Annotated in this window: 49 protein-coding genes and 1 pseudogene (1 of these 50 cut by a window edge); 26 read left to right on the top strand and 24 right to left on the bottom strand. The window is 70.9% G+C overall.

Annotated features, from left to right (window positions below; genetic code table 11):
• Positions 1–3,717, bottom strand: partial view of a VCBS domain-containing protein gene (locus VM685_RS00725; RefSeq protein ID WP_325458187.1) — the 5' portion only. The gene continues 75 nt to the left of window position 1, outside the view; only the first 3,717 of its 3,792 coding nucleotides appear in the window; the start codon lies at positions 3,715–3,717; the stop codon falls past the left edge of the window.
• 143 nt (positions 3,718–3,860) lie between these two features.
• A complete protein-coding gene (locus VM685_RS00720) occupies positions 3,861–4,703 on the bottom strand; it encodes a hypothetical protein (protein ID WP_325458186.1) in 843 nt (280 codons plus the stop codon).
• A gap of 364 nt (positions 4,704–5,067) precedes the next feature.
• On the opposite strand from VM685_RS00720, the gene VM685_RS00715 reads away from it, so the two are divergent.
• The 3 genes and pseudogenes from VM685_RS00715 (at position 5,068) to VM685_RS00705 (ending at position 9,037) form a co-directional block, all read left to right on the top strand.
• On the top strand, positions 5,068–6,759 hold the full coding sequence (locus VM685_RS00715; RefSeq protein ID WP_325458185.1) for a DUF3363 domain-containing protein: 1,692 nt from the start codon (positions 5,068–5,070) through the stop codon (positions 6,757–6,759).
• A pseudogene (traG, locus tag VM685_RS00710) lies at positions 6,756–8,585 on the top strand (IncP-type conjugal transfer protein TraG); the annotation flags it as partial. The gene VM685_RS00715 and the pseudogene traG, both read left to right, overlap by 4 nt.
• 2 nt (positions 8,586–8,587) lie before the next feature.
• Complete coding sequence (locus VM685_RS00705) at positions 8,588–9,037, top strand: CopG family transcriptional regulator (RefSeq protein ID WP_325458184.1); 450 nt, start codon at positions 8,588–8,590, stop codon at positions 9,035–9,037.
• Here VM685_RS00705 and VM685_RS00700 read toward each other — a convergent pair.
• Both VM685_RS00700 and VM685_RS00695 read right to left on the bottom strand, forming a co-directional pair.
• The gene (locus tag VM685_RS00700; RefSeq protein WP_325458183.1) at positions 9,034–9,177 is read right to left on the bottom strand and encodes a hypothetical protein; all 144 of its coding nucleotides are present in this window, start codon (positions 9,175–9,177) and stop codon (positions 9,034–9,036) included. The two genes, VM685_RS00705 and VM685_RS00700, sit on opposite strands and share 4 nt — an antisense overlap.
• Positions 9,167–9,304 carry a hypothetical protein gene (locus VM685_RS00695; protein ID WP_325458182.1) on the bottom strand — a complete coding sequence of 46 codons (138 nt, stop codon included), beginning with the start codon at positions 9,302–9,304 and terminating at the stop codon, positions 9,167–9,169. Before VM685_RS00695 ends, VM685_RS00700 begins: the two co-directional genes overlap by 11 nt.
• Before the next feature lie 277 nt (positions 9,305–9,581).
• On the opposite strand from VM685_RS00695, the gene VM685_RS00690 reads away from it, so the two are divergent.
• From VM685_RS00690 to VM685_RS00680, 3 genes are read left to right on the top strand one after another with little or no spacing between them, the layout of a single operon-like run.
• Positions 9,582–9,872: a hypothetical protein gene (locus VM685_RS00690; RefSeq protein ID WP_325458181.1), complete on the top strand. Its 291-nt coding sequence runs from the start codon at positions 9,582–9,584 to the stop codon at positions 9,870–9,872.
• A 4-nt stretch (positions 9,873–9,876) separates the two neighbouring features.
• A complete protein-coding gene (locus VM685_RS00685) occupies positions 9,877–10,083 on the top strand; it encodes a hypothetical protein (RefSeq protein ID WP_325458180.1) in 207 nt (68 codons plus the stop codon).
• Positions 10,084–10,116: 33 nt separating this feature from the next.
• Positions 10,117–10,788 (top strand): SOS response-associated peptidase, encoded by a 672-nt coding sequence (locus VM685_RS00680; RefSeq protein WP_325458179.1) that lies wholly within the window; start codon positions 10,117–10,119, stop codon positions 10,786–10,788.
• Positions 10,789–10,825: 37 nt separating this feature from the next.
• Here the strand turns inward: VM685_RS00680 and VM685_RS00675 are convergent, their stop codons facing one another.
• A complete protein-coding gene (locus tag VM685_RS00675; protein WP_325458178.1) occupies positions 10,826–11,428 on the bottom strand; it encodes a thermonuclease family protein in 603 nt (200 codons plus the stop codon).
• 248 nt (positions 11,429–11,676) lie between these two features.
• On the opposite strand from VM685_RS00675, the gene VM685_RS00670 reads away from it, so the two are divergent.
• Positions 11,677–12,651, top strand: a complete 975-nt coding sequence (locus VM685_RS00670; protein WP_325458177.1) for an NAD-dependent epimerase/dehydratase family protein — start codon at positions 11,677–11,679, stop codon at positions 12,649–12,651.
• A 416-nt stretch (positions 12,652–13,067) separates the two neighbouring features.
• On the top strand, positions 13,068–14,675 hold the full coding sequence (locus VM685_RS00665; RefSeq protein WP_325458176.1) for a sensor histidine kinase: 1,608 nt from the start codon (positions 13,068–13,070) through the stop codon (positions 14,673–14,675).
• On the opposite strand, the gene VM685_RS00660 is transcribed toward VM685_RS00665, so the two are convergent.
• From VM685_RS00660 to VM685_RS00650, 3 genes are all read right to left on the bottom strand, one after another.
• Positions 14,672–14,881 (bottom strand): hypothetical protein, encoded by a 210-nt coding sequence (locus tag VM685_RS00660; protein WP_325458175.1) that lies wholly within the window; start codon positions 14,879–14,881, stop codon positions 14,672–14,674. The genes VM685_RS00665 and VM685_RS00660 overlap by 4 nt on opposite strands.
• 1,408 nt (positions 14,882–16,289) lie before the next feature.
• Positions 16,290–16,883, bottom strand: a complete 594-nt coding sequence (locus VM685_RS00655; protein WP_325458174.1) for a helix-turn-helix transcriptional regulator — start codon at positions 16,881–16,883, stop codon at positions 16,290–16,292.
• Positions 16,884–17,078: 195 nt separating this feature from the next.
• Entirely contained in the window at positions 17,079–17,663 is a 585-nt protein-coding gene (locus VM685_RS00650) for a helix-turn-helix transcriptional regulator (protein ID WP_325458173.1), read from the bottom strand.
• A gap of 435 nt (positions 17,664–18,098) precedes the next feature.
• On the opposite strand from VM685_RS00650, the gene VM685_RS00645 reads away from it, so the two are divergent.
• Complete coding sequence (locus VM685_RS00645) at positions 18,099–18,731, top strand: LuxR C-terminal-related transcriptional regulator (protein ID WP_325458172.1); 633 nt, start codon at positions 18,099–18,101, stop codon at positions 18,729–18,731.
• Between the two features lie 69 nt (positions 18,732–18,800).
• Here VM685_RS00645 and VM685_RS00640 read toward each other — a convergent pair whose 3' ends face one another.
• Positions 18,801–19,151 (bottom strand): hypothetical protein, encoded by a 351-nt coding sequence (locus tag VM685_RS00640; RefSeq protein ID WP_325458171.1) that lies wholly within the window; start codon positions 19,149–19,151, stop codon positions 18,801–18,803.
• Between the two features lie 983 nt (positions 19,152–20,134).
• Here VM685_RS00640 and VM685_RS00635 point away from each other — a divergent pair.
• Positions 20,135–20,662 carry a sigma-70 family RNA polymerase sigma factor gene (locus VM685_RS00635; RefSeq protein WP_325458170.1) on the top strand — a complete coding sequence of 176 codons (528 nt, stop codon included), beginning with the start codon at positions 20,135–20,137 and terminating at the stop codon, positions 20,660–20,662.
• Positions 20,663–21,071: 409 nt separating this feature from the next.
• Positions 21,072–21,686 carry a sigma-70 family RNA polymerase sigma factor gene (locus VM685_RS00630; RefSeq protein WP_325458169.1) on the top strand — a complete coding sequence of 205 codons (615 nt, stop codon included), beginning with the start codon at positions 21,072–21,074 and terminating at the stop codon, positions 21,684–21,686.
• Here the strand turns inward: VM685_RS00630 and VM685_RS00625 are convergent.
• The 5 genes from VM685_RS00625 to VM685_RS00605 form a co-directional block, all read right to left on the bottom strand.
• Positions 21,631–22,575, bottom strand: coding sequence for a transporter (locus VM685_RS00625; RefSeq protein WP_325458168.1), 945 nt, complete (start codon positions 22,573–22,575; stop codon positions 21,631–21,633). The genes VM685_RS00630 and VM685_RS00625 overlap by 56 nt on opposite strands.
• Positions 22,576–22,925: 350 nt before the next feature.
• Positions 22,926–23,321: a hypothetical protein gene (locus VM685_RS00620; RefSeq protein WP_325458167.1), complete on the bottom strand. Its 396-nt coding sequence runs from the start codon at positions 23,319–23,321 to the stop codon at positions 22,926–22,928.
• A 119-nt stretch (positions 23,322–23,440) separates the two neighbouring features.
• A complete protein-coding gene (locus VM685_RS00615) occupies positions 23,441–24,154 on the bottom strand; it encodes a C39 family peptidase (protein ID WP_325458166.1) in 714 nt (237 codons plus the stop codon).
• Entirely contained in the window at positions 24,154–24,393 is a 240-nt protein-coding gene (locus VM685_RS00610; RefSeq protein ID WP_325458165.1) for a hypothetical protein, read from the bottom strand. Before VM685_RS00610 ends, VM685_RS00615 begins: the two co-directional genes overlap by 1 nt.
• Before the next feature lie 218 nt (positions 24,394–24,611).
• On the bottom strand, positions 24,612–25,337 hold the full coding sequence (locus VM685_RS00605) for a hypothetical protein (protein WP_325458164.1): 726 nt from the start codon (positions 25,335–25,337) through the stop codon (positions 24,612–24,614).
• A gap of 426 nt (positions 25,338–25,763) precedes the next feature.
• On the opposite strand from VM685_RS00605, the gene VM685_RS00600 reads away from it, so the two are divergent.
• From VM685_RS00600 to VM685_RS00580, 5 genes are all read left to right on the top strand, one after another.
• Positions 25,764–26,546 (top strand): Crp/Fnr family transcriptional regulator, encoded by a 783-nt coding sequence (locus VM685_RS00600; protein WP_325458163.1) that lies wholly within the window; start codon positions 25,764–25,766, stop codon positions 26,544–26,546.
• Positions 26,547–26,766: 220 nt separating this feature from the next.
• Complete coding sequence (locus VM685_RS00595; protein ID WP_325458162.1) at positions 26,767–28,002, top strand: hypothetical protein; 1,236 nt, start codon at positions 26,767–26,769, stop codon at positions 28,000–28,002.
• A complete protein-coding gene (locus VM685_RS00590; protein WP_325458161.1) occupies positions 27,989–29,026 on the top strand; it encodes a nucleotidyltransferase family protein in 1,038 nt (345 codons plus the stop codon). Before VM685_RS00595 ends, VM685_RS00590 begins: the two co-directional genes overlap by 14 nt.
• A gap of 229 nt (positions 29,027–29,255) precedes the next feature.
• Positions 29,256–29,696 (top strand): hypothetical protein, encoded by a 441-nt coding sequence (locus tag VM685_RS00585; protein ID WP_325458160.1) that lies wholly within the window; start codon positions 29,256–29,258, stop codon positions 29,694–29,696.
• Positions 29,697–29,729: 33 nt separating this feature from the next.
• The gene (locus VM685_RS00580; protein WP_325458159.1) at positions 29,730–31,340 is read left to right on the top strand and encodes a L,D-transpeptidase family protein; all 1,611 of its coding nucleotides are present in this window, start codon (positions 29,730–29,732) and stop codon (positions 31,338–31,340) included.
• A gap of 340 nt (positions 31,341–31,680) precedes the next feature.
• Here VM685_RS00580 and VM685_RS00575 read toward each other — a convergent pair whose 3' ends face one another.
• Positions 31,681–31,866 carry a hypothetical protein gene (locus tag VM685_RS00575; protein ID WP_325458158.1) on the bottom strand — a complete coding sequence of 62 codons (186 nt, stop codon included), beginning with the start codon at positions 31,864–31,866 and terminating at the stop codon, positions 31,681–31,683.
• A gap of 211 nt (positions 31,867–32,077) precedes the next feature.
• Positions 32,078–33,535 (bottom strand): O-antigen ligase family protein, encoded by a 1,458-nt coding sequence (locus VM685_RS00570; protein ID WP_325458189.1) that lies wholly within the window; start codon positions 33,533–33,535, stop codon positions 32,078–32,080.
• Between the two features lie 388 nt (positions 33,536–33,923).
• Here VM685_RS00570 and VM685_RS00565 point away from each other — a divergent pair, with 388 nt between their 5' ends.
• Complete coding sequence (locus tag VM685_RS00565) at positions 33,924–34,562, top strand: sugar transferase (RefSeq protein WP_414693329.1); 639 nt, start codon at positions 33,924–33,926, stop codon at positions 34,560–34,562.
• A 192-nt stretch (positions 34,563–34,754) separates the two neighbouring features.
• Positions 34,755–35,483 (top strand): class I SAM-dependent methyltransferase, encoded by a 729-nt coding sequence (locus VM685_RS00560; protein ID WP_325458156.1) that lies wholly within the window; start codon positions 34,755–34,757, stop codon positions 35,481–35,483.
• On the opposite strand, the gene VM685_RS00555 is transcribed toward VM685_RS00560, so the two are convergent.
• Together VM685_RS00555 and VM685_RS00550 are read right to left on the bottom strand one after the other, a co-directional pair.
• Positions 35,461–36,834 carry a hypothetical protein gene (locus tag VM685_RS00555; RefSeq protein WP_325458155.1) on the bottom strand — a complete coding sequence of 458 codons (1,374 nt, stop codon included), beginning with the start codon at positions 36,832–36,834 and terminating at the stop codon, positions 35,461–35,463. The genes VM685_RS00560 and VM685_RS00555 overlap by 23 nt on opposite strands.
• Before the next feature lie 163 nt (positions 36,835–36,997).
• A complete protein-coding gene (locus VM685_RS00550; RefSeq protein WP_325458154.1) occupies positions 36,998–39,118 on the bottom strand; it encodes a calcium-binding protein in 2,121 nt (706 codons plus the stop codon).
• Positions 39,119–39,759: 641 nt separating this feature from the next.
• On the opposite strand from VM685_RS00550, the gene VM685_RS00545 reads away from it, so the two are divergent.
• Positions 39,760–40,668 (top strand): glycosyltransferase family 2 protein, encoded by a 909-nt coding sequence (locus VM685_RS00545; RefSeq protein WP_325458153.1) that lies wholly within the window; start codon positions 39,760–39,762, stop codon positions 40,666–40,668.
• On the opposite strand, the gene VM685_RS00540 is transcribed toward VM685_RS00545, so the two are convergent.
• The 3 genes from VM685_RS00540 to VM685_RS00530 all read right to left on the bottom strand — a co-directional run bounded on the left by VM685_RS00540 (position 40,665) and on the right by VM685_RS00530 (position 43,746).
• Entirely contained in the window at positions 40,665–41,741 is a 1,077-nt protein-coding gene (locus tag VM685_RS00540; protein ID WP_325458152.1) for an NAD-dependent epimerase/dehydratase family protein, read from the bottom strand. The genes VM685_RS00545 and VM685_RS00540 overlap by 4 nt on opposite strands.
• The gene (locus VM685_RS00535; protein ID WP_325458151.1) at positions 41,741–42,496 is read right to left on the bottom strand and encodes an IspD/TarI family cytidylyltransferase; all 756 of its coding nucleotides are present in this window, start codon (positions 42,494–42,496) and stop codon (positions 41,741–41,743) included. The genes VM685_RS00540 and VM685_RS00535 overlap by 1 nt, the downstream gene beginning before the upstream one ends.
• A 65-nt stretch (positions 42,497–42,561) precedes the next feature.
• Positions 42,562–43,746, bottom strand: a complete 1,185-nt coding sequence (locus tag VM685_RS00530) for a CDP-glycerol glycerophosphotransferase family protein (protein ID WP_325458150.1) — start codon at positions 43,744–43,746, stop codon at positions 42,562–42,564.
• Positions 43,747–43,998: 252 nt separating this feature from the next.
• Here VM685_RS00530 and VM685_RS00525 point away from each other — a divergent pair, with 252 nt between their 5' ends.
• Positions 43,999–45,201, top strand: coding sequence for a glycosyltransferase (locus VM685_RS00525; RefSeq protein ID WP_325458149.1), 1,203 nt, complete (start codon positions 43,999–44,001; stop codon positions 45,199–45,201).
• Here the strand turns inward: VM685_RS00525 and VM685_RS00520 are convergent.
• Entirely contained in the window at positions 45,151–46,284 is a 1,134-nt protein-coding gene (locus VM685_RS00520; RefSeq protein ID WP_325458148.1) for a glycosyltransferase family 4 protein, read from the bottom strand. The two genes, VM685_RS00525 and VM685_RS00520, sit on opposite strands and share 51 nt — an antisense overlap.
• Before the next feature lie 239 nt (positions 46,285–46,523).
• On the opposite strand from VM685_RS00520, the gene VM685_RS00515 reads away from it, so the two are divergent.
• Positions 46,524–47,564 (top strand): aminoglycoside phosphotransferase family protein, encoded by a 1,041-nt coding sequence (locus VM685_RS00515; RefSeq protein WP_325458147.1) that lies wholly within the window; start codon positions 46,524–46,526, stop codon positions 47,562–47,564.
• A 59-nt stretch (positions 47,565–47,623) separates the two neighbouring features.
• Positions 47,624–48,676, top strand: a complete 1,053-nt coding sequence (locus VM685_RS00510) for a phosphotransferase (protein ID WP_325458146.1) — start codon at positions 47,624–47,626, stop codon at positions 48,674–48,676.
• Here VM685_RS00510 and VM685_RS00505 read toward each other — a convergent pair.
• Positions 48,612–49,769, bottom strand: a complete 1,158-nt coding sequence (locus tag VM685_RS00505) for a hypothetical protein (protein WP_325458145.1) — start codon at positions 49,767–49,769, stop codon at positions 48,612–48,614. The genes VM685_RS00510 and VM685_RS00505 overlap by 65 nt on opposite strands.
• Positions 49,766–50,905: a GNAT family N-acetyltransferase gene (locus tag VM685_RS00500; protein WP_325458144.1), complete on the bottom strand. Its 1,140-nt coding sequence runs from the start codon at positions 50,903–50,905 to the stop codon at positions 49,766–49,768. Before VM685_RS00500 ends, VM685_RS00505 begins: the two co-directional genes overlap by 4 nt.
• 339 nt (positions 50,906–51,244) lie before the next feature.
• Between VM685_RS00500 and VM685_RS00495 the strand changes: the two genes are divergently transcribed.
• The 4 genes from VM685_RS00495 to VM685_RS00480 form a co-directional block, all read left to right on the top strand.
• Entirely contained in the window at positions 51,245–53,362 is a 2,118-nt protein-coding gene (locus VM685_RS00495) for an AAA family ATPase (protein WP_325458143.1), read from the top strand.
• 37 nt (positions 53,363–53,399) lie between these two features.
• Positions 53,400–54,116: a polysaccharide biosynthesis/export family protein gene (locus VM685_RS00490; RefSeq protein WP_325458142.1), complete on the top strand. Its 717-nt coding sequence runs from the start codon at positions 53,400–53,402 to the stop codon at positions 54,114–54,116.
• 82 nt (positions 54,117–54,198) lie between these two features.
• Positions 54,199–55,116 carry a glycosyltransferase family A protein gene (locus tag VM685_RS00485; protein ID WP_325458141.1) on the top strand — a complete coding sequence of 306 codons (918 nt, stop codon included), beginning with the start codon at positions 54,199–54,201 and terminating at the stop codon, positions 55,114–55,116.
• A 167-nt stretch (positions 55,117–55,283) separates the two neighbouring features.
• Positions 55,284–57,346, top strand: a 2,063-nt coding sequence (locus VM685_RS00480; RefSeq protein ID WP_325458140.1) for a malectin, incomplete at its 3' end; no start/stop codon positions are given.

The following is a 57,346-nucleotide window of genomic DNA, read 5'->3' as shown; positions in this document are numbered from 1 at the left end:
CAACGTGATCACCACGTCGTCGCCGTCTTGCTGGGCGTGCTGCATCACGCTCTCGAAGGTCCCGAACACGCCGTTGAAGACCAGCTGGTCACCCCGATGGAAGTCCGTGACCACGTCATGCCCGAACACGGCGGCGAAGTGGAACTGGTCGTTGCCGTTGCCGCCCGTGAGGCGATCGTCGCCCGTCCCGCCGCTCAGGCTGTCCTTGCCGTTGCCGCCGGAAAGCAGGTCGTTTCCGGCGAAGCCGGACAGCTCGTCCTTCCCGTTGCCGCCGTACAGCTGGTCGTCGCCGCTGTCGCCGTTCAGCCTGCTGTCGCCGTTGCCCGCCTGGATCACCACCGGCGGCGCAGCCGTGCCGGTGACCGTGACGGTCACGGTCGCGGTGCTCTCGGCGCCGGATCCGTCTCGCATGACGTAGCTGAAGCTGTCCGTCGCGGTCGTCCCCCTGGTCAGGGAATCGAAGGCGTTGGCGTCGGCTACATAGACCGCCTTGCCATCGACGACGCTGACGTGGCCGCCGGCGCTGGTGGCGGAGACCGAGACGAGCGTGTGGGTGTCGCCTGTGTCCGGATCGCTGTCGTTGCTCAGCACGTCGATCACGACGCTGGCGTTGTTGTCTACCGCGCCCGCGTCGTCCGTGGGTGTCGGCGCGTCGTTGGTCCCCATGACGGTCCAACTCGCCGTCTGCGCCGTGGAAGCCGTCCCGTCCGAGACGAGGTAGCTCGCGCTCACCGTCATCGCCTCGCCCCCACGCAGCGCGTTGTACGCCGGGTGGGTGGGATCGAGCGTGAAGGTCTGCGTCCCGGAGTCGTAGCTCACGCCAGCCGGGAGCAGGCCCACGCCTGTAATGCTCAAGACCGCCCCGTCGTCAGCGTCGGCCGCATGGGCCAGCGCCTGCACGGTGACGGCCGCTCCGCCTTCGTTCGCCGAACCCCTGACCGCCGCGCTAACGGTGGGCGCGTCGTTTGTCCCGGTGACCGTCCAGGTGACCGCCTGAGGCGTGGTCGCTGCGCCGTCAGAGACGCCGTAGCCGACGGTGACCGTCCTGGTCTGGCCCGCGGCCAGGTGGTCGTAGGCGCCGTTGGTCGGATCGAGGGTGAAGCTCTCCGTGGCCGGGTCGTAGGTCACCCCCGCGGGCAGGGCGTCGGGAACGCCGGTGACGCAGAGCACCGCGCCGGCGTCGACGTCCTTCGCGCCCGCGAGCGCGCTGACTGGGGAGGCGGCCCCGGCTTCAGTCGCCGTGGCCGCCAGGGGCGCAGCCACCCGCGGCGCGTCGTTCACACCGGTCACTGTCCAGCTGACCGCGTGCGCCGTGGTCGCGGTCCCGTCGCTAACCCCGTAGCTGACGCTGACCGTCCGCGTCTGCCCCTCCGCCAGGTCGTCGTAGGCCGCGTCCGACGGGTTCAGGGCGAACGTCCTGCCGACGGCGTCGTAGGTGACTCCGGGCGGAAGCTGCGTCGGAATATCCACCACCCCGAGCGCCGCGCCGTGGTCCACGTCGGTTGCGCCGGCGAGGGCGTCCAGCGACACCGCCGCCCCGCCTTCGGTGGTCGTGGCTGCCACCGGTCCGCTCACCGTCGGCGCGTCGTTCGTCCCCGTGACGGTCCAGCTCACCGTGTCCGGCGTCGTAGCGACGCCGTCGGAGACCGCGAAGCGCACGATCACGGTGGCCGACTCCCCAGCCGACAGGCTCTGGTACGCAGCGTTCGTGGTATCGAGGGTGAAGGCGCCGTCGGCGAAGGTCACGCCCGGCGGCAGGGCGGCTGGCGTCCCCTCGCCGCCAACGGTGATCACCTGCCCGCGCGGCGGCGCGTAGCCCGTGTCCTCGACGATCGTGAGCGCGGCGCCGTCGTCCACGTCCCGGGCCGCGGTCAGGGGGCTGAGCGTCGAGGCTCCGCCATCCTCGCTCACGGCCCCCCACAGGGTCGCGACGGTCGGGGCGTCATTCGCCCCCGTCACGATCCAGCTGACCGTCTGTGGCGTCGTGGCGATCTCGTCCGAGACGCCATAGCTCACGCTCACGGTCGTTGTGGCGCCGCCCGCCAGGTGATCGTAGGCCGCATGCGCGGGATCGAGGGTGAAGGTCCTGCTGACGGCGTCGTAGCTCACACCGGCCGGCAGTTCGGACGGTACGCCCACGACGCTCAGCACGGCGCCGTCGTCGGCGTCGCTCGCGCCCGAGAGTGCGTTCAGCGTGACCGCCGCCCCGCCCTCGAGCGCGCTGGCCTTGAGCGGCCCCGCCACCAGCGGCGCATCGTTCACGCCGGTGACCGTGAATCGCACCTCGGCTGTCGTCCGGGCGAAGCCGTCGAAGACGCCGTAGGTGACGCCGACCACCTGGGCCTGCCCCTGCGCGAGGTGGTTGAAGGCGGGCGCCGAAGGATCGAGCGTGAAGCTGTGGTTCGCCGCATCGTAGGTGAGGAAGGGCGCCGTCGGCGGCACGTCCACGACCGTGAGCGTCTGGCCGTCGGCGTCAGATGCGTTGGCCAGAGCGTTGAGAGTGGTCGGCGCGGCCCCCTCGGCCACGGTCGTTGTCACGGGGCCCGAGACGACCGGCGGGGCGTTCGCCGGCGTGTGGTCGACCGTGATCGCCCCGCTGGCCGAGATGTGGAAGAACTGCCCTCCGTAGTTCTGACCGGGGTCGAGCTTCAGGTCGAAGGCGCCGCTGGAGCCGCTCACCCGCAGGACGTTGCCCGCGCCAAGCGTCGCGGTGGAGTCGGCGCTCATGCCGTGAACCACGATGCTGTTGCCCTCGGCGAACCCCCTCAGCGTGGCTGCAGGCCCACCGGCGCCCAGGACGTCGTAGTCGAGGTCCAGCTCGGAGCCAGCGGCGAAGGTCAGGGCGGGGGCGCCCGCTGTGGGCCCGAGCAGGTGGTTGACGGCGCCGAGGGTCATGGTCCCGGTGAACTGCGGGGCGCCCGCGCGCAGGAAGCTCTCTCCCTGGAAGACGACCTGTCCGTTTCCGCTGAACCTTGCGGTCCCGGCGTAATCAGAAAGGGTGAGCACCCCGCTCGCGCCGGGTCGGCCGGGCATCGTGTTCACGATGTAGGTGCTGACGCCAACGTCCTGCGCGCCGTTGAGGTTCAGCACCCCGTCCACCGCCACGGTGGTGAAGTCCAATCGGGCTCCGGCGTCGAGGCTCACCTGCGAATCGGATTCGACCCACAGGAGTTCGAACCCCGTCAGCTGACCGTGGAACAGCTGCTGACTCGCAGCGCCGCTCAGCTGCGAAGCCGTGATCACGACCTCGTCGAACCCATCGCCCCCGTTGGCGAAGCCCACCGAGCCGGCCTGCCCGATGTAGAGGAAATCGGCGCCGGCGCTCATCGTGAGGCTGGCGATCGCACCATAGTTGAAGATCTCGGCGCCGACATCGGATTGGCTCAGATCGATGACGCCGATCGAGCCTGCGTTGGTGATCTGCAAGGCCTGATGAGAGACCGCCTCGTCGAAGCCGCCCGTGACGATGCGGCTGATCGAGCCGCCGGTCGCGTTCATGATGGAGCCCCCACCGATGAGCACACCGCTGTTCGCGAGGCCCTCGGAGCCGATGGCGCCGGCGTTTTCGATCGTAGCGGTATACCCCGTGCCCACGAGGCTTACGATCACGCCGCCGGCGTCGACCTTGATCGATGCGCCGTCGCCCCGCAGATCCATCGAGTCTATGATTTCGCCGTCGAAGACCTGCACGGCCTGACCAGCGCGGACGTTCGGCATGGCGTCGATCCCCCAAAAACGGTTGGCGCGCGCCAGGCGTCCGGTCTACGCGGCAATGCCACCCGGCTTGCACGAGGCGCCCGCACAGCGGCGCTCGTGGATTGCTCCGGCAAAGCTTCCGATCAACTGCACATAAAAAACCGCTAGCCGGTTTCGAGGGCGCTCAGCGCCGCGGCCCTGGCCACGGCGAACATCGTCGCATAGTGCCGCTCGACGTCGTCCGACAGCTCGCGGGCGACGGTCATGCGTCGCCGGTCCATGCGCGCAAGCCCCTCCCGCTCCAGCTCCCCGAGCAGCCGGGCGACATGGGCGCGCGAGCTGAAGCTCGCGCGTGCAAGGACCGACCGCGACATCTCGCACGACTGCAGCAGTCGGTCCCGGCCGGGCTCCTGCAGGCAGATCAGGTGCTCGAGCATGCGCGTGCCGCCGTCGCGCGATAGAAACAGATTGACCGGTCCGTCGGTGGGGAAGAGTTCACGCTGGATCTCCACCTGCAAGCCCACCGCGCTAGAGAAGCGGCCGAAGAAGGAGAGCTCGTCCAGTCGCAGAACGGCGGGCTGGACGTCAGGCGCGAGCGTGACCAGGGAGGCAAGCGTTGCGCGGACGCCGCGCCGCATGACCTCTCGGAAGAGGGGCAGGATGTCGATGCGGGTCGCGTGGGACAGGGGCTCGCCTGGAGTCTGCGGCGCCATCAATCCATTGGCGATCGCCCGCTCCACGTACAGGCGCACCCGCGCGCGGCTGCAGATCCGGTTATGCTTGGCGGCGTCCACCAGCATGCCGAACGTCATACCCTGCCCTTGTGAATAGCCATCCAGGACGATCGCGGCGCCCGAAAGCCCGCTGCGACCAAGATCGCGGGTCATCCAGCGCTCGATCACCGACATCGCGGCGAGCTTCTCGCCATTGGCCACCGCCAGCGCTTCGACCGCGGCGCGGAAATCCGCGTGGGCCCGAAGGGTCGCGATATCTTCCCGGAGCGCCATCCTGGGTGGGACCAAGCTGAACATCCGCCCAGGTGCAACAAGCGTCACCGTAATGTCTAGGCGCTCTTGCCGTCGCCGCCTCCCGACCCTCGAGGCGCTCTATCCAAGCGTCGGAGGTAAGCGGCTTCCACGGGTGCGGCGACCGCGGCGGCTGGCCCCGCGGCGGGCATTTCCGCCACCTGGCGCAATCCTGAACATCTAGGTCCTGCTCCGGAGCCGTGACGGGCTGCGGCCTCCTGCCTCGACCGTCGTCGCCTGCGCCTCGCTGTCCCGTCGCGCCGCACGCCGAATGGGGAATGCATTCGCAGCCGGGCGCGCAAACGTCGGCGCGCCGGGGGCGAGGCTTCGTCCTAGCCTTGGCGCTATGTCCCTCGAAGACCGTTTCCGCCCCAGGCCCGGCCGGATCCGCGACCGCGGCGCGCGTCCGCGCACCTTCGTCGGTCAGGTGCTGGCCGCGATGCGGGACGGGCCGGGCGGCGCCGGCCCCCGGCGCACCCCCGGACGCGGCGCAGGCCGCGGCCGGGGCGTCGCTATCGCCGCCGGCCTTCGCAGCCCCGGTCGGCGGGTGATCGTCAAGGCGCGGGTGGTGCGTCATACGGGGCGCCGGTTTCGGGCCGCGCCGCTGGGCCTCCACCTCGCCTACCTTCGCCGTGATGGCGTCGACCGGGCCGGGGCGGCGGGCAAGGTCTTCGATGCGGCTGGCGAGGCCGACGGGCGGGCTTTCTCGGCGCGCTGCGACGGCGACCGCCACCACTTCCGCTTCATCGTTTCGCCGGAGGATGCGGCGCAGCTCGCCGACCTGCGGGTGTTCGCGCGCGACCTGATGCGGTGGATGGAGTCCGACCTCGGGACGGAGCTGGACTGGATCGCGGTCGAGCACTGGAACACCGCCCATCCCCACCTGCACGTGTTGGTGCGCGGACGCGACTCCGAGGGCGAGGACCTGGTGATCGCCCGTGAGTACATCGCCCGAGGCCTGCGCGGGCGGGCCGAGGCCCTGGCGTCGCTGGAGCTCGGGCCGCGGTCGGCGCGGGAGATCGCGGCGGGCCTTCAGCAGGAGGTGACGGCGGAGCGCTGGACGGGTCTGGACCGGCTGCTGGACGCCCTGGCCGAGGGCGGACGCGTGGACCTGCGGCCCGGCGCGGGTGCGCCGGACCGGGACGTGCGGCCGCTGCTCTGCGGCCGCGCCGCGGCCCTCGAGCGGCTCGGGCTGGCGTCGGCGGACGGGGCAGGGGTCTGGCGGCTGGCGGCGGACCGCCGGGCGCGCCTGCAGGCCCTGGCCGAGCGGCGCGACATCATCGCCGCCCTGCATCGCGCGGCGGGCGGAACGCGGCCCCTGGAGGACCTGCAGCCGGACGGGGAGGCGTTACCCTCGCCCGTGGTTGGGCGGCTGGTCGCCCGCGGCCTGTACGACGAGCTCACCGGCTCAGCCTATGCGGTGGTCGACGGGGTTGATGGGCGCCTCCGCCACATCCGCCTGCCGGACCTGGCGGCGGCGGGCGACACGCCGGTCGCTGGCCTGGTGGAGGCGATCCCGGGGCCCGCAGGCATGCGCCTGGTCCACCGCAGCGACCTCCCCCTGGAGACGCAGGTGAGCGCGGAAGGCGCCACGTGGCTGGACCGCCAGCTGGTAACCCGGGAGCCTGCGGCGCTGGCGTGGCGGGGGTTCGGGGCGGAGGTGCGCGAGGCGCTGGCGGCGCGTCGTGCGGTGCTCGCGGGGCGAGGGCTTGGCGTGGGGGAGGGGGCAGGTTTCGTGGCCGCCAGGGACCTGCTCGCCACACTGCGGGCGCGGGATCTCGCGTCGGCCGGCGCGGCCGTCGCGCAGGAGACCGGCCTCCGGTTCGAGGCGGGGGGCGGTCCGGAGGTGCGGGGGCGGTACGTGCGGCGCCTGGACCTGGCGTCCGGCCGGTTCGCCGTGGTCGAGGACGGGGGCGCGTTCCGGCTCCTTCCCTGGGCCCGGGCGCTGGACCGGCGCCTCGGCCGGGAGGTCGGCGGACGGCTGTCGCGCGACGGCATGACCTGGGATCTGGGCCGCGGACCGGAGCTGGGCCGGTGACCGCGGCGTCGGCGGGCGGAGGCGGACGCGTCCTCTGGGGGCAGGTCCTGGCGGTGGGGGCGGCCGTGCTGGGGGGGCTGCAGGCCGCCACCCAGTGGGCGGCATGGCGGCTCGGCTTCCAGGCGGCGCTGGGGCCGCCTTGGCTGCATCTGGGCGCCGTCCCGGTCTATCCCGCCTGGAGCCTGGCGCCGTGGTGGCTCGCCTACGGGCGCCAGGCGCCCGAGGTCTTCGCGGCGGCCGGCGCGGTCGCCGCGGCGGGCTCGGCGGCGGGTGTCGCGATCGCCGTGGCCCTCAGCCTCTGGCGGGCCCGGGAGGCGGCGGTGGCCACCACCTACGGCTCCGCCCACTGGGCGAGCCGCCGGGATGCGGCGCGGGCCGGGCTGCTCGGGCCCGACGGGGTGGTGCTGGGCCGGCTGGGCCGCCGCTACCTGCGCCACGACGGGCCGGAGCATGTGCTGTGCTTTGCCCCCACCCGCAGCGGCAAGGGCGTGGGCCTGGTGGCGCCGACCCTGCTCACCTGGCCGGGCTCTGCGGTAGTGCACGACGTGAAGGCCGAGAACTGGCGGCTCACGGCCGGCTGGCGGGGTCGCTTGGGACGGGTGCTGCGGTTCGATCCCACCGATCCCGCCTGCGACGCCTACAACCCCCTCATGGAGGTGCGGCCCGGCCTGAGCGAGGTGCGCGACGTCCAGAACATCGCCGACATCCTCGTGGACCCCGAAGGGGCGCTGGAGCGCCGCAACCACTGGGAGAAGACCAGCCACGCCCTGCTCGTGGGCGCCATCCTGCACGTCCTCCACGCCGGGCCGGACAAGACGCTCGCCGGGGTGGCGGCCCTCCTCTCCGATCCCGCCCGCAGCATCGAGGCGACGCTGCGGGCGATGATGGCGACCCCGCACCTGGATGGGGCGCCGCACCCGGTGGTCGCCCAGGCGGCCCGGGAGCTGCTCGACAAGAGCGAGAACGAGCGCTCGGGCGTGCTCTCCACCGCCATCAGCTTGCTGGGCCTCTACCGCGATCCCGTGGTGGCGCAGGCCACCTCGCGCTGCGACTGGCGGATCGCCGACCTCGTGGACGGGCCCGCGCCCGCCACCCTCTACCTCTGCGTCCCGCCCAGCGACCTCAGCCGCACCCGGCCGCTCGTCCGGCTGGTCCTCAACCAGCTGGGGCGGCGGCTGACCGAGGACCTGGAGGCGCGCGCCGGCGGCCGGCGCCTGCTGCTGATGCTGGACGAGTTCCCGGCGCTGGGGCGCCTCGATTTCTTCGAGAGCGCGCTGGCCTTCATGGCCGGCTACGGTCTCAAGGCCTTCCTGATCGCCCAGAGCCTGAACCAGCTGGAACGGGCCTATGGCCCGAACCACGCCATCCTCGACAACTGCCACGTCCGGGTGGCGTTCGCCACCAACGACGAGCGGACGGCCCGGCGGGTGAGCGATGCGCTCGGCGCCGCCACCGAGCTGCGCGCCATGCGCAACTACGGCGGCCACCGGCTTGCGCCCTGGCTCGGCCACCTCATGGTCAGCCGCCAGGAGACGGCCCGGCCGCTCCTGACGCCGGGCGAGGTGATGCAGCTGCCGCCGGACGAGGCCCTGGTCCTGGTGAACGGCTGCCCGCCCATCCGCGCCCACAAGGTGCGCTACTACGCCGACCCGCGCCTGCGGCGGCGGATCCTGCCGCCGGGCGCGGGGGGGCGGGCTGGCGCGCCCCACGAACCGGCGTGGCGGGCGGTGAGGGGGCCTCCGCGGCAGGACAGGCATGGGGCGCCCCGGGACGAGATGGCGCCCCCGGCGGCGGAACGAGGGCGGGACGTCGACGGGGGGATCAGGCTGTGAGCGCGCGCCTCGTCCAGACCAAGGTCTTCCTGCCGCCGGACCTGGTGCGCGAGCTCGACGACCGCTCGCGGCGGCTGCGGCTGTCAAAGTCGGAGATCGCCCGGCTCGCCCTGGCGGCCTGGCTGTCGCCGGACGGCTCGGAACGGAGCGAGGCGGCCCTGGCGCGACGCCTGGACCGGATCTCGCGCCAGCTGGAGCGGCTGGAGCGCGACGAGGCGATTGGCAACGAGGCGCTCGGGCTATTCGTGCGGGCCTGGCTGACGGCGACGCCCCCCGCGCCGGAGGGGGCCGCCCGCGAGGCCATGGAAGCCAAGGGGCGCGAGCGCTACGCCGGCTTCATCGAGGCCCTGGGCCAGCGGGTGGCGGGCGGACGCTCCCTGGCCGCCGAGGTGCTGGAGGACGTGGAAGCGTCCGGTCGCCAGTGGGGGGACGGCGGCGGGTCCTAGGCGTTCCGAGGAACGTACAGCGCCGACTCCGGGAGCCCCCGGTCGAGGATCTGGAATGGCTCCTGCGTGTCTTCGACGATCAGTTGATTGAGTTCGACGACCTGATCCAGATCGACCCAGAGCGGCTCGTCACTCTGCAAGCTTCGTCAGGATCTTCGGGTAGCGCTTCCCGATCACCTCGTGCGCAGCCTTCACCTCCACGCGGACGCCGGGGCGGGCGTGATGAGAGGTCTCGCGGCGTTGATCGGTCTTGAGGGCGGCGGTCACGGCTCTTAACTCCTGGACAGGGTATGAATGTCGCGACCCGTTGAAGAATAGTCAAACCGGGGCGGAGGCTGGGGTTCCCGGCTTGGCGGCTTGGCGGCTTGGCGGCTTGGCGGCTTGACGGCTTGGCGGTCTGCCGGCTGATCCAGGCATCCCCTCCTGCCGCAGGGCGGAGTTCTGTGGCCGCAGGGCCGGCGCGATCAGGCGCGCTGCCAAATCAAACTGTGGATTCGTGACCGCAGGGGTCGTGCCGCTCAGATGTTCCTGATATGTTCCAACCATGCCCCCCGCTCCTGAATTGGATCCCGCCGAGTTCACGCCCGAGGTTCTGATCGCCCGAGACGCCCGGCTGTACATCAACTGCCTGGCCTGCCGCGTGCTGCGGCCGGTCGATCCCGCCGCCCTGTGTGCGGCCGAACGGGGCGCGCAGCGGGTCGCCGAGATGAGGTTCCGCTGCACCACCTGCGCCAGGCTCGCACGCAGCACCGAGACCTCGGCGCTGGTCTGCTGGTGGGCCGGGGGCGTGGACTACACCTACGACTACGGCCGCGGCGCGCTGACGAGGGGCTAGCGTCATGACCATGTTCCAGAACCTGCGCCGCTCGCTGCCGGCCCACCGGCAGTTGGGCATCGCCTGCGATCGGTGCGGCCGGCAGGCGCGCTGGAGCTCTTCCGACGCTGTCCACAGGCTGGGAGCCGACGCCAGTCCGCCGGAGATCCGCCGCCGGCTGGTGTGCGGCGGCTGCGGGGCCCGGGAGGCGGTTCGGCTCTGGATTGTTTGACGCAGGCGCGGGCCCTGCGTCAGGCTGGCCGCCATGTGCAACCTGTACACCCTGGAGCCCAGCCTCGCCGCGCTGGGCGAAGCCTTCGAGCGCTTCCTCGGCCAGACGCTGGTCCTCTCCGCCGGGGACGCGACCCTCGCCAACCAGCCGTGGGCGAAGGTGGTCTATCCGAAGTACCAGGGGCTGTTCGTGCGGCCGGTGGACCCCGCGGACCCTGCGGCGGGGCTGGAGCCGGCCGTGGGGCGCTGGGGGCTGGTGCCGTTCTTCCACAAGGGTCCGGCGAAGAGCTGGAAGTTCCCGACCAACAATGCCCGGTGCGAGGAGATGGCCAGCAAGGCCAGTTTCCGCGACGCCGTGAAGGCGCGCCGCTGCCTCGTCCCGGCCACCGCCATCTGCGAGTGGACAGGGCCCCAGGGCGCGAAGACCAAGCACCTGATCAGCCGGGCCGACGGGTCGCCCCTGTTCCTGGCGGGACTGTGGGCGAGCCACAGCTGGGAAGGCGAGCGGACCGAGAGCTACACCATGGTCATGCAGGAGACCCGCGACGGCGACGACATGCACGTCTTCCACAACCGCCAGCCCGTGGTCCTTGATCGCGAAGGCGCGGCCGCCTGGCTGGACTGCGCCGGCGACTATGCCGCCCTGCTAAGGGGACCGCCCCCCGGCACGCTGATCGCCGACCCGCCGGAGCCGGTCCGCGCCTGAACGGCCGGCGAGGGTGCGGCCGGCTGCCGTTCGGGCGTCAGCGCCCACGGTACGGCTCGCAGGCCACGCCGTCGCCATCGCCGTCCATGTGCGCGCCATAGCCGGGCTGGCCCCGGTAGAGCGGCGCGGCCCCCGCGGCGCGGGCTGCCGCGCAGTTGCGGAAGGCGCCCTGGTCTGGCGCCGCCAGGGGAGTGCGGCGGGGCGGGGCGGCGGCTGGCCGGCGGCCGTTGCCGCCCTCGCGGACACCCGCAGCGCGCAGCAGATCGGCGACCGACTGGCCTGCGACGGTGCAGCGGGCCGCGATGCGGTCATGGGTGCGGTTCCCGGCCACGCAGCTTGCCCGTTTGTAGCGCACCAGCTGCTCCAGCGCGTCCCGGGCCGCGGCGCCTCCAGGGTCCGAGAGCTCGGGCGCGTTGAAGTCTGCGATGCGCACCTCGACCCAGGAGGCGTTCGTGGCGCCTGTCGCGACGCAGAAGCTGTCCCCGTCGCCGACATAGGCGACCGGCCCGCCGAAGCGCTTCCCCGGCGTCAGATGCGCCGGCGTGGGCCCGGTCTCCGGGACCGCGGTGCAGGGGTCCGCGGCGGCGCTTGTCGCGACGCCCAGGGCGAGCAGCGCTGCGGTGAGGAGGTGGCGCGTCATCCGCAAAGGCTACGTCCAGCAGGTAAACCGGACCTGAGCAGGTCCGCCAGACGCGCTTGGGCGCAGCCGTCGGTGGGGAGCGGCCGCGGCCTCGGCCGGGCAGGGGGAGGGGCCATCGGGGAGGCGGAGGTCGGCGTCGCCTCCCGATCAGGGTCGCCGCAGGAGGAAGTCCTTGTGGACCAGGCGCCGGAGCGGATAGGCGAGGGACCTTGCGAAGGAGGCGGCCGGGCGCGCCCGGCCGGTTGCGAATGGCAGTGATCGTCACCGGCGCCGCGGGCTTCGTCGGCATGCACCTTAGTGAGCGCCTGCTGGCTCGGGGCGAGCGCGTCGTCGGCGTGGATTCCTTCACCGACTACTACGATCCCCGCCTGAAGGCCGCCCGCGCGGCGCGCCTGGAAACCCGCGAGGGCTTCGACATGGTCCGGATGGACATCGCCGAGGCGGCGGCCTTCGGCGACCTGGTCAAGGCGCATGCGCCCCGGGCGATCGTGCACCTCGCGGCCCAGGCAGGGGTGAGATACTCCATCGAGAACCCCTTCGCCTACGAGCGCTCCAACCTGGCCGGACACCTCTCGGTGCTGGAGGCGTGCCGGCGTTGCCCGGACCTGGAGCACCTGGTCTACGCCTCGTCCTCCTCGGTCTATGGCGACCGGCCGGGCGCGGGCGAGGGCTTCCGGGAGGACGACGCGGCGGCCGAGCCGGTGTCCCTCTATGCGGCGACCAAGCGGGCCGGCGAGCTCATGAGCTTCGCCTATGCCAAGCTCTACGGCTTCCCCCAGACGGGCCTGCGCTTCTTCACCGTCTACGGCCCCTGGGGGCGGCCGGACATGGCCTACTTCTCCTTCACCCGGAAGATCCTGGCCGGCGAGCCGATCGAGGTCTTCGGGCAGGGTGAGATGGCTCGGGATTTCACCTACATCGACGACATCGTCGATGGCGTGGTCGGGGTCCTGGACCGGCCGCCGGAGCGGGGCGCGAACCGCATCCTCAACATCGGCGGTGGTCGGCCCGAGGGCCTGATGACCATGATCGCGACCCTCGAGGCGGCCCTGGGCCGGGAGGCGCGCAAGGTGTTCCGGCCAATGCAGCCCGGGGACGTGACGGCCACCTGCGCCGACGTCTCCCGTCTGGTCGAGGTGACGGGCTACGCGCCCAGGGTTCCGATCGCCCAGGGGCTCCCCGCCTTCGTCAACTGGTACCGGACCTTCTACGGCGCCAGCTGACGGTCGGACGCTTCCGCGCCCTCAGCGGGCAGGCGTTGGCGTGGCCGGCGCTCGCCGGCGGGGCCGTTCCGTGAGCGGACGACTCCTGGGCGCCCCGGCCGGTCCCCCCTCCGCTCGCCTTTCATTTCTCCGCGCGACGGGATCGCCGCCCGGGCGTTGTTCATGCTTCGCCCGACCCTGCCTGCGACCCGGCCCCATCCCCTCAGCGAGGTGTCGGCGGGGGAAGCGCTCGAGCTGCTCAAGGCCTGGGGTGGGGGACGTCCGGCGCGTTCGCGGCCGCGCGGGGCCTGGCCCTGATGACATGACCGTACGGCTGAGAGGCCCTGGCGGAGGGCAAATGAGCCTGACGTGAGGTGGCCGGGTAACGGATCGTGGCGTGCGGCGGTTCTGTTCATTGAAAACCCCGGAGGATCGCGATGTCGCGGCGGAACAAGGTGGCCCCTTCCTTCCCCGAGGCCCCGGACGCCGTGCCGCCCTCGGCCTGGTCCGTGCTCCTCCGGCGCGCCGACCAGGGGCTGGTGATCGTCGATCGCGACTGGCGGATCCGCTTCTGCAGCCCCGCCGCCCAGCGCCGCCTGATGCGCGGGCCGGCGGTGCAGGGCGGCCACTTCTGGGACAGCGCGGCCCCCCTCTTCGATCCGGCCACGCGCCGCCGCTTCCGCCGCGCCCAGCACCAGCGGACCTCGGCTGAGGCGGTGTTGCCGGCGGGAAGCGGCGAATGGCTCCACGTGGAGCTTGTCTGCGACGGCGAGGTCTCGGCGATCCTGGCGCGGAGCGCGACCCGCAAGCTCCGGCTGCAGGCGCGCGCCGAGGAACAGCAGGAACGGATGCTCGCGCTGGTGGAGAGCCTGTCCCTGGCGCACCGGGCCGCCCACGCGGCGACCTGGGAATGGCGGGCGGGGGACGTCCTGCGGTGGACCGACCTGGAGGCGGCGCGCGATCTTATCGGAATCCCGAAATCCTGGCACGGCTCCGCCGTGCCGCGGGACTGGCGGGAGCTCGTCATCCCCGAGGACCGCCCGCTCCTGGACGAGGCCATCCTGCGGACGCTCGTCTCCGGCGAGGGCCGTTTCCCGTTCCGCGCGACGGCGGCGGACGGCTCCCTGCGCTGGCTGGAGGCCTCGGCGGTGGTGGCGGAGCGGACCCCCGCGGGCCAGCCGGTCCGGCTGGTCGGCGTGACCATGGACATCACCGAACGGCGCGCAGGCGAGGTGGCCCTCGAGCAGGAGGTGGTGGAGCGCCGGCGCGCCGAGGAACGCCAGCGCCTGCTGGTGGGCGAGCTGAACCACAGGGTGAAGAACACCCTCGCCACCGTACAGTCGATGGCCCGCCAGACGCTTCGCGGGTCCCCGGAGGCGAAGCGCGCCTTCGAGGAGTTCGAGGGCCGGCTGCTGGCGCTATCCTGGGCGCACGACGTCCTGACCGCCGAGGGCTGGTCCGGCGCGGAGGTGGCGGAACTCGTGCAGCGGACCCTGAGCCCCCACGAAGGCGGGGGCGCCGACCGGTTGACGTGCCGGGGCCCGCGGGTGCGCCTCGAGCCACAGATCGCGCTCGCCGTCTCGCTCGCCCTGCACGAACTCGCCACCAACGCCCTCAAGTACGGCGCCCTCTCCCAGCCCTCGGGCCGGGTGCAAGTGCGCTGGCGGGCTGTGAGGACGGACGGGGGCAAGGCGCTGGAGCTCGAATGGCGCGAGCGCGGGGGGCCTCCTGTCCAGCCGCCATCCAGGACCGGCTTCGGCACCCGCCTGCTTCGGCACGGCCTTGCCGCCGAGCTGGGCGAGCCCGTGGAGCTCCGCTACGAGCCCGAAGGACTGGTCTGCCGACTGAGGACCACGCGAGGCGTGGCCTGGCCGAAGCCGGCCGGCCGCAAGGCCGCGTCGCCCAGGGCCGAGCGCCCGCCGGCCGTGCAGGGGGAGGCGCCGACCGCCGCCGCGAGGCCGGAGGCGGGGGAGGCCGCCGAAGCGCACCCCTTTCACGACGCGGCGGCAGACCGACTGAACGGGGATCGGCCCCCGGCGAGCTAGTGCCTCAGCAGGAGCCCCGATCCGCCGGGCGCCTGCCCGAGCCGCGCCGCGGCGGCCGCCCTCAGGAGCCGCTCGGCGGAACGCTCCGCCGCGTCGGCGGTGAGCATGATCGTCGGGCCGTTCGGGGTCAGGACGAGCACCGACATGTCCTCGCTCAGGGCGTAGAGGGCGTCCTCATAGACGGGCTGCGGACGGATCTGGCTCATGTCCTCCTGTACCGGAAGTTTGTGGAGGTGGTTCCCTCGGGCCCGCGGGGCGGGGTGGGGCGCGCGAGTACGGTTTCCTCGAGTTGCGCCAGCAGCGCGTACCGGGTCGCGGCGGCGAGGTAGAGCCCGCGCCGCTGGGCGAGCGCGGAGTCCTCCGCCAGTCGGCGCATCTCCTCTTCGCGGGCTCGATACTCCAGCGCCCTTGCGGCGCTCCCCTCGACCCGCGCCCCCTCCGAGGGCCGTGGACGATTATCCTTCTCGCGTCCTGCAGACATTTCGCGTCCTTCGCGTCCGTTGCAGTCGACTCAGGTCCGCACACACCATCGCCCAGCCTTGCGCGCTCCGCCTCCCCAATATTGGGGATGTTCTCTGCGGCCGTCGCAAACCGGCGCCGAGCCCTCCGCCTCGCCGCGACGGGCTAGTCAATCTTCGCGGAGACGCTTTTTTGCGGCTCGGGGCGCAGAGTCGGGCTGCGAGGTGACACCAGATGGCGCCACCACCAGCCCCCTTCTCCGTCCCCCTGCGGCTGCCTTCATGGCGCCGCGGCGGGATCCTGCTCGTCATCCTGGAAGCCGCCGAGCTGACGGCGGCCTTCCGCGGTCCGTGGCTTGCGGGCCTCTCAATCCTCGCCTTCCTGATGCCGTTCGCCGCCTGGCGGATGTTCTCGGACAGCAGTCTGGACCGGAGGCTGTTCTTCAGCCGGGGCCGGGCTAGCGGCATGGAACCCCGGCCATCCTCGACGGCCGGTCGCCGGCGGCCCGGTGCGGCGCGCGTCGGCTCCCCGGCGGGGGGCGATCGGCGACGTCCGGCCCATCCTGGCCCGTGGAAGCGGCGGGCCCCACCCGCCGAGCGGGGGCCTGAGACCCCGACGACAGGCCGTCGCGCCGGAGCTCGGGCGCAGTCGGGGCTCGCCGGGAGGTCCGGCCTACGGGCACCTGCAGGTGGCTGGCGACGCCAGGGCCGTCAGCACCCGGAAGAGGCCCCACCAGAACGCGGCGCAAAGGACGACCACGGCAATGGTGAACGCGAGGCGCTGCCAACGGACCGTTACTGTCCCTCTCGTGCGCACGTCGGCCGCTTCCCCTCCGCTCCCGTAGGGTCGCGGCGAGGCGGTCTCGCCGGCGCCCACCGCCGCGCGCGGCCCCGCAGTTGGTGTCCCCAGTCGGCAAGACCGGGGACACCGTGTGCGACAGCTGCGCCGACTGGGGGTGGCGCAGGCAGGGGGCTCGTGCTGACGCAGGTGCAGTCTGCCGCGGTCCCGGGAGCGCGCCGCATCAAAAGACGCGCGGATGGTCAGGCTGCGCGGGGGGCGGGCGCCCGGCCGTCGCCTTGCCTGCAGCCGACCCGTCGGGCGACCGACGGCGCAGCCGCCAGGCCTTGAGGGGGCGAGCCCGCCCGCGACCGGCGGTCAGGCCTGGAGGACGAAGGGGGCGAGCTTGTGGAAGAAGGCCTCCCGGGAGCAGACGCCGAGCTTGGCGTAGGCGCGCTTGATGTGCATGCGCACCGTGTCGAGCGTCACGTTCAGCTCCCGGGAAGTCTCCTCCGCCGTCATGCCGTGCAGCAGATGGAGGGCCACCTGGCGCTCGCTTCGGGTGAGCCCGAAGGCCTGGCGCACGTCAGCGAGGGCGAAGCCGAAGCTTTCGCCAGCATGGTGGAGCGTGAGCCCGACCACGTGGCGCCAGGGGTGCTGCACCCGCACCGCGGTCAGCACCACGTGCTCACCCGTCTCGGGATTGGCGATGCAGTCGCTGCTCAGGCGATCGGAGGCGTTCGCCAAGAAGCCCCGAAGCCGCTGTTCCATCCGCGGATCGCGAGGTGTCAGCCGCCCGTTCCGGTAGACGAGGGCATGGCTGCCCTGGAGGAAGGGCCCGGCGGAGGAACTCAGCCAGTAGACCGTGAGCTGTTCGTCCACGACGAGGCGCGCGCGGGCCTCGCCATCCACCCAGGCGGCCAGGACGTTCTCGACGGAGACCGCGTCCTCGGGGGCGTTCGCAGCAAGCATGACAGGTGACCTCCATCGTGATGGTTGCGCGCCCTCCGGACGTGTTCGCCCGGGAGCGCCGCACGGGGAGAGGGGGAAGCGGCCGTCGGCCGCGAGCGTCGACCCGGCCTCGCCCAGAGACGGGACGATCCCGCTGCGCGGCCAGGCCGACGGGGGTGGCGCCGGCGCGGAGGCGGCTGGCGGCCGGCGCGCCATCTAGCGAACCAGCCGCATCACCTGGCGGATGACGCCGGCGATCCCGCGGGCGTGCATCTTCAGGTAGAGGGTCCGCAGGTGGGACCTCACCGTGTTGGTGGAGACGCCGAGCTGGCGCGCGATCTCCTTGGGCGGCGCGCCCGCGGTGAGTTGGCGGAGCACCTCGCCCTCCGCGGCCGTCAGCCCGAAGGCCCGCATGATCCCGTCCACCTCTGCCAGGGGCCGCGGCTCACCGCAGAAGGCGACGAAGACCAGGTCGCTGGGGCGGACCGGCCAGGCGCGGAGCTCCAGCGGCCGCCAATGGCCGTCATTTCCCCGCAGGATCACGCGCGAGGTCCCCGTAAGGGCCGCCTCGGTGAGGCCGCGGGAGAAGGCGTGCTGCGCATCGGCTTCCGCGAAAGCCACCCGCTCGCGCCGGAGGCTCAGGGCCGCCGACGCCTCGATCAGGCGCCACCCCGCGGGATTCGCCTGGATGAGCGTCGCCACCGGATCGACGATGAGCACGGGCTCTGGGTCGGCCAGGAACCATCCGCCGGGTTCGAGTCCGGCGAACCGCGCCTCGCCCGGGGTGTCCGCCCCCCGCAAAGGGGCCTGGTCGTGTGGCGTATGGTGGGGGCGACGCGCGTCGTTGGAGGCCATTGGACATCCTTGCAGTCGGGGCCCTGGGGCCTCGCTGCAAACATTCCGCGCCCTGACGACTTCGGAAAGTTGGGGTCTTTCCGTACGTAGTTCGCGCAACTGCGTACGTGAGGACCTGAACGCTAGACAGAATTGCTCCCCCAATCTTGGAACCGTGTTCGCTAAACACCGATATTGAAAGGCGGGGAATGTCATTGGGGAACAGAGATGCTGGCAGGACGCACGACAGGGAACGCGCGTGGAACCGCGCCTTTCGTCGAGTATTGCTCGCCGTTGGCAGCCGCCGGGTTCGGCCTCGGCGCGGCTGCGTTGCGTTTGGAGCGCGCGGCGCGGGACATCCCGTTGGCCGGCCCGGACGCGCGGCGAGGGCTGGACCTTGACTTGCTCGCTGCGGCCCTCGAGGCCCTGCCTCTCCCGGCCGCCCTGACCACAGCCACGGGAGAGGCGCTCTGCGCCAACCAGGGGCTGCTTGCGGTTCTCGGGGCCTCGCGGCGCTCGACGCCTGCGGCCATCCGCCTGCCGCTTCCAGAGGGGCGCATGGGGCGGGGCGGGGGCGGGCCGGAGGTGCGGGCGGGGCGGCTCCGCGTGTCCCGCGTGGACGGGGCGGTCCTCCATCCCCTCGTCCTGACGGTCGAGCTCGGCTACGAGGGCTGTCGCCTCTGCCTGCTTGCTGACATCGACGCCCCGGGGCCCGTCCTGGATGCGGGCATGCCCGGGGAGCTGCAGGAGCTGGATCCCGGGGCCAAGCTCGACACCCTGACCCTTCGGGAGCGACACGTGCTCGGGCTGCTGATCGGGGGGCGGTCCAACAAGGACGTCGCCCGGGAGCTGGGGATCAGTCCGCGCACGGTGGAGGTGCACCGCAGCCGCGTTCTGCATAAGCTCGGCGCGCGGAGCCTGACCCAGGCCTTTGCCGTAGCGATGTCCGCCGGCCTCGCCATGGAGAGGGTGACTCCCCGGGCCGGCGCTGCCCCGACGCCTGCCGGGGCGGCCTACAACCTCCAGTTCAGATAGCAGGCGAGAAGTCCGCGAAAGCCTCGAGGCGCCGCTGGTCGAGGATCCGCAGCAAGCGGCCCTGCACCGTCACGAGGCCGTCTTCACTGAGGCGCCTGAGGAGCCTGTTGGTGTGGACGATCGACAGTCCCTGGGACGCGAGAGGCGGGCCTGGCCGAAGGGAACGGGGCAGGTCGCCGTCCGTGAGGCCCACCGTCCCCATGCGTGGAAATGCTCGCAGAGGGCATGGGCGCGGCGCTCCGCCGCCGGGCGCGCGCCAAGGTTGGCGAGCCACTCGCGAGCGATGTTCTGGTCGACCAGGGCGGCGGCCTCGAACGTCTGCCGCAGGCCGGGGAAGCGGCCGAACAGGTTGAGGAGGGCGCCGGCCCGACAGACCGCCGCAGTGCTCGTCGTCAGGGCGGTGATCTTGTGGTCGAGCACGGCGTCCCGCCCCGCAGGGCTGAACGCCTGAGCGAGAACAGCGGCCCGTCGAAAAGGTCCCCCGGCAACAGGAACCCATGATCGGGTGGCCGCCCCACCGGGTCACCTTTGAGCGGGCGGCGCATCCGTCGACCATCATGAGCAGGTCACCCGTCGAGCTTCCCGCAAGGTTGATCGCGGCCTCGCGGCGGAACCCCTGGAGCGTGAACGGGAGCGCTCCGACCGCCTCGTGCTCGGCGGCCCCGAGCGGCCGGATCGACGACAGCTTGGTGGTGAGAAGGCGGGATCCTGGTCCGCGCCGGCTTTGGCGGCGCACGCCTGTTGGACATGGGGGTCTCCACAGGCCGATCGGTAACGCGCGTGCCGATACTTCAAACCGGCCTCGACTGCAGGCGGTTCGGTCCGCAGATTGACCGCTCAAATTTTATCTGTCGCAGCGGGGAAGGCGGCCTTCGTCACGGACTTGTGATCGCCTTCGGAGCGAGTTGCCGCCAAGTCACGCAACTGACAGTTGAACCAAGTGAGGCGGCGCTCGATCTAAGGTTAACGCAGGATGTCCAGAGTTTGACCACCGCGAGAAAGACCCCTCAGGACGCGTGGCTACAGTGATGCCGGTCGGCTGCAAGCTTGAACGGCTTGGCCCGGCGGGATCATACCTGCCGGAGGCAGTCCGGCTACCCGGGCGCCGGCCTCGACCACCCGCCGGAGCGCTGCGGAATACTGCGCCTGTACGGACGTGCGAAGTCGTCGCGCCGCGCTTGTCTCGTGGTCACTGTCTGTCCGGCCATCCCATCCGACCGGGCGACACAACCCAACCACAACATTTGGTATTGTTCCGTGTCTGGGGCGGTGGGCCAATAGAAGCCGTCTCAGGTGAGGCAGGTGTTGGGCTGGCTTCTAAGGAAGCTCTGGCGCCTTTCGAGGGTTGGCAGGGAGCGCGGGCAAATTGCCCAAGCGTTCTTCCTGCTCGGGAGGGGAGCACTATGACCGACATGTTTCGGAACGAGCTTATTGCGCTGATCCCGAAGATGCGAAGCTACGCAACTGTGCTTACGAAATCTCGGGTGAATGCCGATGATCTAGTTCAGGATACCTTGCTGAGAGTCTGGCGGTTCCGCTCGACGTACCAGGAGGGGCACCAGCTCCGGGCGTGGGTCATGAAGATCATGCGCAACGAGTTCCTCAGTCAGCGCGCCCGCCGGTCCGTTGTCGTGGATTTCGCCCAGGGTTTCGAGGACGCGCGGAGCTGCGAGGCGGACCAGGACTGGCGCATGAGCTACGCCGAACTGCTGGACGCCCTCGAGGAGCTTCCCGAGTGCAATCGCGAAGCGCTGCTCCTTGTGGTGGCGCTGGGATTCAGCTGCGAGGAGACCGCCGACCTCCTTGGCTGCGCCGTGGGTACGGTGAAGAGCCGGGTGAGCCGGGCGCGGGAACAGCTGCTGCGGGTGCTTGAGGGCGAGCCGGGGCAAAGCGGGGCCCGCCCGCCGGTCCTGGCGATGGCTCAGTGCTAGGGGCATGCGCTGAATAGTCGCCGACTTTATCTTCGTTAATAGAAATGGCCGCTATGTAGATCTATCCATGATCAAAATGCAGTTGGTAGATGTTGTTGCCAGTTAAGCTTGGACTTGTTCAAGTTGCGGGTAAGATCATGTTTGATGGATTGCGTGCGTCAGTAGTTCCGTGCATTGCGTGGGGATTCGGCAGTGTCGTCGCCGTTCCAGGTGCTGTCCTTCCCTGTCTCGGGCCGCCGCGCAACGGGCTCGCCTCAGCGGGTGTCTGTCCGCGCCGCGCGACTTGGCCGGGGGACGCGAGCACCGGGTGCTGGCGCAATCGGACCCGGCGGCGCCATCCTGCTGCATATCCCGCTCTGTCACGCGCCGGCGGGGCCCCGGTTCCCGGTGCGCACGGGGAGGGTGCGCCATGATGACTCCGGCGACGGCGCCAGCCGAGGTTCCCGGCCGCGTCGAACCTCCGCGGGCTGACCTGCAGGCAGAGGCCCCGAGCTGGTCGCTCCAGGAGCTCCGCACCCTTCGGCCGGCGCTTCGCGCCTACGCCCTGAGTCTGGTCGGCTCGGTGGCGGATGCGGACGACCTCGTGCAGGACGCCCTGCTCAAGGCCTGGCGCTACCGTTCGAGCTACGCGCCCGGCTCCAATCTAAAGGGCTGGCTGTTCCGCATCCTGCGCAACGAGTTCATCACGTTCGCCGGCCGACCCCGCCCCGTAGAGGACATCGACGGCCGGTACGCCGCCCAGCTCCGCGCGCCCGAGAGAGGCGAGCTCTCGGTCGTGGTGGAGGAGGTCCTGGCGGCGCTCGACACGCTTCCGGAGATCTCACGCGAGGCGCTGGTCCACGTGGCGCTCGGCGACAGCCACGAGGAGATCGCGGCGATCTGCGGCTGCCAGGTGGGGAGCGTGAAGAGCCGCGTCAGCCGCGCCCGCGCCCGGCTCATCAAGGCCCTCCAGGTCCGGGAGGGGCCGGTCAGAACCTGTAAGGGGTGCGCAGTACGATCCTCACGTCCGGCGCGTCCGAGGTGACGCCGAACTCGAAGGAGCTGTTCAGCGTCAACCGTTCGCCAAGCCGGAAGGACCAGCCCATCAAGAGGCTGCCCACCTGCAGCGGCTGGGAGGACTGGTCCGTGCCCCCGATCTCCGTGCGGGTGGGCCGGATGTAGTTGTGGGTGTAGCCGAACGAGACCGAGAAGCGCGGGTTCAGCGAGAGGCCGAAGCCCAGCGAGGCGCCGATGGAGGCGCCCGGCTCCACCCGGCCGACGAAGGCGCCCCCCACGTCCCGGTCGATGTCGCGGCCGAAGTTGTGCAGATAGGTGAGGCCGCCGAAGATCACGGCCGGGTCCGTCGGATAGAGCAGGGTCAGGCCGCTCTCCACGGCCCAGAAGCCGGAGCCGGTGGCGAGTTCGCTGGCCACGCCGAACTCGTCATAGTCGACCTCGTAGGGGCCGAGGCCGGTGGGCGACTTGGCCCGGGCTGTCGCGACAAAGATGGGCCAGCCGTTGCGCCCGCCGTTGAGCTGGTAGCGCAGCGACGCCTCGATGTCGCCGATGCCGCGCCCGTCCAGCTCGATGTTCCGCGAGATCGTCTCGTCGCGCTGCGCCAGGGTGGTGATGCGGTCGTGGCGCACCACGTAGGGCGCGCGCAGCTCCACCTCGAGACGGTTGGTCAGTCCATAGCGCGCGGAGATGTTCGCAACGCCGGTGTCGCGGTCGGCGTCGCTCGCCTCGATCACGCCCAGCTGGATCCCCGGCACGATTTCCACGCCACGAAAGACAAGGCGATTGTTGCTCGTCCGGACATATTCGAGGGAGGGGTCGAGCACGAGCTGGCCGGGCGGGGTGAGCACGCCCAGCTCGGCGGGGATCGCCGCGACCTGCGCCGGGGCCGGCGCCTGCCCGACGGGCGCGCCCGGCAACGCGCCAGGCGCAGGGCTCCGCTGTCCTGTTCCTGCCAATGGCGCGGCGGCTGCCGCGCCGAGGGCCGGGCCCGCCGACGACGCCCCGGATCCGCGGCCGTGCGCGCCGGCGAGCAAGTCCTCGCGCTCCGCCCGCAGCGCGTCGATCTCCTGCTGTTGGGCGGCAATGCGCGCGCCCTGCCGGGCGAGCTCGGCGCGGATTTCGTCCAGTTCCCCGCCCGGGCGAGCAGGCTCCGGAGGTCTCGCGCCCTCCGACGCGTGCCGCTCCATCCCGATCGCCGGCCCGGCGGCGAGCAGTACGGCCGGGAGGATCCACCCGGTGATCCGCCAGGGGAGCGCCCTTCCCGACGTCAACGCAGCGATCCGTCGCGCAGGGCGACGTCCATGGCCGACTGGAGGTTTGCGGCCACCCGTGCAGTGGCGATCTGCTGCTGGAATTGCTGGAGCTCGGGCACGATCAGCATGATGTCCGTGACCTGCCGGATCGCCCTGTCATTTGCGGTGTTGAGCACCACGCTGGCGATGCGGTCCTCGCCAAGATGGTGCAGCACCTGGGTCGTCCCGCCTGCCGGGTGCGGCAGCGCCACGGCGCGCGTGCCCTCGGGCGAGACGGCGCCGTCGGCGCCCTGCGTCGCTGTTACGACCCCGTCCCCTGACCAGGCCATCCAGCTCTGCAGCACAAGCCGGCCGTCCACATAGGTCTGGACGGAGGCGGCGAACCCTACCTCCAGGCCGAGCGGCGTCATGAGCCCGGCGCGCTCAGCGCCGAGATCCGCGTCCGGGAGCGGAGGGGACAGGCTTCCCTGGGCGCCGGCTGGCCCCCCGGCCGCCAGCATCAGGGCGACGAGATGGAGGGCGAGGCGTTTCATTGGCCGGACCGCACGAGCGGCGTGATCTGGTAGAGGGGCGGGAGCTCGCGGGTGAAGCTCGCGAGGCTGGTGTCGTCCAGCCGGCGCAGAGGCGGCCGTGGCAGGCTGTCCCACTCGGCCGGGGCGTTGAACCGGCCCGGGGCGGCGCCAGGATGGATGACGAAGGTGACGCCGTTCCAAATCCGGGCGAAGTCGCGCGCCGGATAGGCGGAGAGGCCCCTGGCGGGGTCCCCCACCAGGACCTGCCCCTGGCGCACGCCCTTCACGACCACGAAGTGGCGGTAGCCTTTGATGCGGATCATCACGATGGCCGGGGCCTGGCGGGCGGCGAGCTGGTCGATCGTTTCGCGGAAGCCGTCGGCGGGCAGCCCTCTGGCGGCGAGGTAGGTCTTCATGTCCAGGAGCGAGAACCCGGACCGGCGGATGTTCGCCTGGTCGCCCACGGCGTACATCGCGCGGAACACCTGCGCCTCGTCCACCGGCCGCCCATAGTGGTGGCGCAGGAGGGTGGCCACCGCCGCCGACCCGCAGCTGTAGTCGTACTGTTGCCGGACCACGGTCCTGAAGGGCATGTCGCGCAGGCTCGTGACCGTCGCTGCGAAGACCCCCACGCTGCTGTTGAAGTCGGCCTGCGCCAGGCACGGCGGTGCGGTCGCCGAGACGGTGAGCGCGGCGATCAGGGCCGCGAGCGAGCGGACAGGAGCTGGCATCACGGCCCCGGCGCGGGGCCGATGCTGATGTTGATCGCCCCCTGCAGCGTGTTGTTCGCCCCGGTGTTGATCACGAAGTTGCCGATGCCCGCGAAGCCGTCGAGGGCGTCGGCCGCGAACGTCACCGGGCCCGAGGTGAGAGAGCCCGCGTTCACAACATTGCCGCTGCTGGTCGCGCTGAGCTGCTGGCGCGAGAGCACCTCCACCCTGACAGCGTCGCCGCCGCGGATCCCGGCCATGTCCTCCGGGTCCAGCGGCCCCCCGGCGGGGGGCGAGGCTTCCGACGGTTGCGGGGCGGCGCCTGCCGGCGGGCAGGGCGGCTGGGCCCACGCGGGGGTCCAGGCGACGAGAGCGGCTGCGCAGCAGAGCGCAGGGGAAGGGCGTGGCACGGGGTCTCTCCGGTTGCATGGCGGGAAGGCGGTCGCGGCGGGGTGCGCCCGCCGCGGCCGGCCCGCCCTCAGGGCGCCGTCGTGGTGGTCGGCGTCCCGAAGCTGATGTTGGCGTTGGCGGACAGGGCCGTCGCCGACTGGTTCAGCGAGCCGACGCCGGTGTTGAAGCTCGCCGTCTGGACGCCCGCGAAGTTGGCGAACGAGCCACCGTCGATCGCGATGCCGCCCGTAGTCACGGCCCCCTGTGTCGGGGTTCCGCCTGCTCCGCCAGGGCCGCCGGCGAGGCCGTCAGCGGCGTCCCCGCCGTCCGAGTAGTTGTCGCCGAAGGCGATGGTGATGCCGGTCACGGTTCCGCTCAGTTCCTGCGTCGACATTGTCGTCACAGTGCTGGAGTTGTCGTTGCCCGAGTCGTTGGCCGAATTGTCGGAATAGTCGTTGCCGGCGTTGTCAGTCGAATTGTCGGAGTAGTCGTTGCCGGCGTTGTCGGTCGAATTGTCGTTGCCCGAGTCGTTCGTGGAGTTGTCGTTTCCCGAGTTGTCGGTCGAATTGTCCGAGTTGTCGTTTCCCGAGTTGTTCGTCGAGCTGTCGTTCCCGGAATCGTTCGTCGAACTGTCCGAGTTGGTCGAGTTGTCGTTGCCCGAGTTGTTGGTGCTGGCGGCCGCGGCCCCGCCGCCCCCGCCGCCGGCGGCGGTCGCGTCGACCGAGGTGGCCGTGGCGCTCTGGGCGAGCGCAGGGCTGCAGATCGCCGCCGCCAGGATGAGGGCCGATGTTGTGGCGAATAGCTTGAAGTTCATGGAACCCCTCCAGGGATGGTCTCGGAGGCTGACCCTCCAGCCGAAACAACCGGGGTTTCGTCTGGCCGGTGATCGCACAACATCTTGAATGGGCACGTCCCGGAATCTTGTCCCATGTTGATGAAACGCCGATCGCACGGCCAGGCGCGCCGCCTTTCCTTGATCGAAGTTATTGATCCCTGATCGTGGCGGGCGTGGCGCCCCGTCGCCAGGGCGCCCGTCCGGACGGAAGCCCCGGCGGGCCGCTCCGCAGTCTCGGCCGCTCCGGCCGCCAGCCTCGCAAAATTACGTCCCCGACCTAACCAATTTTGGGGCTGCGCGCTTGTCGGTCCCGATCCATCGTTCCGTCGTCTGGACGGCGCTCCGCCCAGGCGTCGTCGGGAAGGGACCGCGGGATTGGCCGCGCCTGAGCGCGAGCGCCTCCCGATGCTGGAACAGGAAGGGTGGCTGATGGGGTCGATGAATCTCGCTGCGTCCGGACCAGGCGCTTCCGCCGCAACGTACGTCCCGAGTCTGCAGGGCGACGACGTCGAACGCGTCCGCGCCTTCTGGCGGCGCGTGGAACGCTTCCCCGCCGGGGTGCAGGTTGGGAGCGAGGGGCCGGAGCGCCATCGTCAACTCGTCATCGTCTCCGGCTGGGCGTGCGAGCTGAGGATCCTCCCGGACGGCCGCCGGCAGATCTTCGGGTATCTGCTGCCGGGCGACACCGTCGACACCCAGGCGACGTCCGACCTCGGGGCGCGCGGCGTGGTGGCGCTGACGCACGTTCAGGTCGTCGTCGCGCCCGACCCGGCGAGCGAGGATCCGGCCGCTGCAGAGGCGCGCGCGCGCGCCATCTGGCGGCGGGAGGAGCGCCTGTACGACCACATGGTCCGGATGGGACGGCTCACGGCCCGCGAGCGGATCCTGCACCTGCTGCTGGAACTCTGCGATCGCCTGGAGGCGGTCGGGCTCGTGCGTGCGGACAGCTTCAAGATCCCGCTGACGCAGGAGCTGTTCGCGGACACCCTTGGGCTCAGCGTCGTCCATATCAACCGGACGCTCAAGGCGCTGAGGAAGGAGGGCTGCGTCACGCTCAAGTCGGGCGCGGTGACCCTCCACAACAGGAGCCGGCTCGCGGAGGCGTGCTGCTATCAGGGGCCGCGCGACAACCTGCTGTCGCCCGGCGCCGCCCTACCGCCCGCCCGGGGCCGGGGCGCCGGCCCTTGAGCCTCGAGCGGCCGCAGGGCCTCCCGCCGAGGCCGCCGCCGGCCTGGTCCGGCTCGAATGCGTGTTGGGCGGATCCCTGCACAGCCGCCCGGGAGCGCGCCCCAGCCGGGCCGGCGCAGGGGCTGGACGCGCACGCCCGCCGCCCGTCGGGCGGCGCGGGGACCCTCCGCGCACTGGCGACGGCCGCCTGGATCCGGCGCCCCGATGCGCCAAATGACAGATGCAGGCCGGGTTTCGACTGTTCGGCGGCGTCGCCGCCCCTACGCTCCCCGCCGTGCGGCGCGATCTGGAACAGGGACGGGGCGCGCGGGCGATGAGCCTCCAGCCTCCCGCGGACACGAGGGAAGAGGGCTATTCCGCAGCGCGCCATGTAAGGAGGCTGTCGGTCGGCGGTCGACCGCTCCTGCACGACGAGCGGCGCCATCAGCTCCTCGAATTGAACGATACCGCAGACCTCATCTGGCAGGCGCTCACGTCCGAAGCGGGAGAGGCCTGCGCGGTGCGCCGGCTGCGGGCGCGCGGGCTGACGACGGCCGGGGCGAAGACCTATGTCCGACAGGCCGTTGGCGGATGGCTGGTCGCCGGTCACATGGCGCCGCGGTCGGCCCTCGGCGCTCTGACCGCGCCGCCTGACCACCTTCGCCGGCTCGTCATCGACGAACTGTCGCTCGAGGTCGCCTTCCACGGACTGCCCGCCACCGCCTGCGACCTCGTGGCCGGGCGGTTTCAGCGGGGCGGGGTGGGGGCCGCGGACCGGCTGGCTGTCGTGGCCCATGGAGGCTTGTTTCTGTTCTTCCTGAACGGCGACATCCACGGGGCCTGTCCGCCGGAAGGCCTCGCGCCCCAGCTGAAGGCGGTTCTCACCGAGCTCTACGTCCGGGCCGTGGATGAGGCCTTCCTGGCGCATGGCGCGATGCTCCTCCGACCCGGCGCGAGCCTGTTCCTCAGCGGCCCGCCGGGCGCGGGCAAGACGACGCTCGCCCTGGCGCTGTGCGCCGCCGGCTGGGCTTTCGGCGCTGACGACATCGTCAGGGTCCATCCGGACGGGCGGGCGTCCCCGGTGCCATTCGCCGCCTGCGCCAAGTCCGGCGCCTGGCCCCTGCTCGAACCGGCATGGCCGGAGCTGGGACGCATGGAGGCCTGGACGCGCAGCGACGGTCAGACCGTTCGTTACGTCATGCCGGCGGGCGCCGCCGACCGACGCGCACGGAACCTGGACGTGGTGATCGTGCTGGCGCGGCAGGCAGGCGCCCGGGCGCGGCTGGAGCCGATCGGCGCCATGGACGCCCTGCAGGCCGTCCTCGAGAGCGCCCACGCCGCCAGATGGTCACTGACGGGCGACGCCCTGGCGGCGCTCGCGTCGCGGCTGGACAGGGCGGAGCGCAGGCGGCTGGTCTACTCGGACCTGCAGGGCGCGGTCGGAGCCCTCGAGGAGTTGCATCGTGGGCAGGCTTGAGGCGCTGAGGCAACTCTCCGGAGCGTTGCGTGGGCGTCCTGCCCGGCGGACGGACTGGCGGGCCGTGCTGGGCATGGCGAACGAGGCCCTCGTTACGCCGCAACTGCACGTGGCGCTGCGCGGCGCCGGCGCGCTCGACCGGCTCCCGCCCGACCTGCGGGCTTTCACCGAGGAGGTATTCGTCCGCAATCGCGAGCGGAACCGGCGCCTGTTCTCGCAACTCCACCATGCTGTCGCCGCGCTGAACGCCGCCGGAATTGCACCGGTGCTTCTGAAGGGGGCGGCGCTGTGGGCGAGCCTCGGGCGCCCGCAGCACTTCGACCGCATGCTCCGCGACCTGGACCTGCTCGTTGAACCCGCTGAGCAGGTCCTTGCCGTCGAGGCGCTGGCGGCGGCCGGGTTCCGGGTCCTGGCGCGATACGACGAGCCATGGCGACATGTGGCTGCGGAGCTTGGCCGGGCCGACGACGTTGGGGTCATCGATCTGCATCGCAGGCCACCCGGCCCGCTCAGGATGGCGGGTTTCCCGCAGGCCAGGCGACCCGCCGAATGGGACGGCGTCTTCGCGCTGGCGCCGGAACCCGCGGCGCAGGTCGTCATGCTGGCCATCCATGACCAGCTGCACGAGGGGGGATATTGGCGCGGCGATCTCCCCCTGCGCCACCTGTTCGACATCGCCGCCCTGGCGCCGCACGTCGACTGGGTGTCGGTGGAACAGCTCGCCGGCGCCCGGCTGACGCTGCGCGCGGTGGCGGTGCAGGTGGCGGCGGCCCACAGCTTCGCCGGGCTCGCGCGGGACTGGCCGGCCGCGGCGAGCCTGGCGGTTCGGCTCCAGCACCTGCGCCAGCTTGTCCAACTCGCCTCGCCCCCGATGGTCCGGCCGCTCGCTTGGGTGGCGGCGCTTAGCGAGGCCGCCAACCTCCTGGGACGAGACCGGCTCGTCGGCGACGGGCCTGGCGGGTGGGTCGATCGGCTCGCGAGGTTCCGGACGATCGCCCGGCCCGCGGCGGCCGGGCCGGCCTGAGCCGGACCCGCGCCATCCTCTTCCTGCAGCAGGCCCAACCAAATGACGCAACCTCGAGGCGGCTCTGGCGGCACTATGGCGTTCCCAGCAGTGGAGAAGGAGTGCGCGGCAGATCGGTGGAAACAGGCGGTCGGCCCGACGGTTCGACGTCGTCGGACGCGTCGAGGGTCCTTCGGCCCAGCCCCGCTGCACATGTCTCCGCTTCGGCCTGAGCAGAAAGTGCGAACCCATGACTGACAAGGACAATGTCGACCGGGTCGAACAGGACCGGCGCCTCTTCCTGAGGGGGGTGGGCGTCGCCGTGCCGCCGACGATGGTGATGCTGCTCTCGACGAGCCTGGTCTCGCCGGCCATCGCGGCGTCCGGCGGCGGTGGCGGCGGTGGCGGCGGCGAGTTCTTCGCCCCCCTGGCGCTACCCCTGGTCGGCGTGGCCGCCACGCAGGCCGGTGGGCCGGCCGCCGCCCCGCTGGTCGCCGGTGCGGCCCCGGTGCCGTCGAGCGGAATGGCCACCTCGACCCCTGGGCCGGGGCCGGTGCTCGGGTCGACGACGGGCGGAGCGCCGCCGGTGCTCGCGGCCGCGCCCCCCAGGGGCAAGCCCCCGGCGACGGGGCGGGTCGCGCCGCCGCCGCGCCGCGCCCTGGCGATCCGCAAGGCTGGAGAGCGCGGTTAGGCCCGGGGCGCAACCGCGCAGGAACGACAGCGGATGAAAACGCGCCGGATCAACCGGGCGCTGCGGCTCCAGGGCGCGCAGCGCCGGCTCGCGGCCCTGGCGGCCGTGGTGCTCGCCCTGGCGGCCGTCTGGGCCGTTCTGTCGGTAGCCCCGGCCTATGCGCTCCGCGCCGCCTTGCGAGCGGAGCTCGCCGCAAGCGCGCCGCCTGAGGGGGTCGCCGCCTTCTATGCCGCCCGTGGCTATCGTCCGGTGTGGGTCGAAGCCACCGGCGTCTGGCCCTTCGCCATGCATGCGCGGCTCCTGCCGGCGGCCCGCGAGCGCGCGCGAATTGCTGTCGCCGCGGGAGCGCTGGACCCGGGGTCGCAGACGCTCCGGGACCGGGCCTCCGCCGCCCTGCGCAGGCCGGACCTGGGTCCTCTGCGGGAGGCGGCGCGCGCCGAGTTCGCCCTGTCGGCGTCCCTCGCCGCGCACGCCGAGGCCGTGGCTGGAGCCCGGACGCGCGAACTCGCCTTCGTCGATCCCCTTTTCCCGCCCGCCCCCCCACCCGACGAATTCCTGCAATGGGCCGCGTTTGCGCCGAGCGCGGTGGGTGACGTCGGGAGGCTTAACCCTGTGTATGACCAGCTGGCCGAAGGCCTGGTCGCTTACCGCCGGGAGTGGTCGCAGCTGCCGCAGATGGAGACGCCCGGCGGTCCGCTCCTGCGCCCGGGAGATCGGGGCGCCCGGGTGAGGATCCTGCGCGCGCGCCTGGGACTGCCGGAAGGCGACGAGTTCGACGACGCCCTGGCGCAGGCCCTGTCCCGGTTCCAGGCCGTGCACGGCATCCCCGTCAGCGGATCGGGCGACGGCGCGACGCTCGCGGCCCTCAACCGGGGCGCGGCGCACTACGAGCGCCTGATCCGCGCCAACCTCGAGCGTGCGCGCGGGCTCCCGCCGCCCCTGACGGAACGCTTCATCCTCGTGAACCCGGCCGCCGGGCGGCTCTGGCTCTACGAAGGCGGCCGCGTGGTCGACACGATGCGGGTGATCGTCGGCTCGCGCCGGGAGCAGACCCCGAACATGGTCGGGCTCATCCGCTACATGGTCTACAATCCTTACTGGGAAATCCCGGTGGATATCGCCAGGGAGGCCATCGCTCCGGTCGCCGCGCGCCTCGGACCCGGTTACGTGCGGGCGAGGAACATGCAGGTGCTCTCCGACTGGAGCGACACCGCGCGGGTCGTCAGCGCGGACTCGGTAAACTGGTCGGCGGTCGCCGCCGGCCGGACGGAGGTGCGCCTTCGCCAGGCGCCAGGGCCAACGAACATGATGGGGTCGCTGAAGTTCATGATGCCCAACGAGCTCGGGATCTACCTCCACGACACACCGGACAAGATCCTGTTCGGATCCGATGCGCGCCAGATCAGCGCCGGCTGCGTGCGCGTCGAGCGGGCGAATGACCTGGCCGCCTGGATCCGGATGGAGCGTCCGGTGAACCCCGCGTTCCACGGCCTCGACCAGACGGTGGAGCAGTTCTCGCCGGTGACGGTGTACATCACCTACCTGACCGCCGCCCCCAGCGTGGAAGGCGTCCGGTTCTACCCTGATGTCTACGGGCGCGACAGGTCGGCAGGCATGGGCGTCACCCCCCGATCCCGGGCCTGACAGGCCGAGATCGCCGCCGGTGGTCACGCGCCGGTGAGCAACCCGCCTTATGATAAAACGCACCCCAGAAAGGCGCCCCGCCAGGGCCGCCTGCGGGAACCGCCCGCAGAGCCGCGGATTGCTGACCTGGGACCAAGAGAAGACTTCGGAAACGCGACTGGTCACGGTCCGCGGCGGGTCCGCGGGCCGTGCCTTTTTCGCCACTCCGTGTCGAGCTCCGCCCCGATCGGGCTTGGGAGTGCGGCCTTCGTCGGGACCCTCCGCGGGTCGAGCGGACCGGTCGTCGCCCACTCAAGGGGGCAGCCCCTGTCCTTCCGGCGCCGTGTGCCCGCCGGAGGCGTCAGGGCTCGTTCGCCGAGGAGGGCCAGAACCTGATGCGCCGGCGACGCCGCCAGAGTTCGCGGTCGGCGGTGTCGCGCCGGCTCTCCACCCAGGCGATCGCTTCCCGGTCATCGACGCAGTCGACCGGGAGGGCCCGGACGATCTCGCCGGCCGAGGTCTTGAAGTAGAGCCAGTAGCGGGTCATGGCGCGCTCGGCGGGGGCTCCTGTGCTTTTGACAGCATGCTTCGTTCCCGGCCGGTTTCATTCGCCTAGGAGCGCGCCCGCGCGAGGGACCAGCACGCCACGTTCATACTTCCGTGAACGCCCTCCGCCGGCCGCGCATCGGGTCGGGAGACCGCGAACCGCAGACGGGCTGCGCGCGGCGCCGCGGGTGGCCGGCCTGCATCCGCGTCGTTCAGGCCTGCCGCAGTCCGGCCTCCGGCAGAGGGCCATCTTGGGAGTCCGCATCGAGGCGCCCGGGATCGCGGGCCAGCGCCGACTTCCTGAGGGGCAGGCTGAGCCCGAGGCCGAAGTAGAGCAGCACGGCGGCGGCCGAGATCAGCATGTTGTACGAGGGCAGCTGGGAGAGGCTTGCGGCGACGATGGCCAGGCCCGCAAGTCCGGCGGAGGACCGCCGTCCGGCTGTGGCCGCCTGGGCCCCGAGCCAGGCCAGGATCCCCAGGAAGGCCGCCGCCATCGGAATCCCGTAGCTGGTGGCCAGCTGGATGAGGGCGCTGTCGACGGTCCCGTGCTTGGGATCGAGACGGCCGTTGCCGCTGCTCAGGCGGGTGGCGTTGTCCGTGCTGCCCAGTCCCTTGCCCAGGATCGGCTCCTCGAAGGTGATGGTCTGGTAGAGGATCATCCTGTCGCGCAGGCTCACGTCGGCGCTGCCGGCCCGGAAGCTTTCCACCCGGCTCATCACCGCGCGTTGTATCGGTTCATAGGCGAGCAGCGGCAGTCCCAGGGCCACCACCATCGGGAACACGGCGAACATCCTGACGACCCGGCCGAGGGAGGCCACCCCGGCCAGAAGGGTGACCGCGATCAGCCCCACGGCGAACCCCGCCCATTCCGATCGCACCAGCGAAAGCAGCAAGGCCACCAGCATGGTCGGCGCCAGGAACCATCGCCATGGTCGCGGGTCGAGCAGGGCGGCGATCAGGCCGGCCACCATGACCGCTGCGAACGGCACCGGAGAGTTGAGCGGGCCGAAGACGCGCACCCGGAAGGGCAGGGGCTCTCCGAGGACCGGCATGCCCGAGTTGATCATCCAGCGCCGGTCCCACATCGCCGGCTCCACGAACTGGACGAGGCCGTAGATGCTGGCGGCGAACGCCAGGAGAGACAGGCCGCCCAGGACCGCCGCCTCGAGGCCCGGGGTCTTCTCACGGGCGCCGAGGACATAGAGCCCGAACACCGCCGGCGCTGCCCAGGCGAGCAGGGAGTACGCGGACGGGACGATCCCGTTGTTCACGAAACCCACGGCGAGGGCCCAGCCGAGGGGGAGCGCGAGCAGGGCGAAGGCCGGCGCCTGCGCGAGCCCGGTGCGCCAGGTCCTGTGCGCCAGGATGGCGAGTCCCGTGAGCAGGGTGGGCGTAGCGAGGACGGGGCTGAGCTGGTGGTAGAAGGTGTCCCAGTCCACGAGCCGCCGCACGAACGGCGCCCAGATCCACACCCCGAGGGTAAAGACGACGAAGCCCGCAGGTCGGGCGAGCAGGACCAGGCCCAGGCCCGCGCAGAGCGGCAGGAAGGTCCAGAGCAGCCATCCGGCCCGGCCCAGGGCCGCTAGGCCCAGCACCACCAGCGACACGGCCAGCAGCGCAATCCATCCGGGCCGCGCGCTAGCGTGACCGGCCTCGGGCGTCCACGACATCGCCACCTCCATCTCCTCGCCCGTTCGCCTGAGCGGGCGGGGCAGCTAAGCGCCCCGAGCGCGACGGGACCGCCTCAAATGACCGCTCCGCAGGCCGGACGGCCGGCGGACCATCCTCCGGGCCGGCGATCCGGAACGGTTCGGTGGGTGGTTTCGTCAAATGATGGCGGAGCGCAGAACTCTTCGCGCTAGCGTGCACGGGCTATTCTCAGCGCCTGGTCAGCACGTCGCGACGGCGACAGGTGCGATCTGGGAGAGCCTCAAGTCATGCCGATGACGTCGGCGAACGGGGTGCTTCATGTTGCTCGCTCCTCTCCTGGATCTGGCGGAACGCGACAGTACAACTGAGCAAAGGTCCGCGGATTCAACAAGCAACAGCTTCGGCGGCGTGGTCCCGTTCCCACCGGGCGGGACTCCGCGCGTCGCGGCCCCGGTGGCGTCGAGCACGGCGAAGCGGTGCTTCGATGTTCTCGTGAGCGCGACCGCCATCGCCATCCTCGCCCCCGTGCTTCTGCTCATCGCTGCGGCGATCTGGGCCGAGACGCGCGGACCAGTCTTCTTCCGCCAGCAGCGCACCGGCTTGCTCGGGCGGCCCTTCCCCATCCTGAAGTTCCGGACCATGACCGTGCAGGAGGATGGCGGCGCCGTCCGCCAGGCCTGCCGCGGCGACACGCGGATCACCCGGGTCGGCGCGGTCCTCCGAAAGCTGAGCCTCGACGAGTTGCCCCAACTCATCAACGTGCTCAGCGGCGAGATGTCCCTGGTCGGACCGCGCCCGCACGCCGTCGCTCACGACCAGCAGTTCATGCGCCTGGTTCCGAATTACGCGGATCGGTTCCGCGCGCGCCCCGGCATCACGGGTCTCGCCCAGGTTCACGGTCTCCGAGGCGAGATCGTCCGCGAGTCGGCGCTCATCCTCCGGGCCGCGGCCGACATTCGCTACATCGAGACCTGGTCGCTGGCGGCCGACATCGGGATCCTGGCCAGGACAGCACTGGTGGTGTTCCGCGACCCGGCAGCCTTCTGAGTGGCGGCTCCAGAGCGCGCGCGACCCCTCGCGCGGATGATCAAACGGCAAGGCGCGGGCTCGAGCTTCGGCTCTAGTGCGGAGGTGCGCCCGTCCCCGACGGTCCGGGCTCCTGCGAGCCGCGCGCGGCGCCGCCCCCGGCGCAGGTGACCAACGGCCAGACCTTGGAGCAGGATCGTGCCCAATTGGAACATGCAGCAGGCCTGGAACGCGCGGGCCCGGGCGGATGCGGTCTTCTATGTGGAGTCGTATCATGCGAGCGACCGGGACGGCTTCTTCGCTCGCGGCGAGGAACGGGCTGCCCAGTTCCTGGATCCTGTGCTGGCCCGCACATTCCGGGACGCCCGCCGCCTCCACGTGCTGGAGATCGGGTGCGGCCTTGGACGGTTCTCGCGCGCGCTCGCTCGCCGCTTCGAGCGGGTGACGGCGATCGACGTGTCGGACGAGATGGTGTCGCAGGCGAAGGCGGCCAATGCGCCCTGGGGCAACATCGAGTTCCGGGCCAGTGACGGCGAGAGCATCCCGCTGCCCCCGCAATCGGTTGACTTCGCGTTCTCGTACGAGGTCTTCCAGCACATGCCTTCGCACCGGGTGATCCAGGCCAACCTGCGCGAGGTCGGGCGGGTGTTGCGGCATGGGGGCGCCGCGATGATCCACCTGCGGACGGGCGGCATGTCGCAGCAGATCCTCTACAGGCTCGCAGATGTGGTTCCGGCGCGGGTTCATGCCGCGCTGAAGCGGATGAGGGGCAAGCGCTCGCTCACGAGCGACGCCACGTGGCGGGGTGCTCCCCCGCTCTCCCAGCCTCAGATCGAGCGGATGGCGCGGGCGGCAGGCCTCTCGGTGGCGGAGTTCCTGCCCGACCCGACACATGGCGCCGGCACCCGTGTGTTCGCCATCATGACGCCGGGGGGGCGGTGACGGCGCCGGGATACGCGCCGCCTGATGCGGGGGCGCGCGAGACCTGGACGATCAGCGGATGGTCGGAGACCGGGACGCCGAGGCGCCGCGTGGGGCCCAGGCTCCGCAGCGGCCTGTCGCTGACCAGGGGATCGTAGACAAGCACCGAGGGCTGGACGGCGCTGAACGCGATGTGCGCAGTGACCGTGGGCGCCGCGATGGGGACGCTCGCGTCCTCGTTCCAGAGATCCGGCTCGGCCCAGAGCACGATGGCGTAGGTTCCGTCATCCAGACGGAAGAGCAGGCTCCGGCCGGCGGCCGGCATGCCCGTGAGCATGTACTCCGGCGCCGGGCTGGCGCGCGGCGCGCGGGCGCCGCGGCCGCGCCCCAGGATGCGGGTCAGGTTGTGCAGCGCCATCGCCGCCGGCTTGGGCGTCCAGTCATACCGGTACAGTCCGTAATGGCTCTCCACGTCCTGCGGGCCCGCGTCGTGCGAGTCGACGAGTTCGTAGATGTAGGTGGCCGCAACCTGATGCGCGGCCGCGGCCATGAGGGAGTTCAGGATCTGCCTGGCCTGGATCTCTTCGCTCACCCCGATGGCAGAGCCGACGGCTGTCGTCGATCCGGTCTCCGTCAGCACCACCGGCCGTCCCGGCGCGGTCCAGCGCGCAGACGCCAGGTAGTTCTTCAGGGTGTAGCGGGTGTCGCGCAGGCTGTGGCCCCACGACTGCTGACCGGCCCGGTAGTAGGGATGGACGTTGGCGTAGTCGGCGTGCGCCGACAGGTCCCCCAGGGCGGCGGACTTCGATCTGCTGATCCCCGAAATGGTCAGGTTGTAGACCGGCGCCTTCGCCAGGACGGGGTCGGACTTTGCGCCGGCGTAGAGCGCCCTTTGGGTGGCGACCGCAGCCGCAAAACCCTCCAGGCGGCCGAAGGTCACCGGCCACTTGTCGACCTCGTTGGGTCCCTCCAGGGCGGCGACGGACCCCGGATGGTTCCGGGCGAGGCTCCGCGCCCAGCCGAGGTAGTTGTCCAGCCCGACCTTCGGGTTCAGCAACAGGTTGAGGCGGACACCGCTGGCCGCGAGCCGTTCGAAGACCGGGAGGGTGCTCGAGTTGATGTAGTCGCGGAGCTTGCGGACGCCGAGGTAATCCAGCGCTGCGATGACCTTGCCGGTCTGCGAATAGGGGTAATGGCCCGGCCAGCTGACGTGGGCGTTCACGCCGAGGCCGTCGAGAAACTTCCGCGCGCTGAGGATACGCCCGTCGCCCGTCGTGACGCGGGAGAGCTGTTCGGCCCCCACCGGGCCGTCCCTTGAGTGCAACAGCGGCAGGGCGAGCGCCGCGACGAGAACCCGGCGGTGGAGGCGCATGGACGGCAGGGGGCTCCTGGGCGAGTCCCGCGAGCCTAGCGCCACGGCGGCGGGAGGATCATGATCAAATGTTCGCCGGCCGGGGCTGGCGTCGGCGCCCCGCTCGGGTCGGCACGCCCGGGCGCGGGGCGCCGGGCGTGCCATCTGGAGGGGCTCTGGCCGGTCAGCCGAAGATGAAGTTGCCGTCCTGCAGGCTCGACGCCTGGATGCCCCGCAGCAGCATGCTGGTGTCCTCGAGGCTGACGAGGGCGCCCTCCGCCGTCTGGGTCAACTGATAGGCGTGCTGGCTCGCGCCGAACGCCCGCAGGTCGATCCGCTCGTAGAGGGTGAAATCGGTGACGGTGTCGTGGCCGCCGCCGGGCTCCATCACGAAGAAGTCGACGGCGTCGGAGCCGCCCGTGAGGGTGTCGTTTCCGCGGTTTCCGTTCAGGATGTCCCGGCCGAAATCCCCGAAGATCCGATCGTCGCCCTGGCCGCCCAGGAGGGTGTCGTTGTCGGGGCCGCCGTACACCAGGTCGTCGCCCTTGCCACCGTTCAGGACGTCGGTGCTGGCCAGGCCGGACAGGGTGTCGGCGCCCTCCGTCCCAAGCTTCCAGTCATTGCTCGACGTGCCGGTCCAGTTGACGCCCGGCGACGTGGCCGGCGCCACGGTCGTCGGGACCACCGCGGCGGGGCTGTTGAAAATGAAGTTCCCGTCCTGGAGGCTGGTCGCCTGCACGCCCCTGAGAAGCATGCTGGTGTCGCTCAGCGAGATCAGGGCTCCGTCCTCAGTCTGGGACAGGGTGTAGCTGTGCTCGCTGGAGCCGAACGCCCGCATGTCCACCCGCTCGTGGAGGGTGAAGTCGGTGACTACGTCGTGGCCGCCGCCCGGTTCCATGACGAAGAAGTCCACGTCGTCGGCGCCGCCCGAGAGCGTATCGTCGCCCCGGTTGCCGTTCAGGATGTCGCGGTTCGCCTCGCCGAGGATCCTGTCGTCGCCCTGGCCGCCCAGAAGGGTGTCGTTCCCGGAGCCGCCCTGGACCAGGTCGTTCCCCTGGCCGCCGTTGAGGACGTCCGTGCCGCCGAGCCCCGACAGGGTGTCGGCGGCGGAGGTTCCGAGTTTCGAGTCGTTGGCGGCCGTGCCGGCCCAGGAAAGCCCGGCGGAGGGCGCCGGCGCCGGCGCCGGTGTGGCGCCGGGGGCGCTCTGCGCGCCCTTGACCTCGATGATCACCGGATGGTCGGTGAGCGTCACGGTGAGGCTGCTCACGTTGCTGAACGTCTGCAGGGGCTTGTCGCTCGCGAGCGGATCGTAGACCAGCACGCTGGCGTAGGTGGCGCCGAGCGAGACGTTGATGCTCGACGTCGGCGCGGTGATGGCCCGGTGCGCAGCCTGGTCCCACAGGTCCGGCTCCGCCCAGACGACAATGTCATAGGCGCCGTCGTCCTCCTGGAAGAGGAGGCTGGAGCCGGTGGCCGGCATCCCGCTCAGGGTATAGGCGGGCGCGGCCGCCGACGTGGTCCCGCCCGATGAGGTGGTGAGGATCTGCGTCAGGTTATGCAGGGCGTGGGCGGCCGGCTTCGGCGTCCAGTCGTACCGGTAGAGGCCGTAGTGGCTCTCGATGTCGTTGGCCCCGGCGTTGTGGGATTCCACGAGCTCGTAGATGTAGGTGGCCGAGACGTTGTGCTTGGCCGCCGTCATCAGCGAATTGAGGATCTGCTTCGCCTGGACCTCCTCGGTGACGCCGATGGCCGAGCCCGGCGAGGTGGTGGAGCCGGTCTCGGTGATGACCGTCGGCCGGCCCGGCGCCGCCCACTGCCCGGACTCGATATAGCCCTGCAGGGTGTATTTCGGGTCCGCGAAGCTGTAGCCCCAGGACTGCTGCCCGGCCTGATAGTAGCTGTGGACGTTGGCGAAGTCCGTATAGGCGGCGAGATTCCCGACCGCGGCGTACTCGGGGGCGTCGATGCCGGCGAGCGTCAGGTTGTAGACGGGCACGTCCTTCAGCACCGGGTCCGCATTGGCCTTGTTGAAAAGCGCCTTCTGCGTCTCGACCGCGCCCTGGTAGCCCGAGAAGCCGTTGTAGCTGACCGGCCAGTTGTCCACCTCGTTGGGCCCCTCGAGGGCGACGACGGAGCCGGGGTAGGTCTGGGCGAGGCTGCGCGCCCAGCTGATGTAGTTATCGACGCCGACAACAGGATTGAGCAGGAGGTCGAACTTGATGCCACTCGCAGCCAGCGTCTTGAACGCTCCGAGCGAGCTTGAGTTGACGTAGTCCCGCAGGTTGTCGACTCCAAGGTAATCCATTGATGATATGACCTTGGAAGTGTCCGAATACGGATAATAGTTTGGCCAACTCACATGGGCGTTCACCCCAAGCGTGCTAACGAAGTTCTCTGCGTCCAGAACGGGCATGTGAAGTTACCTGTGGAATACTGGGGCCCCCGCCCGCAGCGCCGGAAACTAGTGACAGCTTCTCTGGCCGGTAAGTGCCTATCTGTCGCATCCCGCGCGCGCAGGACTGGCCACGGCCAAGCTTTGTGGCCGGAATCTGGCAAGAAGAGCGTCGTTATTTAGCGCGCGAGTCAAAGAAGAGCGGAAAGCATTGTTCTAACTCGCGAACCCATTATCGTGTAACGCGGTTATCAATTCCTCAACTGCGCCACACTTCTCTACGCCTGCGGCGGTATGACACACTGGCTGGCATCGCTGTCGTCAGAGGTGCTGCTGGTCCGCCGCTCTGCCGGGGCCGCAGGGCCGGGAGGCCGGGCCTCAAGGCGCCCGTTGGCGCAGGGGGTGGGCGGGGCCGCGCGTCCCGATGACCAATTGATAGGTCGGGCGGGCCGATGCCGATTGCGCGGGCAGGGCGACCACCGCAAGCTCGATCCGCTGCCGCGACGCGACGCCGAGGGCGCGGGCGTCAGCCTGGGGAACCGCGGGACCAAGCCTTGATCATCGTCGTGATCGCCACCGTCGGCAGACCTCGAAACGTCGAGGACTGCCTGCGCCTGCTCGCGGCCCAGAGCCGGCGGCCGGACCTTGTCCTGGTGTCCGCCACATCGGATGGGGACCTCCCCGAGCCTGGCGGGGCGGTGCTGGCCAGGCTCCCGTACGACGCGAGGCTGGTGATCGGCCCAAAGGGGCTCACCCGCCAGCGGAACAGGGCGCTGGATGTGCTGGAGCGGTCGTGCCCGGGTTACGACGGGTTCGTGGCCTTCTTTGACGACGACTTCGTGCCGCGGGAGGACTGGCTCGAGAACGCGGCGGCGGAGTTCGCGGCGCGGCCGGCGTGCGTCGGGCTGACGGGGGTCCTTGTCGCTGACGGCGCCAGCGGACCCGGCTATGATCTCGCGCAGGCGGCCGACATGCTCGGATGCGGACGCGGCATGTTGCGGCGGAGCGACGAGCGGGCTCGTTGCGGACCTGCGCGGGCGCTGTACGGGTGCAACATGGCGCTGCGCGGCGCGGCTCTGCGGTCAGTGAGGTTCGACGAGGCGTTGCCCCTGTACGGCTGGCTTGAGGACGAGGACGTCTCGGGACAACTCCGGAAGCTGGGCGAGCTGTTCAGGTCCGACGGTCTCGTGGGCGTGCACCTGGGAACCAAGTCTGGCCGGGTGCCCAGCGCCAACTACGGGTATTCCCAGATCGCCAACCCCATCTATCTGGTCCGGAAGGGGACATACCCGGCCTCCAGCGCCGCGAGGTTGATGGCGCGGAACCTGGCTGCGAACCTTCTCAAGACGCCGTTCCCGGAACCCTATGTCGACCGCGCTTCGCGGCTCCGGGGGAACATGCGCGCGCTCGCGGACCTGGCGCGAGGCCGTCTGCATCCGGGCGGGGCGGCCGAGCTTCGCTAGCGCCGGCGTGGGGACGGGGCGGGCCCGTCCTGGGCGGCCAGGGCCTCGCGATGATGCTGCAGCGTCCGGCGGAGCCCCGTCTCCAGGTCAACCCGGGGCGCCCAACCGAGTGCGCGAAGCCGCGCGCAGTCGAGGAGCGGGGGCGCCACGGTGGCCTCGCCCCGGCCCGCCTCAGGCGCGAGCCTCAGCCGGGCGCCGGTTCCGGGGCAGCAACGCAGAACGGCCCGCGCCAGATCGGAGAGGGAGACCGCAGCCCCCTCGTCGGCGATGTTGCAGGTGAGGTTTCCAGGCGCCGCGATCAGGTGGAGCAGACCGCACGCCGCGTCGCTCACATAGGTATAGGTCCTCCTCGCCTGGCCGTCGGACCGCAGCGTGATGTCCTGGCCCAGCAGGGCCTGCCGCATGAAATAGGCCTGCACCCTGGGATCCTGCAGCGACATGCCGGGGCCGTAGGTGTGGGCCAGCCGCGCGATGCGGTAGGCCACGCCATGCTGGCGTTCATAGGCGACGCAGAGCGCCTCGGCGAGCCGCTTGCTCTCGGGATAGGCGCTTCGCGGGTCGAGGCTGTCCAGGAGCCCGGCCGCGCCCTCGGCCACCCGTGCGGCTTTTTCTGCGGACGCCTGCCCGTAGATCTCCGCGGAGGAAAGGAGGCAGAACACCGCCTGCTGCTCCCGGGCCACGGCCAGCAGATTGGCGGTTCCCGCGACATTGGCGGCGATGACGCCGACGGGATCGGCCAGGAATGCGGCCGGCGTGACCGGACTGGCGGCATGAACCAGATGGTCCAGCGACCCCAACTCGGGGAGCGGATGCGCGGGATCGTGCTCGACGATCGCCAGGTCGCCCGCCTCCAGCTCGGCGGCGAAGAGCCTTGCTGCCTCCCGCCCGCGCCGGGTCATGGCCACGACACGGGTGCGTTCGGTGCGGCGACCCAGCGCCAGCAGGGTGCGGACCAGGTACTGGCCGATCATCCCCGTCGCGCCGGTGACCAGGAAGCGCCGGCCGGCCAGGCTGCGCCACGGCAGGTCCCGGTCGAGGATGCGGGCGATATCCTCGGCGACGACGCTGCTCATCAGGCGAGCTGGGCGCCACGGACGCAGTCGAGCGCGCCGGCCTCTAGCAGCAGCGAGAACTGCAGGAGGTCGAACTCCGTGGTCACCTTGGCGTTGCCGCGCAGGCCACGGACCATGTGCAGCCGGCAGCCGTAGTAGGACATCAGCTGGGCCTGGTCGACGAAGCTGCCGAGCAGGCCGTCTTCCACCGCCCTGCGGTTGGCCTCGAGCACCTCGCCCAGCCGAAAGGTCTGGGGCGCCTGGAGCACGTACATGAGGTGGCGCGGCGTCACCGCCTTGATCGTCCGCGCCTCGTCCACCGACATCGCAATGGTTTCGAAGCAGGGTATGGCGGTGACGGCGCTGCCGTGGGCGTAGGTGCAGGCGACGTTCTGGCTGATCAGCTCGGCGTTGATGATGGGCCTGACCCCGTCGTGGATCAGGGTGGCGGTCCGCGGGTCGGCCCCGTCCGCCACGGCGCTCTCAAGCCCCTTGAGGATCGATTCCTGCGCCGTGCAGCCGCCCGGAACGATCCGCCGGACCTTGTCCAGTCCGTGCCGCCCGACGAGCTCCCAGGCGTGGGCGATGTAGGGCTCGAGGCAGGCCACATAGACGGCCCTGACGCTACGGTGCTCCTGGAAGTGCTGCAGCGTGTGGACGAGGATGGCGCGGCCGCCCGCGGCGACGAACTGCTTCGGCGGGCCGGCCCGCTTCATGCGCGTGCCGTTCCCGCCTGCGAAGATGATCGCGATCGCATCCTCGGGTCCATCGCGCATGCTCGGGTCCTCACCGGGCCAACGCCTAGGCTGTCCGCTGGAGGCGCGATTGATCGTTTGACAGATCAAATGCGAAATCGGGGCGGGGTGAGCGCCCCGGCTGCACGGGTCCGCAGGGACCGATGTCTTTCGATCTCTTCCAGCACGGCGCCGGTGAAGGCCTCGCCACGAACCATGCCCGGCTGAGTCCCCAGGTTTTCGCCGGCCTGGCGCCGGTGCTTGCGTCCCCAGTCCCGGCCATTCGCGAGCGCCGCAAGGAAGGGCCGGAGCGCCTGCGACGATTGGACGATCAGGCCGGCCGCAAGCTCCACCATGGGGGGCTCGCTGAAGCCGCGGCCAGCGCTGTAGTCGGAGAGGTCCGGGCAATACAGGACCAACGGCCTGTCAAGGTCCAGATACTCGACCCAGACGCTCGAGTAGTCGCTGATCATGCCGGCCGACGAGGCGATGAACTGGTAGAGCGTCATGCCGCTCTGGAGGATCTCCTCCGTGGTGATCACCCGAAGGCCCGCGCGGTCGTAGCGGGCGGAGTCGAGAGGGTGTGGCTTCACGAGAACCCTGACGCCTGCCGCCTCCGCCAGCGCGGCCACCTCGGATACGGGGTCCCTTCCCGCCGCCTCGACGCGTGTCGACAGGTCGGCCGAGTCCCGCCAGACGGGGCCGGAAGCGCCGTTTGCGCTGCGGTAGGTGGGCATCCAGAGGACGAAACGCTCCCCTTCCAGTCCGAGCCTGGACAGGGCGGAGGGCTGCGCCGGAAGGCTGAAAGCCACCTGCCGGGGATTGCCGCACCGGCGCAGGCGCGCGCGCCTTGCCCCCAGCCAGCGGGCGGCGGCGGCGCCCCAGACCGGCGTGTTGCAGGTCAGAACGGAGAAGGGAATCCGGGCCGAGAACGTGGCGTTGTCGTTGGCCTTGGGACCGTAGCCGTGCCAGAGGTTGATCACGAGCTTTCGCTCGGTGAGATCGGGCGAGCCGTAAAGACCGTGCGTGAAGAGCAGCACCTCGGCGGCGCTTGCGCGCAAGAGTCCGGCGAGGGAGTTCTTCGCCACCACCTCGAGCCCGGCCTCATTCGAGCCGATCAGGTCGAGGTATCCCCGCGCCGCGTCCGGGCGGGCGGCCAGCAGCGTCACACGCAGGCCCGGGACCCGGGACAGCAGCGCCGCGGCGAAGAGGCTGTTCTCCTCGTGGTCCGGCCAGCCGTAGACGCAGACGCGTCCCTCGGCGTGCAGGACCTCGCTCAGCAGGCGATGCACGGCGGCGAGGCAGGAACGTCCCCATGCCGTCGCGCCCCTCAGGCCGCGAGTCGACGTTATGGCCACGAGCGCGTCCTCCTGGGGGCTCTCTCCACATTCGACCAGCGGCGGGCTCCTGCGCGCCGCGGTTCCGGAGGATTAGTGACAAGATCAGGCGCGGCGCTGATCAATTGACGCATCAAGTATTGTGCGGGGGATTGCCTCTTTGCCTGGCCGCCACTGTGCTGGTCCGTGGGTTCGAAGGGGCTCGCGATGTCCAGGATCTTGGTGATCGGCAAGTTCTACGCACCGTTCAACGGCGGCATAGAGCGCAACACTACCGCGTTGTGCGAGCGCCTGTCGGCCGACCACGATGTGACCGCGGTCGTCTTCAACCACGAACAAGGGGCGGTTACCGAGGTGAGGAACGGCGTCCGCGTTCGCCGCGTGCCGGCAAGGTTCCGGTTGGGGGGACAGCCGCTGGGCTTGCAGATGTTCGGCGCCTTCGACATCTCCGAATTCAATCTCATCCACTTCCACGCGCCGAACCCCCTGGCGTCGGTGGCCCTGCTGGCGGAGATGGCGTGCAGGCCGGGCCCGCCGCTGGTCATCACCCACCACATGGACATGCGGCCGAGGGGGCCGCTCAGGTGGGCCGCCCAGGCCGCCTACCACCGGCTGCTCCACGCCGCCGAGACGGTGGTGGTCTCGTCCGAGAAGAACGTGGCCGTCGCCCGCGACCTCAAGCCCGGACTGAACTATGCGACGATCCCCTTCGGCGTCGCGGCCCGGGACTATGTGATTTCGCCGTCCCAGCGGCGCGCGGCCGCGGCGTGGCGGAAGTCGCTGGCGGGAGAAGCCGCGACCGTGGGCTTCGTCGGCCGCCATGCGCGATACAAGGGCCTCGACGTTCTGGTGACGGCGCTCGCGCAGACCCCTGGGGTGCATGCCTTCATCGCGGGCGACGGCCCCTACGGGCCGCCGGCCGAGGCCCTGGCCCGGGCGCTCGGCGTTCGGGGCCGAACACATTTCCTGGGGGAGGTGAGCGAGGCGGACAAGCTTCGGCTGTTGGCGGCGTCGGACGCCTTCGTTCTGCCGTCGACGGAGATCACCGAAGCGTTCGGGATCACGCAGCTGGAGGCCATGGCCGCCGGCGTTCCCGTCATCGCGAGCGACCTGCCCACGGGCGTAACCGACGTGACTGTGGACGGGGTCAGCGGACTTCTGTGCGCGCCAGGCGACGCCGCGTCCCTCGCGGACGCCATCCGGCGGCTCGTTTCCGACGTCGCGTTGCGCAGGCGGCTCGGTCTGGGGGCCCAAGAGCGCGTGCGGCAGATGTTCGACGAGGAGGTCGTACTCGCCCGCTCGGTCGAGACACTCGAGGCTGCGCTCTATGGCTACCGGCGTCGGGCCCGCCCGCGGGGCTCAACCGGCGGTCGCCCGTTGCGCCCCCATGAACTGGCCGAAGAGCGCTAGCAGATCGCGCTCGAACCGCTCCGGCGAGAAGCGGGACAGCGCCATCGCCCGGGCGCAGCGCCCCATTTGCGCCGCAGCCGGAGACAGCGCCGTCGCGAGGGCGCTCGCCATCCCGGACGGATCGTCGGGTGAGACGAGGAGACCGGTGATGCCGTGGTCGATGATCTCCCGCACCCCGCCGACGTCGGTGGCCACGCTTACGCGTCCCAGGGCGGCGGCCTCGAGAAGCACCGTGGGCAGGCTCTCGAACTCGCGCGAGGCGAGGGCGACCACGTCCATCGCGGCCATGAGCTCCGGGATGTCGCTGCGATAGCCGGTGAAGTGGACGCGATCCGCCACCTTCCACCGGCTGGCGAGCGCCTTCAGCTCGTCGACGTAGCCAGCGTTCTCGGCGTAGCTCAGTTCGCCCACGATCCAAAGACGCGCGACGGGATGGGTCTCCGCCAGCCGCCCGAGCGCGATGATCAGGTCACCGTGACCCTTGCGCCGCTCCAGCACCCCGAAGCTGCCGATGTGGGGGCCGGGGCCGAGCTCCGCCGGCGTCGGCGAGGAGAAGAACGCGGGGCCGACCGCGTTGTAGACCAGGTGGATCCGCCTCTCGTCCATGTCCAGGCGGCGCAGCAGTTGGCGTCCGGCGTCCGAGACGCAGATAAAGGCGTCGCACCGCTGCCGCAGCCAGCCGGCCAGGGCCCGGTACTGCCGCGGCGCCGGGAGGGTTTCGTGCACATGGAGCACCAGCGGCGCGCGCGCACGGGCGGCGGCCCTCACCGCCTGAAAGGCGCCGATCGGGTGGTGGGCATGGATCAGGTCCAGCGGTTCGCGAGCGGACAGCGCGGTCAGCGCGCGGCTGTTGCTCACCGTCGCCCGCGCGCTCCTGACCAGGTCCGCGGCCAGGCCCCGCCGGCCGTTCAGCGCCGCGATGGGGTGACACTCCAGTCCGCTTCCAAGAGCGGAAGCCTCCATCTGCCCCCCCGGCGGACAAGCGACAATGGCGCGGCCGCCGCCGGCCTGCACCGCCTCAGCACAGTTGAGCGCGATCCGCTCCGCGCCTCCGACAAAGGGCACCCGGCAGATTTCGAGCACGCACCTGTCCCGCAGCGGGCCGGCCGGATCTCCTGAGGCGCAGGATGACGGTCCTTCGAACCGGGGTCCGCTGTGGGTCAAGGTCCGCGCCCTCCCGGAATGGTGGTCCGTGAGGAGGCCTCGCGAGGGCGGCGCGCGCGACGCCAAATGATCAGCCGGCCCCGACCCACCCGGCGCAGGCTGCCGCCATGGGCTGGCAGAGGTGTTCCGCCGGGCGCAAGCAGGACGTCCAACCGAGCGTGACGGCTGAGAAGAACGACCCATTTGTGCCCCGCCTCCTGAGCGCCATGGCGCAGGCCGGCGCCGGTCCGCGGGGCCAGGGTCCCCTTTCCCTGGTGCACAGCCGGGTCACGGCAAGGTCCCGCCTCTACTTCCTTGGTGATGGCCGCCATCTGCCGGAACTGGTGGCGAAGGTCCCGATCACGGACGCGCCCTCCGAACACCCTCCGCTCGACGCCGCGGCCCAGTACGAGGCGCTGCGCCGGTCGCACGGCTGGTTCCAGGGCGACGACAGGCACGCGGTGGCCGAGCCGGTCGCCTGCCTGGCCGACATGGGAGCTTTCGTCATGCGGCATGCGGCCGGCCCAACCGTCGCCGGGGCGCTGTCGGCGGCGCCGCGCGACCCGACGGCGGCGCTGCGCGCCGCGCGAGCGGCCGGCGACTTCCTCCGCCGCTTCCACGACCACGGGGCCGCCGGATACGCCGAGATCGGCCTGCAGGATCTGGTGCGGGAACTCGAACGGGACGCCGCGGAGGTCCTGTCTCCCTTGCGGCGATCGCTGCCGCCGGCGGTCGTCGCGGCAATCCGGCGGACGCCGCGGGCTTGGCTCAGCGCCCGCCGGGTGGTGAGGCACGGAGACTACGTCGGCGCAAACCTGATCGTCACCGGTCCCGCCGGCGTCACGATGATCGATCCCGCCATGTCTGACGTCGGCCTCCCCGAGGACGACGCCGCACGCTTCGTGGCCCATCTGGCGGCCACCAGCGCCTTTGTTCCGGGGGTCGTCTGGCCGCCCCTGGCGCGGCTACGGCGGCGACTGCAGGAGGCGTTCCTGGCGGGCTATGGACCACTGCCGAACCCGCCGGAGGTGTTCTACCTGCGCCTCCTGCGGCAGCACGCGCTCCGTTGGGCCCGGAGGACAGAGCTCATGATGGCGCGGAGGCACGGCCCGCGGATGCCCGTGCAGAGGCTGGTGAACGACTGGCACATGCAAGGCCTGCTGCACGAAGCGGGGGGCCGATTGAGCCACAGCCTCCGCGGGGGAGGGCAGGGCGCGTGACCCCGTCTCCCGACCCCGCCGCCCCGGGCCGCCCGACGTCCGCCCAGGGGGCCGGCGACGTGCTCGCCGCCGCGCGCCTCGCGCTCGCCCGGGTCGAATCCCGGCCCGAGGAGTTCGGGTTCCGCGGGCCTCCGCTGAGTTCGGGCCAGGCCATGATCTACTTCCTGGCCCGGCCGGGGGCCTCTCCGCGCTACGTCGCCAAGGCGCCGAGGGACAGCTGCGGCGCGCTCCCGGCCAGCGCCCAGTATGAGGCGCTGCGCACGTGCCACGCCTGGTGGCGGACCGAGGATCGCCACAGCGTCGCCAGGCCCATCGCGCTGCTGCCTGGCGGGGAGGGCTTCGTGATGGCGCACGTCGCGGGGGAAAGCCTCGCCCGAGTGCTGCCCCGGGGGTTGCTGCGGCCAGCGGCCGCGGCCAAGGCCGCGCGGGCGGCCGGCGACTTCCTGAGGCTCTTCCATCAGCACGGCAAGGCCGACGTCGCCGAGGTGGAGCTGTCGGCCCTTGTGGAGGAGATCCGAACCGCCCAGGCGTCGGAGCTCGCGAGCGCCGGACTAGCGCTGCCCGCCGCGGTGGAACGGGCGCTGGAGGCAGCGGCCCCGGTTTGCATCCGCGCCCGGCGCGCCCGCCTCCACGGAGACTTCACGCCGCGCAACCTGATCCTCACATCGGGTGACCAGGTGGCGATGCTCGACCCTCTCCTCGACCGAGTGGGCCTGGTGGAGGACGACATCGCCGCCTTCCTCGCAATGATGTCCTCCGCCCCGGTGTTCGCGAGCGGTCTCGCCCTGGCGCCGTGCCGACGGGTGCGCGTGCGCCTCGAAAGCGCGTTCATGGCCGAATATGGATCCGGGAACTTCTCCCCCGTGATCCTCGGCCTGCGGCTGATCAACGAACAGGTGTGGCGCTGGGTCTATCGCCGTGGCCGCCTTGCCGGGGCCGGGAGGAGCCGTCTGCTGGGGCTCCGCGCCGCGCTCATCGACGCTCAGATGGCGGCCCTGCTCCATGAGAGCGCGGCTGGCCTTGCCCGGTCGCTCGCCGCTCTTGCGCTCAGCCGTCGGGCGAGCGCCGGCCGCGCCGCATGGGGCGCCGGGCCAGCACCGCCGCCGCCTTGATGGCGATCAGGGCGCCGTAGCCTGGCCCCGGACCGGACCGGCAGAACCTGGCAAAATCCCGCCATTCGGCGGCTAGGCGCCGCCATGAGCCGGTGGCCGCCGCGGAGAGCAGGGCATGCGGCTGTATGCCGACTTCCGCCGAGGTCCTCTCGCCTGTGTCGGCGCTGGGGAGCTCGCCAGCGAGCAGTCGCGCATAGGCCGACAGGTATCCGGCGGCGTGGGCGTTCGCGGCCAGCATCGAGCCCCAGCACCTGGCGTTGGCGTCGATGTGCCAGAGCCGGCCTTCATGATCCCGCACGAAGTCAAACTGGCCCAGGCCACGCAGGCCGATGATGGAGCTGATTTCCCGTCCGGCCCGCGCCAGCTCGGGATCATCGTACATGACGATCCGGCCGCTCGGCCCGCATGGTCGCTGGAGCTCGGTCGCACGGTAGCAGCGCTCCACCAGCGGCCCGGTCTCCCCGAGGAGGACACCATACATCACCAGGTCGCCGTAGACGTGCTGCTGGAAGAACGCATCTTCCCGCCCCGTCGGCCAGCGGGTGAGCGCCGCCTCGGCCTCTGTTGGGGTTGCGGCGATGTGCACGGCGCGGCCTCCCTCGGCCACCCTGCGCTTCACCACGAGGGGCAGCCCCAACTGCGCGGCCGCCGCCCCCGCGCTCGTGGTGTTCGCCGCGATCTGGCGCGGCACGAGCACGCCTGCGCCGGCCAGCCGCGCGTTGAGTTCGAACTTGTCGAACAGGATGGACGGCTGCGATCCGGCGCATGAGAGCGCGCCTTTGGCGAGGGTCATGGCGAGGCCGCTCGACAGGTCCAGGCCGGCGAGCGTGGCCTCGCCCAGCTGGACATCGACGATCTGGTATCTTGAAAAGAGGCTGTGCAGCGCCTCCGCGGCGCGTTCCGGACGCAGGCGAAGCACCTCGGAATAGAAGATCTTGTCGCGTACGATCCGCGCTAGGGAAGGACGGCGCAGGGTAAGGCGCGCCGTGCGCAGCCCGCGACGCCGCAGAGACGCGGCGAATGGATCGAACAGCGTGGCTTGCGGGCCGTCGTCGAGGATGGCGACGGCGGCGGGCCGCCGGCGCGCAGTCATCGGGACGGCCGCTCGTGCGGGCGAAGCTTGAGGGCCCCTGCAGACGACCGCCTCCGCGTCCTGACGGCGAGCCAGCGCCGCGCCAGCCGGTACCTCACGAAGTGTTCGCCGCGAAAGGTGATCGGCAGGAGGTAGGAGGTCACCGGAGTGACGTGGCTGCACCACTTGAATTTGTAGGGTTCGGTTCCCGCGCGGAAATCATAGTCCAGGCGACGGTCCAGCGCCCAGCGGATCACCTCCAGGGTGAGCAGGGCGCCGGGCGAGTACCGTTCGAATGCCGGGTCGAAGCTGGCGGTGAAGGACTCCACCCGGCTGCCGTCGACGCTGGCGACTTCCGCCGCGATCAGCCCGCCGTCGATCTTGAGAGCGAACACCGTGCGACTGCCGGACGTCCAGTCATGTCGGAGCGTCGCCTCGAGGAAGGCGGCGTTGTGCTTGGACAGCAGCCGCTCGTTGGCGAGTCCCCGTCGCTGCAGCCACGCGCCCTTGTGTTTCAGGACCCACTTCAGGGCCTCCATTCGCTCGGACGCACACGCGATGACCTCGAAGTCGACGCGGCCCGCCTCCTCCAGCCTGCGGCGGCGCCGGCGCAGGCTCGCCCGCGCGTCCGCGGGCAGCCAGGCGTGGTAGTCGGCCGAGGTGGGGAAGTCGCCCGCGCGCACCAGCGGCGCGGGCTGGACGACCGTGGCCCGGGCTTCCCGCACGCCTGAGACCACACCGTGCAGCGGCGTGTCGCATCGGACGTGGGGCAGACGGAGCGCGTCGGCGCCCCTCCGGGCCCGGAGTTCGTGGCGGAGAGCGGTCCACAGCGCCGCCGGCGGCTCGTCGGGGTCCAGCAGACAGGGACAGTACTCCGAGGTCTCGGAGTTCATGGGACTGGCCACGTTCAGCAGGGGCCCCGGCGTGATGACCAGCGGCCAGATACCCACCGTCCGGTCACCCCGGCGCAGGACGAGGCAGAACGGGCGCCGCCTGCGGCCGGAGGTGAGCGCGGTCCAGCTGAGCCAGGCCCAGTCGAAGCTGTCGCTCAGGTGCGGCGCGGCCTGCCTGTCGTACAGGGCGTCCCATTCCGCCTTGAGGCCGCTCAGCCGGCGCTCATCGGTGACGATCTCGATCTGGTAGGGGGGCTGGGTCATCGCTGTGGGCGACGACAGCAGACATCCCCGACCTCCTCCGCCTCATTTGAAAGCCGGGCCGTCGGGACCTGCGGGCGTGCACGCCCCGCGGGAGCGGGCGCTGCACAGATCAAATGAGATGGTCCGCGCCGCGCGATAGCAGCCAGATGAGCGTGCTGTCCGAACCGGTGGGCAGCCGCGCCGCCGTCGCGGCCGCGCCGGGTCAACAAGAGAGAAGGCGGCAAGATGAACGCGTCGGCGCCTGTGCCATACCGAGGAGCTCCGATCGCGCCATTCACGGCGGCGCGGAAGCCGGAAAGTCCCCCCACCAAGACCCTGGACCCACGCCACTGGATCGCCGTGGCGCTGAGGCACACCAAGCTGTTCTTCGGCGTCTTTGCGCTTGTCCTGCTGGTCACGCTCGTCGCGACTCTGCTGCAGGAGCCCAGGTACGTCGCCACCGCGCATGTCCTCCTGGATCCGCGCGAGGAGAGGATCTCGAACGAGAAGGAGGTGCTCTCGGAACTCCCGACCGACTCCGCAGCGGGCTCGTACGTGGTGGACACGGAAGTGGAGATCCTCCGCTCGCCGAGGCTGGCGCGGCGCGTGGTCGACGTGCTCGGCCTCGAGAAGGACCCGGAGTTCAATCGGAAGCTGAAGCGCGACGAGGTCATCGACCCCCGGAGACGCTTCACCGAGGCCGAACGCGCGGCGACGGTCGCGAATGTGTCGAAGCGTCTTGGCGTGCGCCGGGCGGCATTGACCTACATCATCGACGTAAGCTTCACGTCTCGTGATCCCCAGAAGGCGGCGCGCATCGCGAACGCCTTCGCCGACCTCTACATCGTGGGCCAGCTGGAGGCGAAGTTCGGCGCTAACGAACAGGCCACCAAGTGGCTGCAGAGCCGGATGACCCAGCTCCAGGCGCAGGTGCTGAGCGACGAGGCAGCCGTCCAGCAGTACAAGATCCAGAACAACCTCCTGAGCGCCTCCGGCGCGAGCCTCACCGAGCAGGAAATTTCCGCGCACCAGGAGAGCCTGGCCGTCGCGCGGGTACAGGTGGCGGAAGACGCGGCCCGGCTGCGCACCGCCCGGGAGCAGCTCGCCCGCGGCTCGCGGGGCGACGACGTGGGCGAGGCGCTCGCCTCGCCGGTGGTTCAGGAGCTTCGCAAGCAGCGCGCGGAGGTCAGCCGCAAAGTGGCCGAACTTGAGGTCAGCTTCCGGGACGGCTACCCGGAACTCGACAAGGCGAAGAGCCAGCTGCGCGACATCGACGCCGAGATCCAGGCGGAGATCCAGCGCACGATCGCCAACCTCCAGGCCCGCCTGAATGTCTCCCAACAGCGGGCTGCGGCGATCGCCAGCAATCTCGGGGGCGTGAAGGGTCAGCTGACGTCCAACACCCGGGCTCTCGTGCGGCTGAACGAACTGGAACGCAACGCCGAAGCCTCCCGCGTTCTCTACGGGAGCTACCTGAACCGCTTCAAAGAGACGAGCTCGCAGCGGGGCCTGGCGCAGGCCGACGCGCGGATCGCCTCCGAGGCCATCGTCCCGCTGAAGCCCTCATCGCCGAACAAGAAACTCAATCTGGCCCTCGGCCTGATCGCCGGCCTTGGCCTTGGCGGGGTCGCGATCGCGCTGGCGGAGTTCATGCGGGTGGGCCTGCGCACGAGCGACGACGTCGAGCAGCTCCTGGGGCACCCCTATCTTGGCGCCATCCCCGAGTTGTCCTCCGTCGTGGCCAAGGCCCGCGGCAGCGTGCGCAATCAACTGCGTGGCAGGCCGATGGACTATGTGGTCGCCAGGCCGCTCTCGGCCTTCCCCGAGGCGTTCCGGAACCTCAAGGCCTCGGCGCTCTCCCTCCCCGGGGACCCCATCCGTACGGTGGCGGTCACCTCGGCGCTGCCGCGGGAGGGCAAGAGCACGGTCTCGATCTGCCTGGCGCGGACGGCCGCCCTCCAGGGCTGGAGGGTGCTGCTGGTCGACTGCGACCTTCGCCGTCCCGGACTCACGACCGCTATCGGCCTCGAGCCGAAGGTGGGGCTCATCCAGGTCCTCACAGGCGAGGCCAAGCTCGAGGACGCTGTCCTGCGCGACGAGGCGAGTGGAGCGGACCTGCTTCTGCTGCCGGGCAAGTTCGACGCGACCAACGACGTCTTCGGCTCAGGCGCCATGGACCGGCTGCTTTCGGAATTCAAGCTGCACTATGACCTGGTGGTGCTCGACACCGCGCCCGTCCTGCCCGTGGCGGACTCCCGCATCCTCTCGGCCAAGGCCGACACCGTCATCTTCGCGGCGAACTGGAACAAGACGCCCAGGCGGGCGGTGCAGACTGCGCTGAAGATCCTGGAGTCCATGGGCGCCCGCATCGCCGGCGTGACCCTGACACGGGTCAACATGGAACAGCAGGCCAGGTACGGCTATGGCGATGCGGATTACTACTTTCGCGACTATCGCGGATACTACGCGGAGACGTGAAACGTCAGTCTTGGGCCCGCTGGTAGAGGAGTGGAAGATGCACAAAGCCCGGAAACTTGCGGCTGGTCTGTCGGCCTGCGTGCTGACGACGGCCATCGCCGCGGCCGGCGCGGCGAACGCCTCAGCCGCCGACGCCGGCAAGCTCCAGAGGCTGCCGCCGCCGGATGCGGTCGCCAACAGCGAGCGCGGAACGCCCGAATACAGGATCATTCCTCAGGATGTGCTGGACATCACCGTCCTTCAGGTTCCGGAGCTCAGCAAGGCGGTGACGGTGGACAACAACGGGGCTATCGCCCTGCCGTTCCTCGGCGAGGTGCCGGTCGCCAACAAGACCCCGCAGCAGGTGTCGGACGAGCTCACGCGCTCACTGGGCGATCGTTTCATGAAGGACCCGCAGGTCACCGTCCGCGTGAGCGAGGCGCAGGGACGCAAGGTGACGGTCGACGGCGCCGTGGCCTCGCCGGGCGCCTATGTCCTCAGCGGGCCGACCAGCCTCCTCCAGGTCATCGCGCTGGCGAAGGGGCCGGACCCGCGCCTGGCGAACGAGCGGCGGGTCGCGGTCTTTCGCACCGTTGGCGGGGCCCGGAAGATGGCCATGTTCGACCTCAGGGCCATCCGCAGGGGCGAGGTGGAGGACCCGACCGTCTATGGCGGCGACATCGTCGTGGTGGACACGTCCGGGACCAAGACGTTCCTGCAGAACTATCAGCCGGGCTTCGGACTCATGGGGCTGCTGTTCGGCCGGCCCTGGTGACGGGCGCCTCTCGCCCATGTGACCACGCAGCACCGCCAACATCGTATGCGATCGCGCTGATGCCCGAACCGGGGGGAAGAAGATGTCAGAAAGCGCGCCCTTCTTCAGCGTCGTCGTCCCAACCTACAACCGGGGACATCTGATCAGCTACACGATCCGCTCGGTGCTCGCGCAGACCTTCGGCGACCTGGAGCTGCTCGTCGTCGACGACGGCAGCACCGACGACACCCCTGCGGTCGTGCAGGTCTTCGCCGACGCCAGGCTCCGGTATCTGCCGGTGACCAATCGCGAGCGCGGAGCCGCGCGCAACCACGGCCTGCGCCACGCGACAGGCGAGTATGTCGTGTTCCTGGACTCCGACGACGAGTTCCACCCGGACCATCTGGAGACCCTCTGGCGGGCGATCCGGGCGCAGCCCCACCCCCCGAACTTCGTCGCCACCAAGTATGCGTACCGGACCGGAAAGGCGCGGCGCCCCAGCCCCGCCTCCCGCATGAAACCGGGCTGGTACGGGGTGGACGCTTTCGCGGGCGGCAACTTTCTGGCCTGCAACTTCGGCGTCCGGCGGGCCAACCCGCGCCTGCGGCCTTTCGAGGAGGATCGCCGCTACGCCGCCGCGGAGGACTGGCTGTTCCTGATGGAGAACACCCAGTCCGACAAGCTGCTCCTCGTGGACGCCGAGACTGTCACCATGGTGGAGCATGAGGGACGCTCGATGCGGGCCGACAACCGGCTCCTCATCGAACGGCTCCGGCTGGCGGTCGCCTGGATGGAGGAACGCCTCGCGCTCACCCCGGGGCAGCTCCGCCGGGCGCGGGGCCGCGCCTACTGGCTGTGCGCCGTCCACGCCTGCGCGGACGACCGCCGGGCGGAGGCGTGGGGCTTCGCCCGCCGAGCGGTCGCCGGCATCCGCAGCGGCGAAGCCATCACCCTGGCCCTTCGGCTTCTGGCGGGCCCGAGACTGATCGGCCGCCTCAAGACGTTGGCGTGGCGCTCCTAGTTCGCGCGCCTTCCCCGAAAAGGGCCGGCTAGAGATCAAATGAAGAAGCGGTCCGCGGGCCCTTGGGCCTCCCTAGCGGAGGGCTGAGCCGGCGGACCCCCTGCAACCCGACAGACGGGAGCGTAGGGCCGCCGGCCCGGCCACCGCCGTTCAGGGAAGTGCGTGCCATGGCTGACGCTGCATACATCGCGATAACGCCGAATGCGCCCATCAACGAGAGCGTGTTCACGCCCGGCAGCTATGTGGTCCAGAACTTCTCAACGGGCGGGGTGCAGATCACCAGCGTCTCGTTCGACATATCCACGGCGTTGTTCCCGGGGCTGGTGTTCGATCCGTCGCCGACGGGCTCCTCCGGCAACGAACTCGGCAAGCCGTTCACGGTCGACGAGAACATCGGCGGCATCACCGCGAGTTCGGCGGTGACCAACGCCTACCAGGGCGAGATCGGCCAGCTGCTAACCGTGACGACCGGCAGCTTTGATCCGAGCGACCGCCTCGCGTTCTCGATCGATATCGATCCGGGGCGGGTGACCACAAGCGATCCCGCGGCGGGGCCGCAAGGCAAGATGATCGGGCTGGAGCTGATCGGCTCGACGGTCACGGTCACCTTCTCCGACGGCACGACCAGGACCGGAGAGGTCTTCACGGACGGCTCCGTCGGGGGCGCGGAGATCCTGATCGATGATGGGCTCCTGACGGCGCCGACAGTGACCGTCGCCGGGACAGCGGGCGGGGTCGGGACCCTGTCCGGGCCCATGGCCCAGGTGTCCGTCTCCGGAGGTCCCGCCAACGGCCTGGTGCGGCTCGTGGTGGTGCGCGGCATCGACGAGCTGCTCGAGCCGACGACCAACCCCTACGAGGCCCACCGCGCCACCGACATGCGCTACATCGACGTCCAGCTCGGGGCAGACGGCGCGGCCAGCCTCTCCTTGGATCTCAGCGCCGGCGGGAGCTGGGCGCTGGGCGGCGGAATCTTCCACGTTACCGGTGCGGTGATCGACGGCCAGGGGGACGCCCAGAGCCTGGTGAGCGACATCAGCCGCCTGCGGGTGGCCACCGACGCAGACCTGGACACCGACGGGGACGGCCTGATCAACGGCAAGGACCGGTTCGCCCTCGACGCTACCAACGGGGGGAACAAGAACCTGGCTGAGCTGGGTTCGATCACCCTCGACTTCGGCAGCGGCTCGACCCCGTTCGAGACGGGCTTCACCGGCGTGATGAGTAACGGCCAGGAAAGCCACACCCAGCTCGGGGTTTCCGGGACCGTCGCGGGCGGAGTGCTGACCCTGCAGACCACGGGAGGCGACGCCAACGGGGCGCTGAACACGCAGAAGAACGGCTACCAGTTCGGCGTGGACACCTCGGGCGTGCAGACCTTTACGGTCGAGACCAAGGTGTTCAACCCCTTCCTCGGCGGAGTCGCGGTCGAGAACTACCGGCAGGCGGGGCTGCAGATCGGTGCGGGCAACCAGGACGATTACGCCAAGCTCGTCTTTCATTCCAACAATGGCGCGGGCGGTATCGAGTTCATGACCGAGATGGGCTTTGTGCCCAGCGGCTTGACTTCGGCGCTCGGTGTTCCGCTGCAGAACGTCGCGTACGCGATGCTGTACCTGGACGTGGCGAAGACCGCATCCGGCGGGACCATCACGCCACGCTGGACGCTGCATGACGCCGGCGGCGCCCAGATTGGGGCGGGGTCGCAGGCGCCCAAGGCGGTCACTGGATCCCTGCTCGACGCCATCCAGGGCGACCTGACCACCCAGGGACTGCAGAGCGAACTGGCCGTGGGCGTAATCTCCACCTCCTTCGGCTCCTCAGGGCCGGTCTCGGCCAGCTGGGATCACCTGAAGATCTCCACGGCGGCTGCACCTCCCGCGCAGGCGATCGCGGTGAACGTCGGGGGGCCTGCGGTGACCACGGGCGGGGTGAGCTACCTGGCCGACCAGTACTTCACGGGCGGCGCCACCTTCTCGGTGACCTCGGCGATCGCCGGCACCACGGACGATGCGGTCTACCAGACGGAGCGCTACGGCTCGACGTTCAGCTACGCGGTGCCGGTGGCCAACGGCAGCTATTCGGTGACCCTGAAGTTCGCAGAGCTCTACTACAACGCCGCCGGGCAGCGGGTGTTCGACGTGAGCGCCGAGGGCGCCCTGGTGCTCGACAACCTGGACATCTTCGCCTCGGCCGGCGGCAAGTTCATCGCCAAGGACTTCGTGGTCCC

Source organism: Phenylobacterium sp., assembly GCF_035539035.1.
Lineage (GTDB): Bacteria > Pseudomonadota > Alphaproteobacteria > Caulobacterales > Caulobacteraceae > Phenylobacterium.
Note: the sequence above shows the minus strand (reverse complement) of the source record. Positions and strands in the feature narration are given on the sequence as shown.

Coding starts and splice junctions, on each gene's coding strand:
- VM685_RS00605 (WP_325458164.1), bottom strand. CDS start 25,337: ATGAACTTCAAGCTATTCGCCACAACATCGGCCCTCATCCTGGCGGCG.
- VM685_RS00655 (WP_325458174.1), bottom strand. CDS start 16,883: ATGCTTGCTGCGAACGCCCCCGAGGACGCGGTCTCCGTCGAGAACGTC.
- VM685_RS00595 (WP_325458162.1), top strand. CDS start 26,767: ATGCAGGCCGGGTTTCGACTGTTCGGCGGCGTCGCCGCCCCTACGCTC.
- VM685_RS00630 (WP_325458169.1), top strand. CDS start 21,072: ATGATGACTCCGGCGACGGCGCCAGCCGAGGTTCCCGGCCGCGTCGAA.
- VM685_RS00620 (WP_325458167.1), bottom strand. CDS start 23,321: ATGACGCCGCTCGGCCTGGAGGTAGGGTTCGCCGCCTCCGTCCAGACC.
- VM685_RS00535 (WP_325458151.1), bottom strand. CDS start 42,496: ATGCGCGATGGACCCGAGGATGCGATCGCGATCATCTTCGCAGGCGGG.
- VM685_RS00575 (WP_325458158.1), bottom strand. CDS start 31,866: ATGACCCGCTACTGGCTCTACTTCAAGACCTCGGCCGGCGAGATCGTC.
- VM685_RS00550 (WP_325458154.1), bottom strand. CDS start 39,118: ATGGATTACCTTGGAGTCGACAACCTGCGGGACTACGTCAACTCAAGC.
- VM685_RS00580 (WP_325458159.1), top strand. CDS start 29,730: ATGAAAACGCGCCGGATCAACCGGGCGCTGCGGCTCCAGGGCGCGCAG.
- VM685_RS00500 (WP_325458144.1), bottom strand. CDS start 50,905: ATGACCCAGCCCCCCTACCAGATCGAGATCGTCACCGATGAGCGCCGG.
- VM685_RS00525 (WP_325458149.1), top strand. CDS start 43,999: ATGTCCAGGATCTTGGTGATCGGCAAGTTCTACGCACCGTTCAACGGC.
- VM685_RS00675 (WP_325458178.1), bottom strand. CDS start 11,428: ATGACGCGCCACCTCCTCACCGCAGCGCTGCTCGCCCTGGGCGTCGCG.
- VM685_RS00720 (WP_325458186.1), bottom strand. CDS start 4,703: ATGGCGCTCCGGGAAGATATCGCGACCCTTCGGGCCCACGCGGATTTC.
- VM685_RS00555 (WP_325458155.1), bottom strand. CDS start 36,834: ATGCGCCTCCACCGCCGGGTTCTCGTCGCGGCGCTCGCCCTGCCGCTG.
- VM685_RS00680 (WP_325458179.1), top strand. CDS start 10,117: ATGTGCAACCTGTACACCCTGGAGCCCAGCCTCGCCGCGCTGGGCGAA.
- VM685_RS00485 (WP_325458141.1), top strand. CDS start 54,199: ATGTCAGAAAGCGCGCCCTTCTTCAGCGTCGTCGTCCCAACCTACAAC.
- VM685_RS00685 (WP_325458180.1), top strand. CDS start 9,877: ATGACCATGTTCCAGAACCTGCGCCGCTCGCTGCCGGCCCACCGGCAG.
- VM685_RS00560 (WP_325458156.1), top strand. CDS start 34,755: ATGCAGCAGGCCTGGAACGCGCGGGCCCGGGCGGATGCGGTCTTCTAT.
- VM685_RS00690 (WP_325458181.1), top strand. CDS start 9,582: ATGCCCCCCGCTCCTGAATTGGATCCCGCCGAGTTCACGCCCGAGGTT.
- VM685_RS00540 (WP_325458152.1), bottom strand. CDS start 41,741: ATGAGCAGCGTCGTCGCCGAGGATATCGCCCGCATCCTCGACCGGGAC.
- VM685_RS00660 (WP_325458175.1), bottom strand. CDS start 14,881: ATGAGCCAGATCCGTCCGCAGCCCGTCTATGAGGACGCCCTCTACGCC.
- VM685_RS00665 (WP_325458176.1), top strand. CDS start 13,068: ATGTCGCGGCGGAACAAGGTGGCCCCTTCCTTCCCCGAGGCCCCGGAC.
- VM685_RS00715 (WP_325458185.1), top strand. CDS start 5,068: ATGTCCCTCGAAGACCGTTTCCGCCCCAGGCCCGGCCGGATCCGCGAC.
- VM685_RS00615 (WP_325458166.1), bottom strand. CDS start 24,154: ATGCCAGCTCCTGTCCGCTCGCTCGCGGCCCTGATCGCCGCGCTCACC.
- VM685_RS00490 (WP_325458142.1), top strand. CDS start 53,400: ATGCACAAAGCCCGGAAACTTGCGGCTGGTCTGTCGGCCTGCGTGCTG.
- VM685_RS00670 (WP_325458177.1), top strand. CDS start 11,677: ATGGCAGTGATCGTCACCGGCGCCGCGGGCTTCGTCGGCATGCACCTT.
- VM685_RS00585 (WP_325458160.1), top strand. CDS start 29,256: ATGACTGACAAGGACAATGTCGACCGGGTCGAACAGGACCGGCGCCTC.
- VM685_RS00600 (WP_325458163.1), top strand. CDS start 25,764: ATGCTGGAACAGGAAGGGTGGCTGATGGGGTCGATGAATCTCGCTGCG.
- VM685_RS00635 (WP_325458170.1), top strand. CDS start 20,135: ATGACCGACATGTTTCGGAACGAGCTTATTGCGCTGATCCCGAAGATG.
- VM685_RS00570 (WP_325458189.1), bottom strand. CDS start 33,535: ATGTCGTGGACGCCCGAGGCCGGTCACGCTAGCGCGCGGCCCGGATGG.
- VM685_RS00610 (WP_325458165.1), bottom strand. CDS start 24,393: ATGGCCGGGATCCGCGGCGGCGACGCTGTCAGGGTGGAGGTGCTCTCG.
- VM685_RS00505 (WP_325458145.1), bottom strand. CDS start 49,769: ATGACTGCGCGCCGGCGGCCCGCCGCCGTCGCCATCCTCGACGACGGC.